This is a genomic window from Lentzea sp. NPDC042327, assembly GCF_040647275.1.
Taxonomy (GTDB): domain Bacteria; phylum Actinomycetota; class Actinomycetes; order Mycobacteriales; family Pseudonocardiaceae; genus Lentzea.
Genome location: NZ_JBEZBX010000007.1, coordinates 1 through 57,199, shown reverse-complemented (window position 1 = coordinate 57,199; position 57,199 = coordinate 1). Strand labels below are relative to the sequence as shown.

Below are 57,199 nucleotides of genomic sequence, written 5' to 3'. Positions count from 1 at the left end.
CGTGCTGGACCCGGACGGCAAGCGCCGCAAGGAGCTTCCCAAGCCCGGCGCGAAGGACGACCAGGACCTCGCCCCGCTGGAGCACAAGCGCTACGCGGGGTTGAAGAAGGACGTCCGCACGATCGCGGCCGACCAGATCCACCGCCTCGAACGCGCCATGGTCGACCAGCGCACCTGGACCGCCGCGGAGTTCCACGCGGTCCTCGCCGCGCACCCGCTGCTGTGGCACATCGTCCGCCGACTGGTGTGGATCACCGACGAGGGCCTGTCGTTCCGCCTCGCAGAGGACCGCACCCTGGCCGACTCCGGCGACGACGAGGTCACCCTCCCCGAGACCGCGACCGTCCGCGTGGCGCACCCGGTGCAGCTGCGCGACTCGGCGGACGCGTGGGGCGAGGTGTTCGCCGACTACGAGATCCTCCAGCCGTTCCCCCAGCTCGGCCGCCCGCTGCACGTCCTGCCCGAGGGCGAGGACCTCCTGCCGCACCTGAAGAAGTACAGCGACGTGCCGTACCCGGTGGGCAAGATCCTCGGCCTGACGAAGAGGGGCTGGGTCCGCGGCGAACCCCAGGACGCCGGCGTCGAGTGCTGGATCACCCGCCCCCTCCCCGCAGGCGGCGCCCTGGTGGCGTCGCTCGACCCCGGCATCGCGGTCGGCGCGGTCGACGTCTTCCCCGAGGTCAAGTTCGACGACCTCTGGTACTCCCCCGACGGCCGGGGCTACTGGTCCGCCCAGCAGAATGCCTCGACCGCGGTCGAGGTCGACGCGATCACGACCTCCGAGCTGCTGTCCGAACTGGAGTCCCTGCAGTCGTGAACACGAACCAGAGGAGCACCGCGGTGCGCAGGTGGGAGCTGGTCTCCGGCAGCTCGGCGAAGTTCTGGGAGGTCGACCAGAACGGCACGGAGGTGACTGTCCGCTTCGGACGGATCGGCACGGCCGGCCAGACCCAGGTCAAGGACCTCGCCGACGAGGCGAAGGCCACGGCCCACGTCGCGAAGCTGATGGCGGAGAAGGAGAAGAAGGGCTACGCCGCCGTCGGCACGATGGCAGCCACGGCGCCCACGGGCGGCACGGCACCTGCACTCGGCACGGCACCGACAGTCGGCACGGCACCGGCTTCCAGCGGCTCGGCCCAGTCCAGCGCTGCGCAGCCCGCAGGCGCACAGCCTGGCGCTGCCCAGCCCAACAATGCTCAGCCCGCTGCAGCCCAGCCCACCGCGACCCAACCCGGCGCCGCCCAACCCAGCGCTGCCCAGCCGACCGCTGCCCAGCCAGGCGCTGCCCAGCCCGCAACCACCCCGTCCTCCACCACTTCCACCCTGTCGGCCTCGCCCACCCCACAACCGGCCGTCTCCACCTCCTCCCTCTCCGATGCTCCGACCGGCGCCCCAACCAACGCCCCGACCGACACCTCGACCGACACCCCACCTCCCGCCGTCGACGAGGACGCCTGGGAGATGCCCAAGGCCTGGGCCCGCACCGTGATCCGCCAGCGCGGCCTGGACCCGGCCCCGGAGTTCACCCTCGACCCCGCCCTCGCAGCCAAGGTCCGCCGGCAGTTCGCCGACAACGCCGAGCTGATCGACCGCGCACTGGCCGGTGCGGCCCCCGACCTCGTCGAGGCGACCCGCCGGCACCTCGCCGGTCAGCCCAGTCCCCTGGGCGCGGCGGCGGTCGCGACCATCACGTCGTCCGGTCAGCCGGTGGTGCACGCGTGGATCGCCGACCACGGCACGGCGTTCGCCGCCGAGGCGGTCGTCGAGTTCATGGGGCTGACGTTCGCCGACGAGTGGAACGTCAGGAAGGCGACCTGGGGCAAGGCCTGCCTGCACCGGGTGACCGACGGTTTCCACGCGGCGGCCGACACCGCCGAGGCCAAGATGCTCATCGCCGTCCGGTACGCGCTCGCGGTCGCGGACGACGCGGAACGGGCCGCCGCCGAGACCGCCCTGGAGGAGATGGGCGCGACGGGCCGGGTGAAGGAGCTGCGATCGTTCCTGGTGCCGGAGCGGTCCGACTGGTTCGCCGAGGTCTGCGCGCTGCCGCACACGTCGAGCAAGTGGTGGATGCTGCCGTGCACGGCGCGCAGCTACGAGGACTTCGTGCGTGCCGAGGCGTCGCTGACCAACTCGGCGTTCGTGCTGTACACGGCGGCCTACGTGCTGGGGCCGGCCATCGCACCGTTGCTGGCGCAGGAGCTCGACGAGGAGTACGGCTGGGCGGACGGCCGCAAGCAGGCGGTGAAGGTGCTCGCGGTGCTGCCGACCGATGAGGCGTTCACGGTCCTGCTCGACCGGTTGACCGCGAAGTACGTGCGTCCCGCTGTGCTGTCGGCGATGGCGGCGTTCCCGCGGCGGGCGGCCCGGCTGCTGGGGGAACGGGCCGGGCGCGACGACGAGATGCGCCGGCTGCTGACCGCTCACCTGATGTCGCACCCCGAGCTGGAGGTGCCGGCCGAGGTCCGGGCGGTGATCGCGGAGCACGAGGTGGACGTGTGGCCGGAGGCCGAACCCGGTCAGCTGCCGCCGCTGCTGGCGGCGCCGCCGTGGCTGGACCGCAGGCCAGCGCCGAAGCCCGTGGTGCTGACCGGCCTGCCGCTGCCGGCGCCGTCGGTGCGGTGGGAGGACGGTGAACGCGACCAGTGGCTGGAGTCCGGCCGCGAGTGGATCACCGCCCACCACAGCTGGCGCAAGCTGCTCAAGGACTTCAAGAGCGGCAACATCGGCTACTACGACAACGACCTGTTCCTGGCGGCACCCGAGAACGAGGTGCGGCCGCTGCTGGCGCAGTGGACGCCGAAATACACCTACAGCGTCGAGGAGTGGGGCAAGCGGATCGCCGCGCGGTTCGAGCTGGACGCGGTGCCGCCGTTGACGCTGCTCGCGCAGTCCACTCCGGGTGCCGGTGGCGTGGTGCTGGTGCCGTTCGCCACGGCCGAGGTGGCCGTGGTGATGGCCGGGTGGTTCGCGCGGACCAAGCAGCCCCGGCGCTGGGGGCTCGCGTGGCTCGCCCGGCACCGTGAGCAGGCCGCCCGGCTGCTCATCCCGGTAGCCGCGGGCAAGGCCGGTACCGCCCGCCGTGACGCCGAGGCGGCCCTGCGGCACCTGCACGGACTCGGGGTCGACGTGGCGGGACTCGCCGCGGAGTGCGGTGCGCAGGCGGCGGTCGACGCCGTGCTGTCGGTCGACCCGGTGGACGTGCTGCCCGCGAAGCTGCCGGTGATCGGCGAGTGGGCGGACACCCGGCTGCTGCCGCAGGTGCTGCTGCGCGACCGCAAGCACGCGCTGTCCCCGCAGGCGGCGAGCCACCTGCTGATGACGGCCGCGCTGTCCAAGCCCGGTGAGGTCTACGCCGGGCTGCCGGTCGCGCGTGAGGCGCTCGATCCCGCGTCGCTGGCCACGTTCGCGTGGGCGGTGTTCGAGCAGTGGCACCGGTCGGGTTCGTCCAAGGAGAGCTGGGCGCTGCACGCGCTGGGCTGGTTCGGCGACGACACGACGGTGCGCGCGCTGTCGCCGTTGATCCGCGCCTGGCCGGGTGCCAGCCAGCACGCCAGGGCGGTCGCCGGTCTCGACGTGCTCGCCGACATCGGCACCGAGGTGGCGCTGTCGCACCTGAACAGCATCGCCGAGAAGGTGCCGTTCAAGGGCCTCAAGACGCGGGCGCAGGAGAAGGTCTCGCAGATCGCCGCAGAGCTGGGGCTCTCGCGGGAACAGCTCGCGGACCGGCTGGTGCCGCGCCTGGGCCTGGACGACGCGGCGTCGCTGGTGATCGACTACGGCCCGCGCCAGTTCCGCGTCGGCTTCGACGAACAGCTCAAGCCCTACGTGCTGGACCCGGACGGCAAGCGCCGCAAGGACCTGCCCAAACCGGGTGCCAAGGACGACCAGGACCTCGCCCCGGTGGAGCACAAGCGGTTCTCGGCGTTGAAGAAGGACGTCCGCACCGTCGCCTCCGACCAGATCCAGCGGCTGGAGCGGGCGATGGTCGACCAGCGCGCGTGGACGGCCGAGGAGTTCCAGACGGTGCTCGCCGCGCACCCGCTGCTGTGGCACATCGTCCGGCGGCTGGTGTGGCTCACCGACTCGGGGCTGTCGTTCCGCCTCGCCGAGGACCGCACGCTCGCGGACTCGAACGACGACGAGGTGGCGCTGCCCGCGGACGCGACCGTGCGGGTCGCGCACCCGGTCGCGCTCGGCGACTCGCTGGCGGCGTGGGGCGAGGTGTTCGCCGACTACGAGATCCTGCAGCCGTTCCCGCAGCTCGGCCGGCCGCGGCACGTCCTGCCGGCCGGTGAGGACCTGTTGCCCCGCTTGAAGAAGTACTGCAACACGCCACACCCGATCGGCAAGGTCCTCGGGCTGACGAAGAAGGGCTGGGTCCGCGGCGAGCCGCAGGACGCCGGCGTCGAGTGCTGGATCACCCGGCCGTTCCCCGGCGGCGGAGCGCTCGTCGCGTCGCTCGACCCCGGCATCGCGGTCGGTGCCGTCGACGTCTTCCCCGAGGTCGGTTTCAGCGACATGTGGTTCTCCCCCAGCGGCCGCGGCACGTGGTCCGCGCCCAAGGACGCACCTCGCTCGTACGAGGTCGACCCGATCACGACCTCCGAGCTCCTCTCCGAACTGGAGTCCCTTCAGCCATGACCAGCACCCAGACGATGCAGCGCCCACCGGCCGAGGTCCGCTACGCCGACGAGCTCGCCCGCCTGCGCGACTCCGACACCGCGCCGAAGCCGCCGGGCTGGGCGCTGAGCCTCGAAGCCGCGCGGCGGTTCGTCGTCGGCGACGAGAAGCGCGGTGTCAGCAAGAAGTTCGTCGGCGACCCGTCGCTCGTGGACCGGGCGCTGGTCACGCTCGCGACCAGCCGCGGGCTGATGCTCGTCGGTGAGCCGGGCACGGCGAAGTCGCTGCTGTCCGAGCTGATCGCGGCGGCGGTGTGCGGCGAGTCGACGCTCACGATCCAGGGCGGCGCGGCGACCACCGAGGACCAGATCAAGTACTCGTGGAACTACGCGCTGCTGGTGGCGGAGGGACCGTCGCCGCGGTCGCTGGTGCCGGCGCCGATGCTGCGGGGCATGGCCGAGGGCAAGGTCGTGCGGTTCGAGGAGATCACCCGCTGCCCGCTCGAGGTGCAGGACTGCATGCTGTCGATGCTGTCGGACCGGGTGATGGCGATCGGGGAGCTGAACGGGCCGGACGGCATGGTGTTCGCGCAGGACGGGTTCAACGTGATCGCCACGGCGAACACGCGCGACCGCGGTGTCAACGAGATGAGCGCGGCGCTCAAGCGGCGGTTCAACTTCGAGACGGTGTTCCCCATCGCGGACTTCGACACCGAGCTGGCGCTGGTCGAGCAGGAGGCCGCGAAGCTGCTCGACCGGTCCGGTGTGCAGCTCGCGCCGAAGCGGGACGTGCTGGAGGTCCTGGTCAGGACGTTCCGGGACCTGCGGGAGGGCAGCGACCGGCTCACCACCGTCATGAGCACCGCGGAGGCGGTGTCGGTGGCGCACGCGGTCGGGCTGCGCGGGTGGTTCCTGCGCGGTGAGCAGGGGTCGGCGGCGGACGTGGTCGAGTGCCTGGCGGGCACGGCGGCCAAGGACAACGCCGAGGACCTGGCCCGGCTGCGGCGGTACCTGGAGCAGCACGCGCCGCGCCGCAAGGGCAAGCAGTGGCAGGAGCTGCACCGCGCCCGGCACCTGCTGCCCGGCTGATGGGGGCCGTGTTCGTCGGCGTCCGGCACCACAGTCCCGCCTGTGCCCGGCTGGTCGCCGCCACCATCTCCGCGCAGCAGCCGGCGTACGTGCTGATCGAGGGCCCCGCGGACTTCAACGAGCGCATCGACGAGCTGCTGCTGGGCCACAAGCTGCCGATCGCGTTGTTCAGCTACTCCGACGAGCACGCGTCGTGGGCACCGTTCTGCGACTACTCGCCGGAGTGGGTGGCGATCGCGGAGGCACGCCGCTGCGGGGCGGAGGTCAGGTTCATCGACCTGCCCGCGTGGCACAGGGCGTTCCGCGGCGTCAGCAACCGGTACGCCGACGCGGAGCTGCGCTACACCGAGGTGGTCGAGCGGCTGTGCCGGGAGTTCGCGGTCGACAACGTCGACGTGCTGTGGGACCACCTCTTCGAGTCCGTGCAGGACCCGCGGGGGCTCGTCGAGTACTTCGACCTGCTGCGCGGCACGGCCACGGCGGACGAGGGCGACTCGGCGCGCGAGGAGTACATGGCGCGCTGGGTTCGGGCCGCGGTGGGTGAGGCCGGGGACCGGCCGGTCGTCGTGGTCACCGGTGGTTTCCACACGCCCGCGCTCAGGGCGATGCTCGCCGCCTCCCCCGGGGACGACACCGCCGAGTGGCCGGAGGTGCCCGAACGCGAACGGGGCGCCAGCTACCTCGTGCCGTACTCGCACGCGCGGCTGGACGCGTTCACCGGCTACCAGTCGGGCATGCCGTCGCCCGGCTACTACCAGCAGGTCTGGGAGCAGGGTGCGCAGCGGGCGGCGGACTGGCTCGTCGAGTCGGTGGCGACGCGGCTGCGGCGCAGGCAGCAGCCGGTGTCGACGGCCGACCTGATCGCCGCGCGCACGCAGGCCGGGGCGCTGGCGCGGTTGCGCGGGCACGAGCAGCTCGCGCGCACGGACGTGCTGGACGGCCTGACCAGTGCGTTGATCTCCGAGGACCTGACGCAGCCACCGCCGTGGTCGCGCCGGGGCACGCTGCAGCCGGGTGCGCACCCGGCGCTGGTCGAGATGCTCGGCGCGCTGCGCGGTGAGCAGGTCGGCCGGCTGCACCCGAGCACACCGGCGCCGCCGTTGGTCGGCGCCGTGCAGGAGCTGTTGCGCACGCACGGCCTCGACCACGAGGGCACGCTGTCGCTCGACCTCACCGAGCCGCGGTCGCTGGAGCGCAGCCGGGTCCTGCACCGCCTGCGGGTGCTGCGGATTCCCGGTTTCCACCGCACCAGCGGGCCGGACCGGGGCGCGGCACCGGTGCTGGAGGAGCAGTGGGTGCTGCGGCCGGCGGAGGAGCGGCTGGCGGCGTTGATCGAGGCCGCCGAGCACGGTGCCACGCTGCCGGAGGCGGCCGGGGCGGTGCTGGAGCGGCGGGCGAGGCACGCCCAGTTGCAGGAGCTGGCCGTGGTCCTGTTCGACGCGGTGCTGTGCGGCATCTCCACGTTGTCGGGCAAGGTCAAGGAGGCGCTGAACGAGGGCGTGCGGGAGACCGGTGACCTCGCGGCGCTGGGCCACGTGCTGAGCGGTGTGCTGGGGCTGTGGCGGCACGACCGGTTGTTCGGCACGGCGAAGGACCCGTTGCTGGGCGCGGTGGTCGACGCCGGCACGACCAGGGTGCTGTGGCTGGTCGAGGGCCTGCACGGCGGGCCGGCCCCGGCCGACCCGGACCGGTTGCGGGCGATGGCGGCGACCAGGGACGCGGTGCTGCACGCGAAGTCCGCGCTGTCGCTCGACATCGCGGACGTGACGGGCGTGGCGACCAGGGTGAGCGAGGACGTGCAGGCGCCACCGGACCTGCGCGGTGCCGCGCTCGGGCTGGCCTGGTCGCTGGGTGCGCAGCCGGACGTGCGCAAGGTCAGGACCGTCACGGCGCTGGGCGACTGGCTCGCCGGGCTGTTCGCGGTGGCGCGCGAGGAGGTGCTCGCGAGCCCTGAGCTGGTCGGTGTGCTGGACGAGCTGGTCAGCGCGATGACCGAGGAGGAGTTCCTGGTGGCGCTGCCCGCGTTGCGGCTTGCCTTCGGCTACTTCCCGCCCAGGGAACGGGAGACGATCGCGGCGACCGTGCTGGAGCACCGCGGGGCCGACGGCGACGCGCGCGCCGTGACCCGGCTCGACACCGACCCGGTGCTCGTGGCGGAGGCGCTGGCGGTGGAACGGCGGGTCGACGGGCTGCTGGTGAAGGGCGGGCTGGCATGACGGACATGGAACGCTGGCGGCTGATCCTCGGTGAGCCCTCCGCGCGCTGCGCCGGGGGTCTGCGGGGCGAGGCGGCACGAAGGGACGCGGCGCTGGAGTGGCTCTACGGGCGTGATCCCGAGCTGGCCCAGCGCGGTGTGCGCAAGGGCGGCAACCAGGACTCGGTCGTGCAGACCGTCGACTGGCTGGACGAGGTGCACGCGCTGTTCCCGAAGGAGACGGTGGAACGGCTGGAACGCGACGCGGTCGAGCGGTACGAGATCACCGACATCGTCACGGACCCCGAGGTGCTGCAACGGATCGAACCCAACGCGGCGTTGCTGCGCGCGGTGCTGCGGACCAAGCACCTGATGAACCCGGCCGTGCTCGCGATGGCCCGCAAGATCGTCGAGGCGGTCGTCCGGCAGCTGGTGGAGAAGCTGAAGACCGAGGTGCGGCAGGCGTTCAGCGGCACGCGGTCGCGGCGGCCGAGCATCCACCGCAACTCGCGCAACTTCGACTTCCGCGCCACGATCAGGGCGAACCTGCAGCGCTACCGGCCCGACGAGCGCAAGCTGTCGATCGAGCACGCGAAGTTCTTCTCCCGCAACCGCAAGCACATCGAGCAGTGGCAGGTGGTGCTGCTGGTGGACCAGTCCGGGTCGATGACCGGCTCGGTGATCCACTCGGCGGTCACCGCGGCCTGCCTGTGGGGTCTGCCGGGGCTGCGCACGCACCTGATCGCGTTCGACACGAACGTGGTGGACCTGACCTCGGACGTGACCGACCCGGTCGAGCTGCTGATGAAGGTGCAGCTCGGCGGTGGCACGGACATCGCCAAGGCCGCCGCGTACGGCGCCGGGCTCGTGGACAGCCCGCGCAGGGCGGTCGTCGCGATCATCAGCGACTTCTACGAGGGCGGCAACCCGGAACGCCTGGTCCGCGTCGTGAAGGACCTGTGCGAGCAGGGCACCCACGTGCTGTGCCTGGCGGCGCTCGACGAGCAGGCGAACCCGGACTACGACCGCGTGCTGGGCCAGCGCCTGGCGAACGCGGGCGCCCACGTCGGCGCGATGACCCCTGGCGAGCTCGCCGAATTCGTTGCGGAGAAACTCAGGTGACCAGACCCGACCTGCTCGCGCTGACCCCGGACGCGCTGGCCGCGCTCGCCAACCGCGGGCTGGTGAAACGCGCGGTCAAGGAGCTCGACGCGGGAGTCGTGCCCGCGCTCGACACCGACCCGGCGGGCACCGTCCAGGGGAAGTTCCCGGACGGCACGACCACGACGCTGCCGCCGAACACCGCGCTCGACGCGGCGCGGTGCAGCTGTGGCGCGGCCGGTGTGTGCCGCCACCGCATCGCGGTGGTGCTCGCCTACCAGCGGACCGGGCCGGCGAGCGCACCGGTCGAGCTGTGGTCGCCGGGCGCGGTGACCGACGAGGACCTGACGGCGTTGATGGGCGAGCGCACCCTGCGCCGCGCCCGCCGGGCGTTCCAGGCCGGGTACCGCGCGAAGCTGCGCCGCCCGACCGCGGACGACCAGACGGCGCAGGCGGAGCTGCCGACCTGCACGGTGACGTTCCTGGTGCCCGGCGACCTGTCCTACGTCCACACCGACGCCGTCCACCGCGAGGAGGCCACGGCACTGGCGGTGTGGGCGTTCCGCGCGGCGGACGCCACCGGCGCGGACACCGTGGACGTCGGCGGATCTCCCACCACGGCAACGGATCTGACCGCGGTCACCGACCTGCTCGACCAGCTCCTGCTCGACGGTGCCACGAACGCGAGCGAGGTCCTCGACGCCGCCTGGCACCGCCTGCACCGGGACCTGACCGCCCAGCGCCTGCACTGGCCGGCCGCGGTGATCGCGGACCTGCTCGCCCAGCTCACCGCCTACCGCACCCGCAGCGCCGACTACGCGGCCGAGCAGTTCGCCGCCCTGCTCACCGAGCTGCACGCCCGCACCACCGCGACCGGTCCGCGCGCCGAGGTCCTCGGCTTCGACGAGCCAGCTGAAACCCCGCTGCGCCGCGTCCGCCTGACCGCGCTCGGCGCCCGCCGCCGCACCGAGACCACCGCCGACGTGTACCTCGCCTCGGGTGACGTGGTCCTGGTCCAGCGCGACACCCCGCTGCGCACCGCTGTGCGCCTGGCCGCCTCGAACGTCGTGTCCGAGTCGGCGACCCGCAGCGCCAGCCGCGTGGTGACCCTGAAGACCAGCCGTGTCGCCAAGACGTCCCTCACCCCGGTCGGCACCGCCTGGGACGACCTGCCGCTCCCCTTGGTCGTCACCGACTACGCCGCGACCGCCGCGGCCCTGGCCGACCTGCCACCCCGCCAGGTCCGCGCCCGCGTGGAGGCGGAGCTGGTCCGCGCCCTGCACGTCACCGAGGTGTCGGACGTGGCGTACGACCCGGCCGCACAACGCCTGACCGCGACCCTCCACAACCCGACCGGCACCTGCCGGCTGGAGGCCGCTCACCGCGCCGTGGCACCGCACGCGCTGGACGCCCTGGCCACCGCCCTGCGCTCTTCACCGACCACGATCACCGGTTCCGTGCGCCGCCACCGCGGCACCCTGGTGATCGACCCGCTGGCCGTGCACGCCGACTCCGGTGTCGTGGTCCTGGACCTGGCCACCGGCACCGCACCCCAGCAGTTACCGCCGGGTGACACGACCGCGGACGCGCTGACCGCGGCCATCGACAGCGCGCTGACGGTCTCCTCCGAGGCCGCGCACCGCGGCCTCGACCACCTGTCCCCGAGCCTGCTCGCCCGCACCCGCGAGGTCGCCGCCCACCTGCACCGCCTCGGCCTGCGGACGGCGGCGGCACGCCTGACGGCCTTCGCCGACGGGCCGAGCTCGCAGACCTGGGTCGCCGCGCACCTCAGGCTGCTGGTGACGGCCGACGCCCGCTGACCGGCGCCAGGGGGCGGCTCGGGAGGGCAGGCGGGAGATTGAGCAGGGCGAGGCAGAGCTGACGGCAAGGCGCGGTGCGGGTCGAGCGGCCTGTCTACCCGCCAGACCCGCTGGACGCAGCGGACGTGGACGCTGTCGGCACGGCCTGAACCGCTGGCACGGCCTGAACCGTTGGCACGGCTTGGTCCGCCGGAACCGCCCACACGACCGGCACCGTCGCCGCGACGACAGCGGAAGGAGCACCAGCGCCGACACGTCCGCCCGTCGCCCTTCGCCCCGCCGCGACCCCCACTCCGCCCACCGACGCGGTCGGGTCGATCCGGTGTGCCAGCAGGAAGTCCGCCTCCGCCTCCACCGCCCGCCCGAGCCGTTGCAGTGCGAACCCCCGCAGGTGGGCCGCCCGAGCCGCACCCCAGCCGCCCAGCGCCACGCCTTGCGTGTACGCCTCCACGGCTTCCTCCAGCCGCCCGCAGGAGACCAGTGCGTCGCCGCGCAACGCCCACGTGCGGTCGTCGCCGGGGCTCAGGGCGACCAGTTCGTCGGCGTGGCCGACCGCGCGTTGGCCCAGGCCGATCGCCAGGTGCGTCTGCACGAGGAGGGCGTGGAGGGCGTAGGCCTCGTCGGCCCACGCCAGGCGGTCGAACTCCGCCTCGCCCGGTGCAACGGAGGTCAGGCCCTCCACGGCCCGGCCGAGCAGGCGGTGGGTTTCCACGATGTCGCGCCGCACGAACGGGATCGTGGCGACGGCCCGGTGCAGGCGGACCCGTGCCAACGCGTCGGAGAAGCCCGCGTGCGGCAGTTCCGAGGCGGCCCTCATCGCCAGTGCGGCGGCCGCGTGCAGGGACGTCGAGTCCACTCCGGTGGCCGCGGCGCGGAACACCACGAACAGGGCCAGGTCCCGCCGGGTGGCGGCGGGCAGACCGGAGCGGGCGCCGCGCAGTGCGAGCGCCTCCACGGCCGGGGCGGGCAGGTGGCAGCGCAGGACCGCGAGCTGTTCCGCGGCGAACTCGGCGGCGAACGTGTGGTTGCGCGCGTCGGCCACGGTCAGGCCGATCACGGACGCGGCGCGGTGCGGGTAGCCGAGGCGCAGGAACAGGTCGCAGGCCACCCGGCGTTCGGCGGGGCGCAGCGACGGCTCGCCCGCGTGGGCGTGCACCCGCCACCACAGTTCCGAGGCCAGGTCCACCGGGAACGTCGTCATGTCGGCGCCGGCGCCGTCCAGGCGGCCCCGGCTGGCCGCGGTCAGCAGCCGCAGCTGGGCCGAGGGTGGCAGGGAGAAGCGGGGTACGGCGGCGGACTCGCCGGCCACGAACGCGCGCGCCATCGCGTGTGTGATGCGGGCGTGCAGGGCGGACGTCGGCACGGGGTCGGTCAGGCCGGCGTAGACGCCGCACGCGACGGGGACGTCGGCGGTGAGCAGGGCGCGCAGGCGGGTGGCCAGCGCGCGTGGGCTCGGGTCGGTGCGGTACCGCGGCAGCACGGTCATGCGGGCCTCCCGGTGGCGGTCAGGTGAGCAGTTCCCAGCCGCGCCTGGTCAGGCGGTGGCGGACGGAACGGCCGTTGCGGTGGGTCGACACGAAACCGGCGGTGCGCAGTGCGGTCGCGTGCTGTGAGGCGGTGGGCAGGCTGATGCCCACGTGCCGGGCGAGCTCGGTGGTGGTGCGTTCGGACGTGAGGGCGCGCAGCACGAGGGTGCGGGTGCGGCCCAGGGCCAGCTCCAGGGAGGCGCCGCCGGGCTGGGGTGTGGCGACCGGGTAGAAGAGCAGCGGTTGTGGTTCCGCGAACATCGACACGGCTGGGCGGGTGAGGCCGTGCAGCACCGGGACGATGAGCATTCCGGTGCCGCGCAACGAGATCTCGGTGTCCCAGGCGAGCTCCACGTGCAGGGCGGGTGCGGTCCAGGAGATCGACGGGTGCAGGTTGCCGAGCAGGTCGCCCAGGCCGCCGGTCATGGCCTGGCTGGACCGCAGCCGCACCTCCGCGTCGAACGCCTGGCGGGTCTCCGGCCAGTCGTGCTCGATCAGGTCGCGGTAGCCGGCGTTCAGCGCCGCGCGCAGGTCCTGGCGCGAAGTGGGCGTGCCCGCCGCGAACGAGCGCAGCCACGGCGAGGTGGTGCCGAGCATGGTCGCGATCTGGTCGCGCACGCGGGTCGCGGGCACGTCGAGCACCTGGCGCACGGCCTCGTCGAAGTCGGCGCGCGCGGAGTTGAAGAAGTCCGGGATGAACCGCCCCGGTCGCACGAGCTCGGCGAGCGGGCGGATCTGCGGCAGCAGCAGGCGGTCCCAGTTGCCGCTGTGCACCGTGAACACCAGTTCGTACATCGGCAGCGGGGCCGGTGCGAAACGGGTGCGCGCGAGGTCTTCCAGCTCGAAGAGAATGGTCAGTCCACGTCCCTTGGGCGCGGATTCGGACAACACGATCGGCATTTGCGTTCCCCCCGGAGTGCAAGCACTTCCGACGGTACGCAGATTTCGTTGTCCGGTCTCAGAGTTGTTCCGGTGTACAACGATCGGTGGACAATGTCAGACCGGCGGACCGCCCTGCTCGACAAGCTCGAACAGCAGGTCACGGGTGTCGTCGCGGTTCAACGACCGCCCTGCGGAAGATCGGCGGGCGTCACCCTGTCGAGTGCATCGGAATGAGTCGGCACAGCCCGTCTGAATCGATTTGCCGGTGCGCTGCCGCACTTCGGGAACGGTCAGGATCGCGACGTGGTCGTTCCCCCCGGGCAAGTGACCCGTCAGTGGCGCGGCCACCGCTCGTGGTGGTCGTCGATGCGGAACGGGTGAGCATGCCGCCACGCTCCCCCGGCCGGGACCGCGTCGCACAGGTGGTCGTGGCCGGGGTCGAGGTCGTCGTGGACGTGCTCGACGACCTCGGGGTCGGCCGTGGGCCACAGGTGCAGCGCGGCCAGGGCGGCGGTAGCGGCGAGCACGCCGAGCACGGCGAACGCCGCGGTGGTGCCGGCCGTGCTCGCGACCCAGCCGGCCAGCGGGTAGCAGACGAGCCAGCAGGCGTGCGAGAGCGCGAAGTCGGCGGCGAACAGCGCGGCCCGGTCAGGGTCGGCCGCGGACCGGCGCAGCAGCCGGGCTCCTGGTGTGAGCGCGAAGCAGCACCCCGCGCCGATCAACGCCCACAGCACGAGCACGCCCGTCCAGTGCGCCGAGACCGCGGTGACGCCGGCGAACAGCAGAGCGGTCAGTCCCGCGCAGGCGCGCAGCACGACCACGCGGTCGGGCAGCCGGTCGAGCAGGCGGGGCAGCACGAGCGCGGCGGCCAGCGAGCCGATCCCGTTGGCCGCCAGCGCGACCGCGACGTCCGGGGCGGCGCGGCCCAGCCCGTCGCGGACGTGGCCGACGGTGTTGACGAGCACCATGGACCCGGCGGCCGCGGCGGCGAGGTGGACGGCGAGCAGGCCGCGCAGCCGTGGTGTCGCCAGGTAGATGCGGAGGCCGCGGGTGGTGGCGCGGCAGCGGCCCGTGCGGGCCACCGGACGGGGCAGCAGCACCGACACCACGAGCACCGCCGACGCGGCGAAGCCGATGGACGTGCCGGTGAACAGGTGGCCGAAGCTGACGACGGTGAGCAGTGCGGCGGCGAGCGCGGGGCTGAGGAGGCCTTCGAGGTCGTAGGCCAGTCGCGACAACGTGAGCGCGCGGGTGTAGTCGCGTTCGTCGGGCAGCACGTCGGGGATGGTCGCCTGGAACAACGGCGTGAAGGCGGCGGATGCGGCCTGCAGCACGAAGATCAGCGTGTAGACCTGCCAGATCTCGTCCACCCACGGCAGCGCCACCGCGACCGCCGCGCGCACGAGGTCCAGCGCCACGAGCACCGCCCGCCGCGGCAACGCGCCGAGCACGGCGGCCGCGACCGGTGCCACGCCGACGTAGGCCAGCATCTTGACCGCCAGCGCGGTGCCGAGCACCGCGCCCGCCTGTGCCCCGGCGAGGTCGTGGGCGAGCAGCCCGAGTGCGACGGTCGCGAGGCCGGTGCCGGTGAGCGCGACGACCTGCGCGCCGAACAGGTGGCGGTAGGTGCGGTTGCGCAGCACGACCAGCATGCGCGGCACTATATGTGCACATGTACGCACACGTCGACCATGACATCATGCGGGCATGGGCTCACGCGACCACGTTGCAACAACGGAGTCTTGGCAACAGCTGCCGTCGGGCAAGCACGTCGAGACCGCCGTCGACGGGTTCCGGATGCTCGCCGACCCGACGCGGCTGCGCATGCTGTGGTTGTTGTGCGGCGACGAGTATGACGTGACGACGCTCGCCGGGAAGGTGCAGATCGCGCGGCCCGCGGTGTCACAGCACCTGGCGAAGCTCCGCCTCACCGGTCTGGTCACGGTGCGGCGCGACGGCCGCCGTTCGCTCTACCGCGCCCGCGGCGGGCACGTGCGCAGGCTGCTGTCCGAGGCCGTCAACGCCGCCGACCACCACCTGACCGGTGCGCCCGACCACGACTGACGGGCTCAGTCCTGAGCGCGGCCGGCTTCGGCGAGGCGCTCGTGCAAGCGCTCCCTGATCTGGTCGGGCGTGTAGGCGGCCCGGCGGCGCTGGTTGCGGGCCACGAGCGCGCCACTGGCCGCGACACCGGCGAACGCGGCGATGCCGAGCACCTTCCAGAGCTTCATGTTGCCTAGGCTACGTGCCCATGGCGACAACCCTGGACGAAGCCGTCGAACTGACCCGGACCGGCGACGTGTGGGTCTTCCGCGGCCGCAGCGCGGCGGACCGGGCGATCCAGGCGATGACCAACAGCCCGGTCAACCACGTGGGCATGGCGGTGGTCCTGGACGACCTGCCGCCGCTGATGTGGCACGCGGAGCTCGGCAAGTCGCTCAAGGACATGTGGTCGGGCACCCACCAGCGCGGTGCCCAGCTGCACGACCTGCGCGACGCCGTGGTGACGTGGCACGACAAGTACGGCCAGCGCGCGTGGGTGCGGCAGCTGCACCACCCCGTCACCAAGGAGGTGGAGGACGCGGTCCTGCAGACCATCGCCCGCCTGGACGGCACGCCGTTCCCGACCACCGCCCGGCTCGCGTCGCGCTGGCTGCGGGGACGGGTCCCGTTGCGGCCCAAGGCGGACGCGACGCTGGAGAGCGCGTTCTGCGCGGAGGTCGTGGCGGTCACCTACGAGGCCATGGGGCTGCTGCCCCAGCGCCGGCCGAACTGGTACGACCCCGGGCGGTTCTGGAGCGGGGACGACCTGGAGCTGCTGGACGGGGCGAAGCTGGGCGCGGAGATCGCGGTCACCGTCTGAGCACGGACCACGCCCGGCTGTCCACAAAACGACTTATATCGATCAGCACCTTGACCGCCGACCGGCCCGTCTCACACGATCGGGCCGGTCTCACCTCGAGGAGCTGACAACGATGTCATGGCAGATCGACCGCAGACGCTTCCTCCACGCCACGGGCCTGCTCGCCGCCGCGCCCGGGATCCTCGCCGCGGCGCCGGGCACCGCGCTCGCCCACCAGGCGGCCCCGCAGCGGGCTGTGCGGGACATCTACCACGAGGTGCTGCTGCGGCACACGAGGTGGTCCGAGACCCAGTTCGACGCGACGGCCGGGCGGTACCGGCGCACGGACTTCGGGTTCGCCGTCGTGCTCGGCAACGCGGTGCTGCTGACCAGGGGCACCTACGACGCGGCGCTCGCGGGTGTGGAGAAGGAGGTGCTCCGGCAGCGCACGCTGGCCACGATCAGGCACTTCGCCGCGAGCAACGTGCTGACCGGCGGCACGGAGTGGGGCAAGACCCTGTTCTGGGACACCACGTTCCAGTCGTACTTCGTGCTGGCGGCGCGGTTGCTGTGGCACGAGCTGGACGCGGCGACGCGGGCGAACGTCGAGACGATCGCACGGGGGCAGGCCGACTACACGACGTCGCTCGGCACGGGCAACGACCCGCGGTCGGGCAGCTGGACGCCGAACGGGCTGACCGGCGGTCACCGCGGCGACACCAAGCTGGAGGAGATGGGCGTCTACGCGCAGGCGCTCGCGCCGGGGCTCGCGTGGCACGGTGACGGCAGCGGGTGGCGGGAGGCGTTCGGGCGGTGGAGCCGCAACGAGGCCGGGTTGCCGGCCGCGGACCTCGCCAACCCGGCGCTGGTGGACGGTGTGCCGATCACGGCGAACACCGCGCGGAACCTGCACGACACGTTCATCGTGGAGAACCACGGCTCGTTCGGCCCGCACTACCAGGAGGAGCTGTGGCGCACCTCGGGGCGCAACGCCGTGCACTTCCTGCTGGCGGGGCGGCCGCTGCCGGAGGTGCTGACCCGGCAGCCGAACGGGGAGCTGTTGTGGCGCACCATCCTCGCGACCATGAGCGACGCCGGTGAGCCGTTGATGCCGATGGTCGCCGACCGGGAGCACCTCTACGGGCGTGACGTCATCCCGCTCGCGTTCCGCGCGACCGTGCTGGGCGACCGGATGGCGGCGTGGGCGGAGAGCGCGCTCGCGGCCCGGTTGCTCGCCTACCAGAACCACCCGCCGACCTACCGGCTCGCGAAGTTCTCCGGTGAGGCCAAGTACGAGCCGGAGGCGCGGGCCGAGATCGCGATCAGCTACCTGCTGCACGAGCTGCGCCCGGCGCCGGCTCCGGTGTCGCAGCAGGAGTTCTTCGAGCGGGCCGCGTTCACGGTCGACCACGGCGCGGACCCCGGTCTGCTCACGCACCAGTCCGCGGCGGCCTGGGCGGGCACGGTCACGAAGCCGGGCTTCACGAAGCTCGCCTGGCAGCCCGCGCACGACGACTGGCTGTTCAAGATCAGCGGGGCGACCCCGATGCTGCTGCCGCCCGCTGCCGTGACCAAGCGCGCCACCGTCGTCTACCGGGAGGTCCGCGACGGGTTCGCCGCCACGGCGAGCCTGCTGGCGTTCGCGGACGGCTTCGCGGGCACGGCCACGCTGCCCACCGGCACGATCGTGTGCGCGCTCCCCCGGCCCGGCCGGGTGGACGTGCACAACCTGGACATGCCCGGCATCCTCAGCGGCTCCCGCACGTACCGGGGTTCCGCGGGCACGGCCGTGGTGCGGGCGCGGGAGGCGTCCCGGGTCGACGAGCTGACGTTCCCGGAGACCACGGCCCGCCATGTCCGCGTGGTCGGGGTGCGGCCGCATCCCACCTACGGCTACTCGGTGTTCGACTTCGACGTGAACGGCGACCTCGCCCGCGGCAAGGCGACCACGGCGTCGTCGTACGACACCGGCCGTGAGCCGCGCATGGCCACGGACGGCAACCCGGACACGCGGTGGGCGGTCTCCCGTGCCGAGCGCGGGCGGGTGGACAGCTGGCTCGCGGTGGACCTGGGTGCCGCGCACGCGGTGCGGCAGGTGCGGCTGCGCTGGGAGTCCGCGGCGGCGGGCGCCTACCGGGTCGAGACGTCGGTGGACGGCGCCGCGTGGAAGACGGTCGTCGAGTACCCGCGGCCGGACCTGAGCACGCCGGGCTGGCTCGACGTCGACGGCCGCGCCGGGTTCGTCGCGCGCGGGGCAGAGCCGATCAGGGTGGAGGGCGACACGATCACGCTGCCCGCGGGCGTGGTCGAGGGCTACGTGCGGGCCGATCTGCGGGCCATCGCCGCGCAGGCACCGCCGCAGTGCCCGCCGGGGGTGCGGGCGAGCGTCGCCGACGGGTACCTCAGCCTCTTCAACCTCTCCGGCGCCGCCGTCACCGGCACGGTCGCGCTGCGCGGGTCGCGGTTGTACCGGGGCACGCAGGTCACCACCGCCGGTGGGACGAACTACGCGCTCACGCTGCCCGCCGCCACCGCGCGGGTCGAGGCGCCGTGGTTCACCGCGCGCGACATCCCGGCCGGCATCACGGCCGTGGTGCACGACGGGCGGCGCGTGACGTTCCGCGGCGGTCCGGCCCGGTTCACGCTGGAGCACCGGGACGGCCGCACGCTGCCGGTGGTGCTGGGCCAAGCCGAGCACACGGTCACGATGCCGGGCGCGCAAGCGTTTCCGTTCGACGACCTGGCGCTCGGGCGGGTCACGTTCCCGAACTCGGTGCTGCCGCAGGGGATGACCGATCCGGCCGCCGCGGTCGACGGTGACCAGCGGACCGCGTGGACACCGGGGCAGGACGGGCGCATGGTCGTGGACCTCGGTGCGGTGCACCGGATCGAGGAGGTCCGGCTCATGTGGACGGACGGGCCGGTGCCGCCGCACACGACCGGGTACAGCGTCGACGGCCGGACGTACGGGACGGCGACGGAGGCGCGGTACGTGGCGGTCTCGACCGGGTGGCGTCCGGGGCACGCCTCGCTCAAGAGCATCACCGTGCGGTGACGCTGGTTTCAACGGCCGGGCCCGCGGCAAACCAGACGCATGTTCGACGGTCTGCGATCCGCGGCTCGGGAGAGCGCCTTCCGGGCTCTGGTCGACGTGCCGAGGCTGGTGCGCCACCCGGTGTGGCGCGCGGGCGACCCGTCAGCGGGCCGCGGTCTCGGCGTGGTGCTGGCGCCTGGTTTCGGTGCGGGTGACGTGAGCCTCGCACCGGCGGCGTCGTGGTTGCGCGCTCGCGGCTACCGGCCGGTCAGCGCGCGGATCGGGTTCACGCTCGGCTGCACGACCACGTTGTTCGGCCGGTTGCTGCGCAGCGTCGAGGCGCACGCCGAGCGCACCGGTGCGCCGGTGGTGCTGCTCGGCCAGAGCCGCGGCGGCGGTCTAGCGCGCCTGGCCGCCGCCAGAAGACCCGATCTGGTGCGCGGCCTGGTGATGATGGGCAGCCCGGTGCTCGACCCGCTGGGCGCGCATCCCGGTGTCATGCGCGTCGCGCGGTTCCTGACGCGGCTGTCGGCCGCCGGTCTGCCGGGCCTGCTCGACGCCGACTGCTTCGACGGGCCCTGCTACGCCGAGCACATCGAGTCGATGACCGAGCCGCTGCGGGTGCCGGCGATCTCGATCTTCTCGCGCGCGGACGGCGTCGTGCCGTGGGAGCTGTGCCAGGACCCGTACGCCGAGTGCGTCGAGGTGCAAAGCACGCACACCGGGATGGGGTTCGACCCGCACGTCTACGCACTGCTCGAACCCCGCCTCGCGCAGTGGGCGCGGTCTCAGGACAGGGTGGCGGCCACGTAGGCGGCGGCCTCCGCGAGCAGCGCCTGGTCGTAGGGCGCGTCCGCGGCGGGTTTGCTGGACATGAGCGCGATCAGCAGCGGCTCACCGGTGGGCGGCCAGGCGATGCCGATGTCGTTCATCGTCGCGTAGCTGCCGGTGCCGGTCTTGTCGGCGACCTTCCAGTCCTTCGGCACGCCGGCGCGGATGCGCTGGTCACCGGTGGTGTTGCGCTCCATCAGGTCGCGCAGGAACGCCCGGTGCCGCTCCGGCAGCGCGGTGCCCGTCACGAGCGCGCGGTAGGTGGTGCCGAGGGCACGCGGGGTGCTGGTGTCGCGCGGGTCGCCCGGGACCGCGGAGGTGATGTCGGGCTCGACGCGGTCCATCCTGGTCACCTCGTCGCCGAGACCGCGCAGGTACGCGGTGAGCTCCGCGGGGCCGCCGGCGGTGCGCAGCAGGAGATTTCCGGCCGTGCCGTCGCTGTAGCGGACCGCCGCGTCGCACAGGTCGCGCAGGGACATGCCGGTGGTGACGTGCCGGCGGGTGATCTGCGAGCTCTTCATCAGCTCGGCCTCGGTGTAGGTGACGACGGTGTCCAGTGCGACGTCACGGCTGAGCACGGCCGCGGCAGCCAGTGCCTTGAACGTCGAGCAGAACGCGAACCGCTCGTCCGCGCGGTGCTCGACGGTGCGGTCACCACAACTGGCGAACACACCCAGGCGTGCGCCGAACTTCTGCTCCAGCGCGAACAGCGGTTCGTGCCGTGCCGCAGTCGTGGTGGTGGTCGTGGTCGTCAACGGCGCGGCAGTGGAGGTGGTCTGTTGTTGCGGGGGCGGTGAAGCCGTGCATCCGGCGAGCGGAACCGCGGCGGCGGTGAGGAAGACACGGCGAGACAGACCCATGGCCTACAACCTAGTCACGGCGTGACGGGCACGATCCGCGCGTCGAGCAGTTCGCCGTCCTCGACGTGCAGCAGGGCGAGCGTGCCGTGCGGCTGGCGGCGCTTGTCGGTGGGCGAGCCGGGGTTGAGGATCCGGAAGCCGTCGTCCTGCTCGTCCAGCGGGATGTGCGAGTGTCCGAACACGACCAGGCGCGCGGCCGGGAACCGGCGGCGCAGGCGGGCGAGCCTGCCGGTCTTCTGGCCGCTGTCGTGGACCATCGCGACGGGCAGGCCCGCGATGTCGAGCTCGACGGTCTCGGGTGCGCCCCACGCCACGACGTCCGCGCCGTCGTTGTTGCCGCACACCGCGACGACCGGCGCGTACTGCGCCAGCTCGTCCAGGACGGGCGCCACGCACACGTCACCGGCGTGCAGGATCAGCTCGGCCGTGCGCAGGTGTTCGGCGACGGCCGGTGGGCACCGCTTCCAGAACCGCGGCGCGTGGGTGTCGGACAGGACTACGACTCGCACCCCACCGACCGTAGTGGTGCCGGGACGCGCCTGCCCGCGCGCCCCGGCGCCGAGGTCAGCCCACGCAGTCGTCCTCGTAGGGGATGTTCGCGCGGATGTCGCCCTTGAGGTAGATCGCCGGGGTCAGGTAGCGACCGCCGTCCATCATGCTGACCATGATCCAGACGTTGTTGCTGTAGCCCAGGTCCCGCACGTACTGGCCGTACTCCCAGCAGTAGGCCACGTGCGTCTCACCTGCCCTGATCACGCCGACGGGGGTGCAGGCGAGGTGCTCGCAGTCCCTGATCACGGCGTCGTGCCAGGCCTCCACCGTCCAGGTGTCGGGGGTGGAGGCCTGCGCGGCCCCGGTGGTGCCCAGCAGGGCGGCCACGGCGAAGCCGAGCCCCAGTAGTGCCTTCTTCAATTTTCCTCCCCAGGAAAGTGTCGATCACAGGGGAAAACGCCGCCGGGGGCCGAGGAGGTTGCATGATCACTTTTGACGCAGGTTCCACTCGCGCGCGAGCGGGTACCCGGCCCCCATGGCACGGGCGATCTGGAGCGGGTCCGTCTCCTTCGGACTGGTGAACATCCCGGTGGAGCTGTACAGCGCCACGCAGGACCACACGGTGCACTTCAACCAGTTCCAGCGCGGCACGTCGGACCGCATCCGCTACAAGCGCGTCAACGAGCGCACCGGCCGCGAGGTGCCCTACGACAAGATCGTGAAGGGCCACGAGGTCGACGACGGCGAGTACGTGGTGGTCGAGCAGGAGGAGCTCGACGACATCGCACCCGGCCGGTCGCGCACCCTGGACATCGAGGCGTTCGTGGACCTCGACGAGATCGACCCGGTGCACTTCCAGAAGACGTACTGGCTCGGGCCGGCCAAGGAGGAGTTCTCCCGGCCGTACCTGCTGCTCGCGCCGGCGATGAAGAAGACGAACAGGGCGGGCATCGCGGTGTTCGTCATGCGCGGCAAGCAGTACCTGACCGCGTTGAAGGAGGAGAACGGCTTCCTCGCGGTGCACACGCTGTACTTCGCCGACGAGATCCGCACGCCGCAGGACGTGCTGGACGTGGCACCGCAGGGCCGGGCACCGCGCGGCAAGGAGCTCGACATGGCGGTGTCGCTGGTCGAGTCGATGTCCGATGACTGGCGGCCGAAGGACTACCGCGACACGTACACCGAACGGGTGAACAAGCTCATCAAGGACAAGCAGAAGGGCCGCGAGGTCGTCGTCGAGGCGGAGCCCGAGGCCGCCACCGACGTCATGGACCTCATGGAGGCGTTGCAGCGCAGCGTCGAGGCCAGCAAGAAGAAGCGCAAGAAGGCCGGCTGACCCCTCGCCCTCAGCCGACGACGAGTGCCGTCGCGTTGTCCGTGCCGTCCGCGTGCAGCGCCGCGCGAACGAGCCGTTCCGCAGGTCCCACGGCCGGCCATGATGGCCGCGATGCCGTTGTGTCCCAGCGGCCCGTAGACGCCGTCGGAGACGAGCGCGAGCCGGGGCGCACGGGTGGTGGCACGGCCGATGGTGACCGGTGTCGCGTGCCGCACGGTGTTGGTGACGACGTGTTCCATCCGCCGTCCGGGCACGACCCCACGCCGGCGGAAGTACTCGGCGACGGTGTGGTCGGTCGTCAGCTGCACGAGGTCCGCGCCGTCCGAGGCGTACGCACGGGCGTCACCGGCCCACGCGAGGTCGAACCCGCCCTCGACGCGGGCGACGGCGACCACGATCACGGCGTCACCGGTGTGCAGCTGCAGCGCGGCCTGAGCGGCGAGGATCGCGGCGACCGGGTCGGTGAGCAGCGCGGCGGCCTGGGCGGCGGCGTGCGCGGCCTCGGCGGCGGCCGGCGAGTCGCCGACGCCGTCCACGAGCACGAAGGTGCGGTGGTGCGAGGCGTACGCGTCCGCGTTGTGGGTGCGCGGGCCGCGTTCGGACGAGCCCGTGACTCTCAGCGCGGTCCCGAGGGGGACGGTGTGTTCGACCAGCATGGCGACCTCCCTGCCCTCCAGTTAGCCCCGGCCGGCTGGGAGTCTGCTGTCAGCAGCCTGAGAAAGCTCTGAGCACCTGGCCGGAAGCCTTCCCCGCCCCCTCGTTGCTTGCCCAAGGCGTCAGCAACGCCTGCACGGCCGTCTCGCCGAGGCCTGGGGCGTTCCTGGGCTGACACCACCGGCCTCGCCCCGCGGTGTGCGGGGCGAGGCCGGCCGCTGCTACAGCCCGAACGCCAGGAGCACGTGGCCGTGCGGGTTCTCGAACTCGGGCCAGTAGCCGGAGTGCACGTAGACCATGCCGTCCGAGACCACCGCCCCGCTGCCGGGACCGGCCATGAACCCGCCCCGCCCGGTCACGCCGTTGACGCCGCGCACGTCCTGCACGGTGTCGTGCGTCCACAGGACCGCGCCCGTCTTCGCGTTGTAGGCGCGGAACTTCCCGTCCCCCGCACCCAGGTAGACCACCCCGGGCGTGCTGGTCACCGGAACGCCGTGCGCCCGCGCGCAGGCCGCCTGCCCGACCGCACCGCCGGTGGAACAGCCGTCCGCCGGCGCCGGGGTCTCCCACAGCACCTTGCCCGTGGCCGGGTCGACCGCGAACAGCGTGCCCGGATCGGCGAAGAACGTGGAGATGTAGAGCCGCTTGCCGTCGTAGCTCGACCCCCACTGGATGCCCGAGATGCCACCGCTGGGCAGCGGCACGCCGAGCTGGCGGCGCCACACGACCTGACCGGTCCGCGCGTCGAACACGTGGTACACACCGGACTTCTGACCGACACCGACGAGCAGGCGGCCGTCGACCTCGAACAGGTTCGGCGTCGCGCCGATGTCGTAGTCGAGGTTCGTGTTGTCCTTCAGGCCGGGGCAGTAGCCCTCGGCGTCGGGCTCGTTGCAGGCGCTGCGCCACGTGTCGGCGTCGGTGACCTGGTTGGTCCACCGCACTCGGCCGGTGCGCGCGTCCAGCGCGAGCAGCGAGTCGAACTCCCCGCCCTTGCCCGTGTAGTTCTGCCCCGTGCCCACGTACAGCGTGCCGGACCTGCGGTCGATCACCGGCGAGCTCCACACCCCGGCACCGGACGGCTCGAACCGCTTGGCGCCGTTGGGCCACGTACCGGCCTCGACCGGCTCCGGCACGGTGTAGTGGCGCCACACCAGCGCCCCGTTGGTGATGTCGTAGGCGTCGACGTGACCGCGGAACGTGCAGCACGGGTAGTCGCGCGGCAACGTGTTCTCCCCGCTGGACGTGCCGACGTAGACGAGTCCGTTGTGGACGGTCGGTGAACTGGTGATCAGCGCGGCGGCGTTGTCGTCGGTCTGCGCCCGCCACACCTCGCGGCCGGTGCGCTGGTCGAGCGCGAACAGCCGGCCCGCGCTGTCGCCGAAGAACACCTTGCCGTTCGCCACCGTCGGGCCGTCGGAGTTGAACGCGTACCGGGGTGCCGGCGGCAGCGCGAACTCCCACCGGGCGCGACCGGTGCGGGCGTCACGGGCGTAGAACTTCCCGTCGGGGCCACCGAAGTAGATGGTGTCGCCGACGACGGCGGGCTGGCTGCGCGGCGTGTTGTAGTCACCCCGCTCGTAGGCGAACGCCCACTTCACCTTGAGCCTGCCGACGGTGCCGGCGTTGATCCGCCACTCCGCGGCGTTGTGCCGGGAGCCGGCCAGGTCCTTCGTCCACCCCGCCCAGTCACCGGACCGGTGCGCGTCGGCGGGCACGGCGGTCAGCACGACGAGCGCTGTCGTCAGCAGCGCTGTTCTCCTCAACATGGAACCTCCCCCTTCCACCACCACCCTGGCAGCGGCGGAAAGGCGGCGCGATCGTCCGAAGGCATCGACCCGGCCGACGGAAGTCGGGCCCAGGACCAGCCGAACGGTTGATGCGGTCCGGCTTGCGAACGCGTTACCGGCGAGCCACGGCCGCCGCCACCCCGTCGAGCAGCACCTCCAGGCCGCCGCGGAAGTTCTCCACCGCGTCGTTCTCCAGGTACGGCAGCTCCGGGTCGACGGGCTCGCGGTCGCCTTCCAGCAGGTGCAGCACCGGGAACCGCCGCGCGAGGTCCGGTTCGACCTCCAGCAGCACCGCCGACCGCGCGTACCACCACTCCTCGTCGCCCTCACCGGTCGCGGTGCGGGCCGCCCGCGCCTCGGCCAGCGCCTGGGCTGCGCCGCGCACGAAGTAGTTGATCGCGCCGACGATGCCGCGCAGCCGCCGGGCGGGCAGCCCGGTCGTGACCACGACGGCGGCCAGCGACTCGATGACGGCGAACTCGTGCGGGCCGAGCACCGGCCGGGCCTGCGACACCTGCAGCACCCACGGGTGGCGGCCGTAGAACTCCCACATGGCGTTCGCCCACGCCGTGGCGGCCGCGCGCCACCCGTCACCGAGGTCGTAGGAGGTGGGCAGCTCGGCCATCGCGCGGTCGTACATGAGGTCGACCAGCTCGTTCTTGCCCGGCACGTAGGTGTAGAGCGCCATGGCCGTGCGCCCGAGCCGCTCCCCCACCGCGCGCATCGACAACGCCGCCATGCCGGCCTCGTCGGCGACCGCGATGCCCGCGTCCACGATCGCGTCGACGCTCAGCGCGGGCCGCGGGCCGGGGCGCCGTTCCGGCACGGCCCCGGCACGCCAGAGCAGCTCGATCGAACGGCGGGGATCGCCCTGCCCTGCGTAGACGACCACCTTGCAACTCCTTACAGCGTAAAGTAACCTCGTCAGTCCACACTTTACGGCATAAGCAATACACCGGGGGAAAGCACTCGCAATGACCGCTGCCGACAGCCACGACGTCATCGAGGTCCGCGGGGCCAGGGAGAACAACCTCGCGGACCTCTCGCTCGACATCCCCAAACGCCGCCTGACCGTCTTCACCGGCGTGTCCGGGTCCGGCAAGTCCTCGCTGGTCTTCGGCACCATCGCCGCCGAGTCCCAGCGCATGATCAACGAGACCTACACCGCGTTCCTGCAGTCGTTCATGCCCTCGATCGGCCGCCCGGACGTGGACGCGCTGCGCAACCTCAGCGCGGCGATCATCGTCGACCAGGAGCGGATGGGGGCGAACGCCCGCTCCACCGTCGGCACCGCCACCGACGCCCACACGATGCTGCGGATCGTGTTCAGCCGCCTCGGGCAGCCGCACGCCGGCACGTCCGGCGCGTTCAGCTTCAACCTGCCCGAGGGCATGTGCCCCACCTGCGAGGGCCTGGGCAAGGTCACCGCGATCGACGTCGACGCGTTCGTGGACCGCACGAAGTCGCTCAACGAGGGCGCGATCGACGCACCCAACTACGGCGTCGACACCTGGTACTGGCGGGTCCTCGCGCACTCGGGCCTCTACTCCCCCGACAAGCCGATCGCCGAGTTCACCGAGCAGGAGCTCCACGACCTCCTGCACAAACCGACGACGAAGATCGCCATCGGCGGCACCAACGTCACCTACGAGGGTCTCGTCGTGAAGCTGCAGCGCACGATCCTCGCCAAGGACCGCGAGTCCATGCAGCCGCACGTGCGGGCGTTCGTCGACCGCGCGGTCACGTTCACCACCTGCCCCGCCTGCCGCGGCGCCCGGCTCAACGAGGCCGCACTCGGCTCGCGGATCAACGGCGTGAACATCGCCGACTGCTGCGCCATGCAGATCAGCGACCTCGCGCAGTTCGTGCGCTCGCTCGACGACCCGTCCGTCGCACCACTGCTCGCGACACTGCGCGGCACGCTGGACTCGCTGGTCGAGATCGGCCTCGGCTACCTCTCGCTCGACCGCGAGTCCGCCACGCTGTCCGGCGGCGAGTCGCAACGCGTGAAGATGGTGCGGCACCTGGGTTCCTCGCTCACCGACATCACCTACGTCTTCGACGAACCGACCGTCGGCCTGCACCCGCACGACATCCGGCGCATGAACGACCTCCTGCTGCGCCTGCGGGACAAGGGCAACACCGTCCTCGTCGTCGAGCACAAGCCGGAGACCATCGCGATCGCCGACCACGTCGTCGACCTCGGCCCCGGCGCCGGCGTCAACGGCGGCCACCTCTGCTACTCCGGCGACGTCAGCGGCCTGCGCTCCTCCGGCACCCTCACCGGCCGGCACCTCGACCACCGTGCCAAGCTGCGCTCCGAGTTCCGCTCCCCCAAGGGCTTTCTGAGCATCACCGGCGCGTCGCACAACAACCTGCGCGACGTCTCCGTCGACCTCCCGCTCGGCGTGCTCACCGTCGTCACCGGCGTGGCCGGCTCCGGCAAGTCCTCGCTCGTCCACGGCTCGCTGCGGGGCCGCCCCGGCGTCGTCACCGTCGACCAGTCCCCGATCCGCGGGTCGCGCCGCTCCAACCCGGCCACCTACACCGGGCTGCTCGACTCCGTCCGCACCGCGTTCGCCAAGGCCAACGGCGTGAAGGCCGCGTTGTTCAGCGCCAACTCCGAAGGCGCCTGCACCCACTGCAAGGGCATCGGCCTCGTCTACACCGACCTCGCGATGATGGCCGGCGTCGCCACCGTGTGCGAGAAGTGCGAAGGCAAGCGGTTCACCCCCGAGGTGCTGCGCTACACGTTGCGGGGCAAGAACATCAGCGACGTCCTGGCCATGCCGGTCGCCGAGGCCCGCGAGTTCTTCCCCACCGGCCAGGCCCACGCCGTGCTCTCCCGGCTGCACGACGTCGGCCTGTCCTACCTGTCCCTCGGCCAGCCGCTCACCACCCTGTCCGGCGGCGAACGGCAACGCCTCAAGCTCGCCATCCACATGGCCGAGAAAGCCGCCACCTACGTGCTCGACGAACCCACCTCCGGCCTGCACCTCGCCGACGTCGACCAGCTCCTCGGCCTGCTCGACCAGCTCATCGACGCCGGCAACACGGTCGTCGTCATCGAGCACCACCTCGCCGTCATGGCGCACGCCGACTGGATCGTCGACATGGGACCGGGAGCAGGCCACGACGGCGGCCGCGTCGTCTTCACCGGCACCCCCGGCGACCTCGTCGCACACTCCGACACGCTCACCGCGCACCACCTGAAGGAGTACCTGGCATGAGCCTGCTGACGGTCACCGGGGTGCGGGCGCTGACCCCGCGGATGACCCGCGTGACGTTCACCGGCGACGGCCTCGCCGACCTCGGCACGTGGCCCGACCAGCAGCTGAAGCTGTTGTTCCCCAAGCAGGGCGGCTCCGCCCACGTCTCGGACGCCACCGACACCGGCACCTGGTACCAGGCCTACCTCGCCCTCCCAGAGGAGACGCGGCCGTGGATGCGCAGCTTCACCGTGCGCGCGCTGGCCGACGGCGTGCTGACGGTCGACTTCGTGCTGCACGGCGACCACGGTCCAGCCGCCCGATGGGCCGCCACCGCGAAACCCGGTGACGTGCTCGGGCGGTTCGGGCCGTCCCGCGACTACGCCCGGCCGCTCGGAACCGCCGAGCTGCTGGTGTTCGCGGGCGACGAGACCGCGTTGCCCGCGATCGGCTCGCTGCTGGAGGTCCTGCCCGCGCACCAGCGGTTCCTGGCCTTCGTCGAGGTCGCCGACCCCGCGGAGGAACAGGACCTGCCCGGCGTGCGGTGGGTGCACCGCAGCGCCGGGGAGGACCTGGTGTCCGCGGTCAGCGCCGTGGAGGTGCCCGCCTCGGTCTGGGTGTGGCTCGGTGGCGAGGCCTCCACCGTTCGCCTGCTGCGCAGGCACTTCGTGAGCCTCGGTGTGTCCAGGGAGGACATCGAGTTCGCCGGCTACTGGCGGCGCGCGCTCACCCAGGACGACGCTCCGACCGAGGACGACCTCGCCGAGGCCCGGGAACGGATCGCCGCGCTCACCGAGTGACCCCGCGGAACTCCAGCAGGTAGCGCTGCGGCGTCAGCTCCACGACCTGGTCGAGCACCAGACCGCTGTCCGCCGCCACCCGCTCCAGCTCGTCGACCCGGCGTTCCCGGCCACCGAAGTGCACCAGCATCACCAGGTCCATCTCGGTGCTCGCCCGCAGCCCGCCGACCGCCTCCACCACCAGCACCCGGCCGTCCCGCGGCGCCGCCTCCGCGCAGCGCCGCAGGATCCGCCGGGCGTGCTCGTCGTCCCAGTCGTGCAGGACGTCGAACAACAGGTAGGCGTCGGCCCCCGGCGGCAACGGGTCGAAGAAGCTGCCCGCCGTGGCCTTCGCGCGGTCGCCGAACGGCTCGAACGCCTTCTGCGCCTCGGTCACGTCCAGGTCGACCAGGTGCCCGGTGATCCCGGGGTGCGCGGCCAGGACCGCGGCGAGCTGCCGGCCGGGACCACCACCGACGTCGACGACCGTGCCGAACCTGGCCCAGTCGAAGCCGGCCACGACCTGCGGGAGCTGCTCGCGGATGCGGAACGCCATCTGCGCGTCGAACGCCCTGCGCAGGTGCGGGTGGTCGGCCAGGTCGGACCAGAAGTCCTGGCCGTAGCGCAGCGGGTAGGCCGCCTCGCCGGTCGTGACGCTGTGCCGCAGGTCGACGAACGCCAGGTCGGCGCGGCCAGCGGCGGTGCTCGCGTCCAGCAGGTTCGCCAGGCCGTTGTCCGCGTCCCACCGCAGATGGGCGCCGAACGGCGTGGTGCGGTAGCCCTCACCCGCGCGTTCCAGCACGCCGAGCGTGACCAGGTGCCCCAGCAGCAGGTCCAGACCCAGCGGCGAGACGTCGAGGTCGGCGGCGAGCTGGTGCGCGGTGCCCGGTTCGGCCAGCAGCTCCGGCAGGCCGAGGGTCACCGCGACCCGCAGTGCCATCGGCGTGACGAGGCCGGCCATCTTTCGCAGCGTCTGCACTTCGTTCTTGTGGTCCACGACGGTCCACCGTCCCACCGGCGTCAACTTGTTTTCACTCAACACTGAAGAGATAGTGTGGAACAAGTCGACGTTCGGCGCCTACCGTGTGCATATGAGGACCAACTGGGCCGGCAACGTCACCTTCTCCGCGGCCTCGGTCGTCACGCCCGAGTCGGCCGACGACCTGCGAGCCGTGGTGCGCGGCGCCTCGGCCGTGCACGTCGTCGGGAGCGGGCACTCGTTCAGCACGGTCGCCGACACGACCGGGACGCTGGTGTCGCTGGCGGCGATGCCGGAGGAGTTCGAGGTCTCCGGGACCACGGCACGGGTGAGCGCGGGCATGACGCTCGCACAGCTGGCACCGCGGCTGGAGGCCGAGGGGCTGGCTCTGCACACCCTGCCGTCGTTGCCGCACATCACGGTCGCGGGCGCGGTCACTACGGCCACCCACGGCTCGGGTTCCCGGTCGCTGGCCGGTGCCGTGCGCGCGGTGGAGGTGATGCGCGGCGACGGGTCCGTGGTGTCGCTGACCTCACCGGGCGCGGTCGTGTCGCTGGGCGGGCTGGGCGTGGTCACGGCGGTCGAGCTGGACGTGGTGCCGTCGTTCCAGGTGGAGCAGACGGTGTACGACGACGTGGCGTGGACGGCGCTGCTCGGGTCGCTGGAGCAGGTCTTCGACGGCGCGTACAGCGTGAGCGCGTTCATCGACTGGCAGGGCAGCGCGACGCTGTGGGTGAAGCACCGGGTGGGCGACCACCCGCACGCCTTCCCCGGCCGGCCGGCGGACGGCCCGCGGCACCCGGTGCCCGGCCAGCCACCGTCGCGGTGCACCGTGCAGGGCGGGGTGGCGGGACCGTGGCACGAGCGGCTGCCGCACTTCCGCGCCGAGTTCACCCCGTCGGTCGGAGCCGAGCTGCAGACCGAGTACTTCGTGCCGCGCACCCGCGCGGTGACGGCGTTGCGCGCGCTGGCGGAGATGTCGACGGTGATCTCACCGCTGGTGCAGACCTGCGAGATCCGCACGATCTCCGCCGAGCCGCAGTGGCTGAGCCCCGCGCACGACCGGGACAGCGTCGCGATCCACTTCACCTGGGTGCCCGACACCCGCCGGGTGCTGGAGGTGCTGCCGCGCATGGAGGAGGCCATCGCGCCGCGGCCGCACTGGGGCAAGCTCTTCACGGTGCCGGCGCCGTTGCTGGCCGCCCGCTACCCGCAGTGGGACGCCTTCCGGGCGTTGCTGCGCGAGCACGACCCGAAGGGCGTGTTCCGCAACGACTTCCTGACCCGCTACCTCGGGTCGACGGCGTCCGGCTGACGCCGCGGCAGATCCGCCTCCGACCCCCGCACCCGCGTCAGCGGCCACCGCGGGGTCGACGTCACCGCTGTCGAGCCGCAGGATGCCCTGCGGGCCGGTCATCCACCCTCGACCACCGCGTCCCCTTCCCGGCGCAGCTCCTCCAGCTGCTCGTCCGAGAACCCGTACGTCGTCACCACCGTCATCTTCGCGCTCGTCACCAGCAGCCCCGGCCCCCACGCGTCCACCACCACCCCGCGCTGGTGCTCGGCGGTGAAGAACGGCCTCCCGTCGACCGCGAACGCCACCTCGGCCGGCCAGAACAGGGTTCGCCGCGCCTGGCCGGGGTGGAACTCGTGCGCGAACTTCAGCTGGTGCAGGAACGTGACCCAGCCCTCGGTGACGTCGTCGTAGTAGTCGTCCCACTCCGGCGACGTGCCCTTGGGTGCGCGGGTGCACACGACCCGCGTGCCCTCGGGGACCGGGGACAGCGCGAACGTGTCGTGGCCGTGGACGACCAGGGTGGTGCCGTCCTCCCGCGCGTTCTCGAAGTAGATCTGGTCGATCTCCGCGTCGAGCCCGGGGAGGTCCCAGCCGTGCCAGTGGCGGATCTTCTCCCTGTCGCGGAACGACCGCCACACCTGCTCGACGGGTGCGGCCACGGTGATCTCGATCCGGACGCCGTCATCGCTCATCGGGAACTCCAGGGTGCCCCAGTGCGACCACCCGGTACGGGCGGCCGGATTCGGTGTCGTAGCGCAACGCGAGCTGCCGCACCGCTTCGGCCAGGTCGCTGGTGAACTCGTGGACGGCGCCGGGCTCGCCGAAGCGGACCGTGGTCTCCACCGTGAACGTGAGCAAGCGCTTTCCGGCGTCGGCGGCCGAGCCGGCCATCCGCCCGACCTCGCGTGCGGTCTCCGCGGCGACCGACACGAGGTGGGTGGCGGCGAACTGGTCCTGCACACCGGCGGCCACCGACCGGCCGGGGCGGGCGCGTAGCACGCGTTCCACGCAGCCGCGGCGCCGGCGTTCCTCGACGAGTTCGACGAGGCCGGCCTGCTCCAGGGCGCGCACGTGGTAGTTGACCCGCTGCCGGGGCAGGTCGAGCGCCGCCGCCAGCTGGGTCGCCGACGCGGGCGAGGCCAGCAGCTCCAGCAGCGAGCGGCGCAACGGGGAGAGCTCCACGGCCGTCACGGTGCCATTTGACAAAATCATTTGTCAATACCGGAACGCGACCGGAAACAGGTAAGTTCGTTGACGGTTGCAACAAACCGCCTCCACCCTGGGACCGTGAGAACCCCCCTGCTGGTGGCAGCGTTGGCAGCAGCAGCGATCGTTCCCGTGTGGACGGTCGCCGCGCAGGCCGACGTCGTGCCAGGAACCGCTTATCAAGTGACGAACGTCGGTAGCGGGAAATGCGTGGAGTCGCTGGGATCGGCGAACGGCGCGCAGCTCCGGCAACAGGCCTGCTCTGGGCAGACGTGGAAGTTCACGCCCACGAGCGACGGCTACCACACGGTCGGCGAAGGTGCCGTCTGGGACGTCTCGAACGTGTCCACCGCGGACAACGCGGCGATCCACATGTGGCAGTCCTTCACCGCGAACAACCAGCAGTGGCGCGCCGAGCAGGTGGGCACGGACACCTACCGGTTCGTGAGCCGCCACAGCGGGAAGTGCCTCGACGTGCCCGGCGCCACCACGGGCGACGTCCAGCTGGTCCAGTACACCTGCAACGGGACCAACGCGCAGCTCTTCCGCCTCACCTCCGGCACCCCGAACCCCGGCCAGCCCGACTTCGGGCCGAACGTGCTGGTCTTCGACCCGTCGATGCCCGCGAGCACCATCCAGGCGCGCCTGAACGACGTGTTCCGTCAGCAGGAGACCGGGCAGTACGACGCCCGCCGGTTCGCGATCATGTTCAAGCCCGGCAACTACAACGTCGACGTCAACATCGGCTTCTTCACCCAGGTCCTCGGCCTGGGCCTGCTGCCCGACGGCGTGACGATCAACGGTCAGGTGCACGTCGAGGCCGACTGGTTCCAGGGCAACGCGACGCACAACTTCTGGCGCAGCGCGGAGAACCTCGCGATCCGGCCGCCGAGCGGCACCAACACGTGGGCCGTCTCGCAGGCCTCCGCGATGCGCCGCACCAAGACCTACGGCAACATGCAGCTCGACGACAACGGTTGGTCCAGCGGCGGCTTCCTCGCCGACTCCGTGGTCACCGGCCAGGTCCGTTCCGGTTCGCAGCAGCAGTGGCTGTCGCGCAACACCGAGTGGGGCTCGTGGACCGGGGAGAACTGGAACATGGTGTTCGTCGGTGCGCGCAACGCGCCGCAGACCTCGTTCCCGGAGCCGCCGTACACCACGGTCGCGCAGACGCCGGTCGTGCGGGAGAAGCCGTTCCTGAACGTCGACGCCGGCGGCGGCTACAACGTGTTCGTCCCGGCGCTGCGCGGCAACTCCAGCGGCACCACGTGGGCGAGCGGGCAGCAGCAGGGCACCAACATCCCGCTGTCGCAGTTCTTCATCGCCAAGCCCGGCACGAGCGCGGCGACGATCAACCAGCAGCTGGCGGCCGGCAAGCACCTGCTGCTGACGCCGGGCGTCCACCAGGTCTCCGAGCCCATCCGCGTCACGCGGCCGGACACGGTGGTCATGGGCCTCGGTCTCGCGACCGTCATGCCCACCAACGGGAACATGGCCCTGGACGTGGCCGATGTGGACGGTGTGAAGATCGCCGGTCTGCTGCTCGACGCGGCTCCGACCAACTCGCCGCTGCTGGCGCAGATCGGCGCGCCGGGCAGCAGCGCGCGGCACCAGGCCAACCCGACCTCGGTGCACGACCTGTACGTGCGCATCGGCGGTTCGGCGGTCGGGCGGGCCACGACCTCGTTGGTGGTCAACAGCCACGACGTGATCGGCGACCACCTGTGGCTGTGGCGCGGCGACCACTCCTACGGCGTCGGCTGGGACCTCAACACCGCGGACACCGGGCTGGTCGTCAACGGCAACAACGTGACGATGTACGGCCTGTTCGTCGAGCACTACCAGAAGTACCAGACCATCTGGAACGGCCAGGGCGGCCGGACGTACTTCTACCAGAACGAGATGCCGTACGAGGTGCCCGACCAGGCGGCGTGGATGAACGGGTCCACCCGCGGCTACGCGGCCTACAAGGTCTCGAACAACGTCACGACGCACGAGGCGTGGGGCCTGGGCAGCTACGCCTTCATGAACGCGAACCCGTCCGTGGTCGCCGACCGGGCGTTCGAGGCGCCGAACACCCCTGGCGTGAAGTTCCACAGCATGGTGACGGTGTCGTTGGGCGGCAAGGGAACCATTCAGCGGATCATCAACAGCTCGGGCGGCACGGCGACCGCGGGGTCGACCGAGGCCTACCTGGCGAACTACCCGTGATGACGCGCTGAACCCGGAGGAACCGGCCCCGTGCTCCGCCCTGGAGCACGGGACCGGTCCGTCCCGGTCAGCCCAGCCGCTTCGGGCGGTTGATCTTCATCTCGTCCATGTCGGTGACCTTGGCCTTGAGGCCGCGGAAGTCGACGCCCAGCTCGTCGAGGGCGGCGCTCGCACGCCGCAGGCCCGCGTCGTCCGGCTTCTCCGCCGCCGTGAGGATCACGCGGTAGCTGAAGAAGTCGAGCTTCTCGTCGAACGTCAGCGCGCCCTCCTCGCTGAACCCGGCGTCGCGCAGGAAGTCGAAGCCCTCCAGGCGTTCCCGCAGCGCGGTGCGCTGGTCGTCGGTGAGGTCGGCGAAGCGACCGCGGACGAGTACTCGGTAGGTGTGTTCAGCCACGAGAAAACATCGTGCAGGAACGCCCCGCACTCTGGCGAACGATTTCCGCGGTGCGCAAGAATCATGATCCATGAACGCAAAGGACCTGGTCACGCGCATCCGGACGGAGCTGCACCCCGGTGAACACGACAACCTCGTGGTCAAACTGATCGAAACCGGACAAGCCCCGCGCGCCGTGATCGCCACGTTCGCCGCCGAGGAGCACCACATCGTCTCCTCCGACTGGCGAACATTCCTCACCCTCGCCGCGAAGGCAGAGGAGCCGAACGCACGGGCGTTCTTCACCCTGCTCGCCGGTGGCGAGGAGCTGGTGCTGCCGATGCTGGAGCCGCTGGCCCGCGCGGCCGGCATGACCGCGAAGGACTTCCACGCGCACGAGCCGTTCCCCGGCTGCCAGGCCTACCCGGCCTACCAGTCGTGGATGGCGCTGAACGGCGAGCCCACGGACGTCGTCCTGGCGATCCTGGCGAACTTCACGGCGTGGGGCGGCTACTGCGCCCGGATGGCCAAGGGCCTGCGCGAGCACTACGACTTCGGCGACGAGGCGTGCGGGTTCGTCGACTTCTTCGCCCAGCCGGCCCCGCAGGTGGAGGAGCGGGCGCTGGCGGCGATCCAGGCGGCGCTCGACGCCGGGTGGCAGCCGAAGCACGCGTGGCGCTACGGACGCCTGCTGCAGGCCTACGAGCTCCAGTTCTGGTCGACGCTGGCCTGAGGCCAGAGCGTGGTTCCCGTCGTCCGGCCGGGAGGGCGGGAGCCGCGCTTCACACCTCGTCGGGGACGTGCACCCACCCCTTGCACTCCTCGCCCGCCACCTCGACCCTGGGCAGCGGCACGAACACCCAGTCGTCGACGCCGTCGTAGCCGTGCCGGATCACCGAGCGGTGGATCGGCTCGGACACCACCAGCACGAGCGGGGCGGTGGCCTGCTCGTGCGTCGACGCGGTGAGCAGCCTGGTCGCGATGTCGATGTCCTCGCCGAACCAGCCGAAGTCGTCGCACGCCACGTCACCGGGGTGGATGACGAGCCGCAGCCGCAACGGGTGGTCCTGCCCGGCGTTGCGCTCGTCGAGCAGCGCCTTCAACCGCGGTACGAGCCTGGTGAGCAGCCAGGTCTTCGGAATCCGGTCCGTCGGGTGGACCAGCACGATCAGCCAGTCGCCGCGGTCGACGAACCGGTCCCGCAGGTCGGGGGTCACGCCGCTGTCCACGAGCGCGTGCTCGACGAGGTCGATCACGGCCCTGCGCAGCAAGGCCATCACGAGGTTGCTGCAGGCCGTCGGTGGTGTCATGGCCACAGCGAGGATCGTGCGCTGACACGGTTGTATCGAGGGGGTACTCATGGCTCCCCGCCTCCTGACCTTCGAACGTGCGGAGGTACGGGCACTGGCGGTGGTTCACCCGTTTGGGCAGTGAACTTCAGTTAACTTCAGTTGATCTACTTTTAGGACTATAGTTGAGAGTAAGGCTCGACTGAAGTTCAGGCAATAGGGAAGATTGTCTGCAAAGTCTTCGGTTGACTGAAGCGAAACTGAAGGACGTGACGGCATGTCTTCTGCCGAGGAGTCGGCACAACACCTGGCGCGGCGACTGCGCTCGCTGCGCAAGCAGGGCTGGCCGGGCAAGCGCATCACACAGGAGCAACTCGGCGAAGCGTTCGACGTCAGTGTCCCGCTGATCTCGTCCTGGGAACGGACGTCCAACCCGGTTCCTCCTCCGGAGCACCGCCTCGAGGCCTACGCCACCTTCTTCGCCACCTCGCGTTCCACAGAGCGTCGGCCGTACCAGGTCCTCACCCACTTGACCGAGGAAGAGCAAGCGATCAGGGACTCTCTGCTCGCCGAGCTCATCGACCTGCGCAACAGGGCGCAAGGCGAATACCATGCTGGAGGTGCGGCGGCGTTCACGGACAACCTGTGGCGGTTCCCGCCAGGCGAGGACATCACGATCGTCTGCTCCGCGTTGCCGCCGAAGCTGCTGCGGCAACTTCCCGCATCACACTCGGACGACCCGGACTACATCGAGCTGTACCAGTACTCCGACCTGGATTCCCTCTTCGAGATCCACGGTCACATCCGCGCGATGAACCCCGACAGCACCGTGTACGTGCGCCCGGGGTCGGACAACCTCGCAACCGACGAGTACATCGGTCACCTCGTGCTGCTGGGCGGAGTTGACTGGAACCAGGTGACCGGCGAAGTGTTGCAGCGCATGAGCCTGCCCGTGCAGCAGCAGGGTCGGCCCGACGACACGGACACAGGTGGGTTCGACGTCGTCGAAAACGGCGTGGTGGTCAGGACGTTCCAGGCCGAACTGCGCACGATCGACGGACGAAGACTGCTCGAACAGGACGTCGCACACTTCTACCGGTCGCGCAACCCCTTTAACAAAGATCGCACTGTCACCATTTGCAACGGCATGTACTCGCGCGGAGTGCTCGGCGCTGCCCGGGCTTTGTCAGACACCCGGTTCCGCGATCGCAACACGGCATATGTACGAAGCCGGTTCGCCGGTTACGACTCGTTCAGCATCATCAGTCGCGTGCAAGTCCTTCCCGGAGGAGCGGTTGTGACTCCGGACTGGACCGATCCCGAACAACTGTTGCACGAATGGCCCGCGTGAACAGCGTGACCGATGACGCCCAGTAAACAGTCCCGGCATCACCACGGCTCACACCGGGCACTGCTCTACGCCGCGCCGAAGAACTCGCCTCAGGCGCCAGTGGACGCGATAATCGTACCCACCATTCGCGAGCCTCAGGCCATGCACCACGCCATCGCCCTCGCCACGTCGCTGAACTGCCCTCTGATCGCGATGTGCAGTGGCGACAAGACGTCGACAGATGCGGTGAGCATGCTCGCAGTCGAAAGAAAGGTGGAGGTGCTCGCTGTCGACGTGGACAGCCTCCCCGCCGGACTGCTGCCCCGGTTCAAGACCAGCGCCTTGCTGGCGAGGACGAAGTTCGATTGGCACAGCGACATCAGCCGCAAACGCAATCTCGGGCTCGTGATCGCACAGGTGGCGGGCTGGGAACGCATCGTCTTCCTCGACGACGACATCGAGGTACCCGACCCGGCGGACCTGCGCAGGGCGGCCGCACTCACCGACAACTACGCCGCGGCCGGCCTGAGCATAGGCGGATACCCCGACAACTCCGTCGTGTGTCGCGCATATCGCGAGGCCGAGGGGGCACAAGAGGCATTCGTCGGTGGAGGCGCGCTCGCGGTGCACACCAAGTCGAGGTCGTCGTTCTTTCCTGACATCTACAACGAGGACTGGTTCTTCCTGCTCGGCGACAAGAAGCTGCGGCCGACAGCCGTCATCGGCGCCGCGTTCCAAACGGCATCAGACCCGTTCGAGTTCGACGAGCGGGCGAGGTTGGAGGAGTTCGGCGACGTGCTGGCGGAGGGACTGTTCTGGCTCCTGGACGACAAGAGGTCACTGACGGATGCCGACACCGCCTATTGGTCCCGATACCTGCTCAAAAGGTCGAATTTCATCCTCGAGACCATGGAGATGGTGCGTCGGTTCGAGGACGACGCTGAACGGAAGGCGAAAAAACTCAGCTCGCTGACAGCGGCGTTGGAGCGTTCGAAACTCATCAGTCCCGAACGGTGCGAGAACTACCTGCAGGCCTGGCGCACCGATCGGAGCACATGGCGCCGACACCTCGGAACACTACAGCCGAACCGGAAGCGGCACCGTTGCAAGGACGACCTCCGCGCGGTCGTGACTGACCTCGGGCTGGGCCTCTGCAGCAGGTACCTCCGGCGCTAGCGGCTTCTCCATCACGTCGCACAGTTCTACGAACCGGTGGCCGTGCTCGTCTGGATACGAGTAGCACTTCACCTGTTCGTGGGGCCAAGACGCATACCCGAGCCGGATGTACAACCTGGCGGCTGCCGTGTTGCTCTCCTCCACCGCCAACGCGACCTTGTGGTGGCCCATGGCCGCCAACTGCCGCTCTGCGGCTTCGAGCAGCCTGGTTCCCACCTTCTGCCCCCGGTGACCCGGGTGCACCTCCAGGTGCGTGATCAGCGGAACGTCCCGCAGATGCGTCCGGATCTCTGGTTCCTCCGCAGGCGCCAGCCACAAGAAGACGTGGCCGATCGGCGCGTCGCCCTGCCAAGCGACCAGAAGTACGCCGAGGCCGCCCGACTGGCGTTCAAGCCGGTCAGCGAAGTACTGCCGCTGACCCAGCTGCCGGTCCAGCGAAGCCAGATCCCCAGGTCGCATCCGTCTTATGATCAAGTTGTGCATGACGAACCTCTGCACCACCGAACTGGTCGTTTGTCCTATCGTACCGCCGCCACTGGTCCGAAATGGACGGAGGTCCGGCAGTTCCGCGGCTGACCGCATTCCGCGTCAGCTCCGCAGGCGAGATGCCGGTTCAAGGACAGAAACCTGACACGGCGGGAAACAGCCTCGGCTTGCGGGTAGCTTGCCCGCAGGAGTGCGCTGCCAGGACAGGATCACCGTGACGAGCGAAGCGTCCGACATCGTTGTCGTGCTGACGGCCTTGGAGAGCGAGTACACCGCGGTCAGGGACCTCGTCGAGGAGCCGGCGGTACTCCGCCACGCCGCCGGCACGCGGTTCGAGGTCGGCCGGATCCGGGGCGGCACCGGGCGGGTGGCGCTGGCGTCGGCGGGTGCGGGCAACCAGCCGGCCGCGGTGCTGGCCGAACGGGCGATCGCGGAGTTCCGGCCGCGGGCCGTGTTCTTCGCCGGGATCGCGGGGGCGCTGCACGACGACCTCGACCTGGGCGCCGTCGTCGTCGCGACCAAGGTCTACGGCCACCACGGCGGTGTCGAGGGCGAGAACGGGTTCGGCGCGCGGCCGCAGGCGTGGGACGCCGACCACGAGCTGGAGCAGATCGCGCGTGCGGTCAGCCGGGACGGGCGGTGGCGGCTGCCCACCGCGCCCAGGGTGGTGTTCCGGCCGATCGCCGCCGGTGAGGTCGTGCTCGACTCCCGGCTCACGCCGTCGGCGGAGCACCTGCGGCGGCACTACTCGGACGCGGCCGCCGTCGAGCTGGAGAGCGCGGGCACGGCGAAGGCGGCGCACCTGAACCGGGCGCCGTTCCTGACGGTGCGCGGCATCAGCGACAAGGCCGACGGGCGCAAGCTGGACACCGACCGCGCCGGGTGGCAGTCGATCGCGGCGGGCAACGCCGCCGCCTTCACCCTCGCGGTCGCCGCCGAGCTGTTCGCCTCGGCGCCCCGCCTGCCCGCGCAGGTCACGGGCCACGGCGCCGCGATCACGTGGCAGCGGCCGGTGGAGCTGAGCTGGCGCACCGACCTCATCGGCACCGGTTCGGTGGTCGAGCGGTGTGCCGTCGAGGTCCACCTCGTGCCGATGGACGAGTACGGACGGCTGGAGGTGCCCGCGCTGGAGCGCCTACGGGAGCTCCTGGCCGCGCACGGGCGCGGGCACGGCCTGTTCACCGGCTCCGAGCGGCTGACCTCCGACGTCACGGCGGACGCGGTGTGGGTGCGGTCGGCGCCGAGCCCGGACGGTCACCGCGGGCTCGCCGTCCGCCGCTCCGGCCAGCGGTGCGCGTGGTCTCCCCTGCGGTACGACGCGCACGGGTCGGTGGTCGACCGCACCGCGCTGGGGCAGCAGGTCGAACGGTCGCTGCGGCTGCTCACCGAACTGTCCGGGCTCTCCGGTGTGCCCGCGCCGGCCGCGGTCGCCGTCACCGCGGGGCTGGAACCGGCCGCGGGGCTGACCGAGCACGGTGCGGGCCACCTGCCGGGTGCCGGCGGGTTCTGCACGGCCGCGCGGATCAGGGTGCAGTCCGGTGCCGCGGTGCCGTTCCACGCCCTGCTGGCGCGCCCGCAGGAGGCGGCGCAGGAGATCACGGCCCGGCTGCACCTGGCGTTCCGGCAGGCGTGCTGAGCGGTTCCGCCGCCGGGGGACGACAGCGGAACCGCCCGCGGCGGCGCTACCTCGGCAGGTAGGCCCGGTGCTGCTTGGAGAACTCGGAGCCGTTGAACTTGTCCCAGTTGATCGACCACGTCATGAGGCCGCGCAGGTTCGGGTACACGCCCTTCGGCTTGTAGCTGCCGCAGTTCGTGCCCTTGGTGAGGCAGTTCAGCGCGGTGTGGACGTCCGCGACCGACGTGAAGCCGTTGCCGGCGTTGACGGACGCGGGCAGGCCGATCGCCACCTGCTCCTGGCGCAGCGGCGCGAAGAACTTCGTCGCGTCGCCCCGCACCGGGAACCCGGCGAGCACCATGTCGGCCATGGACACGTGGAAGTCCGCGCCGCCCATCGAGTGGTACTGGTTGTCCAGGCCCATGATCGGGCCGGAGTTGTAGTGCTGGACGTGCAGCAGCGTCAGGTCGTTGCGCATCGCCTCGATCACCGGCAGGTACGCGCCGGTGCGGGTGTCCGCGCCGCCCGTGCCGCCGTAGAACTGGTAGCCGACCTGCACGAAGAACGTCTCCGGCGCCATCGTGAGCACGAAGTCGGCGCCGTAGCGGGACTTCAGCGACTTCAACGCGGAGATCAGGTTCACGATGACCGGCGTGGTCGGGTTCTTGAAGTCGACGTCACCGGCGTTGAGCGACAGCGAGTGGCCCTCGAAGTCGACGTCGAGGCCGTTCAGGCCGTACCTGTCGATGATCGCCGACGCCGAGCGCACGAACGCGTCGCGCGCGGCGGTGGTCTCCAGGCGCACCTGGCCGTTCTGGCCGCCGATGGAGATCAGGACCTTCTTGCCCTTCTGCTGCTGGGCGCGGATGCCGGCGATGAAGTCGGCCTCGGACTCGACGTTCGGGCACTCCGCGACCGGGCACTGCGCGAACCGCAGCTCACCGCTGGTGGCGCTGGTGGGTTCCGCGAACGACAGGTTGATCACGTCCCACTCGTCCGGCACGTCGCGCATCCGGAGGTAGCCGGAGCCGTTGGCGAAGCTCGCGTGCAGGTAGCCGACGAGGACCTTGCGCGGCAACGAACCCGTGGGCGGCGGTCCGCTCGTGGTCGTCGTCGTAGTGGTGGTCGTTGTGGTCGTTGTGGTGGCGCTGGTCGTGGTCGTGGAGGTCGGCGGGGTGCCGCCGCCCGCGCACGCCGCGCCGTTGACGGTGCAGTTCTGCGGGTCGGCGGTGCCGGTGGCGTTGAACCCGAAGGAGACGCTGGCGCCGGGCGCGACCGAGCCGTTGTACTCGCGGTTGGTGAAGACGTGGTGGTTACCGCTTTTGGTGAGCAGCGCGTCCCAGTAGGCACCGGCGCTCGTGCCCGCGGGGAGGTCGAACTCGACCTTCCAGGAGCCGATGGCCGCGCTGGTCTCGTTCTTGACCGTGACCGTGGCGGTGTACCCGGTGGCCCAGGACTGCTTGGTGACCGTCGCCGTGACTCCGGCGGCGCTGGCGGGGGCGAGGCTCACGAGCACGGTGCCGAGCACCAGTGCGGCCACCGCGGCTATTCGAGCGAACAACGTCATGGCTGATCCATCCCTCACGCGTGGCGGCCGGCAGGGGGTCCACCGTGAATTGGACTAGACCATCTACCACCGCGTCAAGGTCGTAGACTGCGCACCCGTGCCCCACGCTCGTGCGACGGACGGAACCGCGCTCTTCTACTCGGTCGAGGGCTCTGGCCCTCCGCTGCTGCTCATCGCGGGCCAGGCGAACTCGTCGCGGTGGTGGCGGCAGGTCCTGCCGGACTTCACTCCGCACTTCACGACGATCGTGATGGACAACCGCGGCACCGGTTCCAGCGACAAGCCGGAGTCCCCGTACAGCACACGGCTGTTCGCCTCGGACTGCGTCGCGGTGCTCGACGACCTCGGCCTGGACCAGGCCCTGGTGTACGGCACGTCGATGGGCGGGCGGATCGCGCAGTGGATCGCGGCGGCCCACCCGGAGCGGGTCTCCCAACTAGTGCTGGGCTGCACCTCCCCCGGCGGCCCGCACGCCGTGGAGCGCAGTGCCGAGGTCAGGAGGTCGCTGGCCCAGGTCGACCAGATGAAGGCGCGCAAGGCGCTCGTCGACCTGATGTACACACCGGCGTACCGCGGCCCGTTCAACACGCTCGGCGATCCCGCGATGCCGCCCTACGCGCGCAAGCTGCACCTCATGGCCAGCGCGGAACACGACGCGTGGGACGCCCTGCCGTCGATCTCCTGCCCGACCCTGGTCGTGCACGGCACCGACGACATCTTCAACCCCACCGCGAACGCACCGCTGATCGCCGAACGGATTCCGGGCGCGCGCATGGAGCTGATCGAGGGCGCACGGCACGGCTACTTCGAGGAGTTCCGCGCGGTCGCGTCACCGCTGGTGGTGGACTTCCTCAGCTCGTGACCCACCGCAGCCCGCGCATCAACGCGTGGCCGGCGAGCTTGACCCCGGTGGCCTCGGAGACCGGCAGGTAGGGCAGCCGCAGCGGCATCCGCGCCCACACCGGCAACGTGGCCACGGCCGTGGCGCCCAGCACCGCGTACGGCCCCTTCGCGACCAGCGGAAGCGGTGCCTTGAGGAGCAGGAACCGCGCCGCCTCCCGGGCCTCCGGCGTGCCCTTGAGCTCGGGCCGGTAGGCGTCGAGCCGGTCCGCGAGCTCCCGCGTGGTCTCCGGCGGGTCCGCGATGCCCATGGCCCGCGCGATCACCGCCATGTCCCGCACGTACCCGTCGTAGTCGTCGAGCGGCTGCTCGCCGTAGCGCTGGTGGCAGCGCAGGAAGCTGTCCACCTCGGCCACGTGCACCCACTCCAGCAGGTGCGGGTCATCGGCGCGGTAGTGGCGCCCGTCGGACGCCGTGCCGTGGATGTACGTGTGGATGCGCGCCAGCTTGTCGATCGCCTTGTGCGCGTCCTCCTTCGTGCCGTACGTGGTCACGCCCACGAAGAGGCTCGTGCGCTGAAGACGCCCCCACGGGTCCGTGCGGTAGTCGGAGTGCTCGGCCACCGCCGCCATCGCCAGCGGGTGCAACGACTGCAGCAGCAGTGCCCGCAACCCGCCGATGAACATGGCGTGGTCGGCGTGCACCTGCCGGATCGGGCGGTCGTCGGCGAACATGCGGGGGCCGGGTGCCTCGTGGATGGTGCGGACCTGGTCTTCGCGGTCCGGGCCCACGACCCTCTCGAACAGGCCGTTGCTCAGCTGCCGCCGCAGTGCTTCCAGCATGACCCCATGATGCGCGGCGGTAGCTGAGAACGGGACCTCCTCCGCTCAGGAAGGCGGGTAGGACGTCTTGCGCCGCGAAAGCAGCAGCCGCCTCTCGGCTGTCCGGGTGAACACCCCGGTTCGTCCGCGGTACCTCCTCCGCGCTGGAGCGGGACGTGATACGACAACGTTCGGAGGCAGACGATCAGCGTTGGCGGAGAGGGAGCACATGACCGACGCGGACTTGCCCGGCTTTTTCCACGACGCGGACGAGGCGTCCCGCCAAGGGCAGCGGAAGACGTTGCTGCTCAGCCGCGTGCGGCTGGTGAGCGCCGTGGTCGCCGCGATCGGCGGCGCGTTCAAGTGGAAGATCGGCGGCACCTACGACCTGTGGGCGTTCGTCGCCCTGGCCGGTTTCTTCGTCGCGCTGTTCACGGAAATCCTGCTGTGGGCGCAGCACCCCGAGCAGAAGTGGAACGCCGGCCGCGCCGTCGCCGAGCAGATCAAGTCGCTGGTGTGGCGCTACGCCGTGGGCGCCGACCCGTTCACCGGAGCCGGCGCCAAGCAGCTGCTGCAGCTCAGGATCGCCGAGGTCGTGGCCGAACACGGCAAGAAGCTCCGCCTGGCCAGCACGAACCCCTCCGGCGCCGAGCGCCGCGAGGAACTGCGCCGCAAGCCCTTCGCCGACCGCCGCACCGCCTACCGCGAGGGCCGGGTGAAGGACCAGCTGGAGTGGTACCAAGCCCGCGCCGCGACCAACGAGTTCCGCGCGAACCTGTGGCGCATGCTGCTGATCGCCGGCGAGTTCGTCGCGATCCTGTTCGCCGGCGCCCGCGTCATGGGCGCCTGGGACGTCGACATGTCCGGCGTCATGGCGGCGGCGGTCGCCGGCGGCGCGGCGTGGCTGGGGCTCAAGCAGCACGAGAACCTGTCCCTCGGCTACTCCGCGGCCGCGAGCGACCTGGCGCTGATCTACGAACGGCTCGCCGACGTGGAGGAGGCCGACTGGCCCGCCGCGGTGGCGGAGGCCGAGGGGGCGATCAGCAAGGAGCACAGCGCGTGGCTGGCGTCCCGGCCGAGCACGACGTGACGGAACGGCTGAGGACCTTCGTCGCGCCACCGGGCCGGGTCGTCGGCCGTCCTGGACGGGCAGGCCGAGGAACAGCGCCACCACACGACGCTCACTGAGGTGGGCAGGCTGCCACACGAGCCCGCCATCACGCGGGCTCGTGCGGGAGAGCGAGCAGGCCGGTTAGGAGCCCAGCGCCGCCACCACCCGCTCCACCACCGCCTTCTCGGCCACCGCCACCGCCCCGTCGGCCCCGGCCACCGACCGGCACATCTCCGCCACCGCCGCGCGGAAGATCGGCACGTCACGCGGCTCGTGCGCGGCGATGATGTCCACGGCGGAGCGCAGCGCGGTCAGGACGCCCTCCTCCACGTCGGCCGACGAGCCGCGGGGCAGGGACGGCGGGGCCGCGGCGATCACTTCGCGCAGGTCGTCGGAGAGCAGGGTCATGGCGCGGATGCCGGCGTGGCTCTCCTCGTCCACGGCGCCGGGGTCCGCGGTGGAGACCAGGACCATGGCACCGAAGACGGCGGTGCGGAGCGTCTGGCCCTCCGCCTCCGTGTAGGCAGTCATGCGGTCAGCCTATGCAACGATCTCGCGGTATGAGTGCGGGTCGGGTGCTCGGCGCCAACATCAGGGCGTTTCGCGAGCAGCGCGGGTTGTCGTTGTCGGAGCTCGCGCGGCGGTCGTCGATCGCGAAGGGCACGCTGTCGCAGCTGGAGAGCGGGTCGGGGAACCCGACCATCGAGACAGTGTTCAGTTTGTCGAACGCTTTGAACGTGCCGGTGTCGGAGCTGCTGTCGGAGCGGACGGCGCCGGAGGTCATCCTGGTGCGGGCCAGGGACGTGGAGCAGCTCAGCAGCAACGCGGTCGACCTGCGGCTGATGCGCCGGATGGACGTCGCGGACACCGTCATCGAGATCTACGACCAGCGTGTGCGGCCGGGTGCGACGCAGACCAGCGAAGGTCATCCCGGCAAGGAGCACGTGCTGGTCACCGGCGGGACGCTGCGGGTGGGGCCGACGGACTCGCCGTTCGAGCTCGGGCCCGGCGACTACGTGTGCTTCCCCGGCTCGGTGCCGCACCTGTACGAGACCGTCGGCGGTGAGGTCAGCTCGGTACTGGTGCTGGAGTACCCGAAGCACTAACGTTCATTCTATTGAACGGAGGTGGAGTGATGCACCCGGACGTCGTGGTGGTGGGAGCGGGGATCGTCGGGGCCGCGTGCGCGCAGGCGCTGACGGCGCGCGGGCTCGACGTCCTGGTCGTCGACCGCCACGGGCCGGCGGCGGGCACCAGCGCGGCCGGCGAGGGGAACGTGCTGGTCAGCGACAAGGGGCCGGGGCCGGAGCTGGAGCTCGCCCGAGCCAGCCGGGAGCTGTGGCCGGAGCTGGCGCAGGACGCGGAGTGGGAGGAGAAGGGCGGGCTCGTCGTCGCCACGACCGAGCAGGCCGTCGAACCGCTCAGGGCCTTCGCCGCCGGGCAGCGCGCCGCGGGCATCGACGCGTGCGAGCTCACCGCGCAGGAAGCCCTCTCGTGCGAACCGCACCTCAACCCCGGTGTCACCGCCGCGGTCCACTACCTCCAGGACGCCCAGCTCAACCCGGTCAAGGCGACGCGGACCCTGCTGCGCGGCATCCGGGTCCTCCAGGCGGAGACGTCCGCGGTGGACGGCAGGTCCGTCACCACCGACCGGGGCGTCCTGCACTGCGGTGCCGTCGTCAACGCGACCGGGCCGTGGGCGCGCCGGTTCGGCGTGAACGTCCTGCCCCGGCGCGGCGTCGTCCTCGTCACCACGCCGATCCCCGGCACGATCCGGCACAAGGTCTACGACGCGGACTACGTCGGCGCGGTCGCGAGCGGCGAGGCCGACCTGCAGACCTCCGGCGTGGTCGAGTCGACGCAGGCCGGCACGGTCCTGATCGGGTCGAGCCGGCAGCGCAAGGGGTTCGACGACACGATCGAGTCGAAGGTCCTGAAGGCGTTGGCGCGGAGAGCGATCGCGATGTTCCCCATGCTCGCCGGAGTGCCGGTCATGCGCGCGTACGGCGGCTTCCGCCCGTACGCGCCGGACCACCTGCCGATCATCGGCGAGGACCCGCGCACACCGGGCCTGTGGCACGCCACGGGGCACGAGGGCGCCGGTGTCGGGCTCGCACCGGCAACCGGGCGGCTGCTCGCCGAGCTTCTCACCGGTGCCGCGCCGCACGTCGATCCCCACCCGTTCCGCGTCGACCGGCCGGAGGTGCTGGTGTGAAGGTCACGTTCAACGGCCTCCCCCGCGAGGCCGACCACGTCGCGGAGCTGCTGCCCGGCCGGTTCTTCTGCGGCATCGGCGTCTGCTTCGGCTGCGTCGTCGAGATCAACGGGACCCCGGAGGTCCGCGCCTGCCGGCACCGGCTCGCGGACGGCGACACCATCAGGACCACGTCGTGAGGGTCGTGGTGGTGGGTGCCGGACCGGCCGGCATGGCCGCCGCCAGGACCGCCGCCGACGCGGGCGCGGACATCGTCATGGTCGACTCCGAACCCGAGGCGGGCGGCCAGTTCCTGCGCGGCAGGACCACGTTCGCGCACCCCGGCGTCACCCACCTCCGCGACACCGAGGCGTGGCTCGTCGAGGACGGCGTCCTGCACCTGCGCGGCCCGCGGCAGCTCCCCTTCGACGCGCTGGTCGTCGCCACCGGCGCCTACGACCGCCCGCTGCCCTTCCCCGGCTGGGACGGGCCCGGCGTGATCACCGCCGGTGCCGCCCAGGCGCTGGCCAAGCAGGGCGTCACCCTCGCCGAACGCGTGGTGGTCGCGGGCACCGGCCCGTTCCTGCTGCCGGTCGCGACCGCGTTGCAGGACCTCGGCGCCACCCTCGTCGGCGTCTACGAGGCGAACTCGCCGCTGGCGTGGGCGAAGGAGGCCAGGGCGGTCGCCGCGAACCGGCACAAGGTCGCCGAGCTCGCGCGGTACCGAAGGGTGTTGCCGCGCCTGGAGACCCGCACCGCCGTCGTCGCCAAGCACGGCGACCGCGTCACCGTCGCGAAGCTCGACAGCGCCTGGCGCCCGGTCGGCCACCGCACCGTGCGGGCAGACCTCGTGTGCGTCGGCTACGGCTTCCTGCCGCGCGCCGACCTCGTCCCGCACGCCGCCAGGACCGGCGGGTTCTACGACGTGGACGACCACCAGCGGACCTCGGTGCCCGGCGTGTACGCGGCCGGTGAGGTCACCGGCATCGGCGGCGCCGACCTGTCCGAGGCCGAGGGCGTCGTCGCCGGGGCCGCGGCCGCCGGGCGGCAACCACCGGCGGCTGCGCTCAGGGCCGTGCGCGACGGCCGCCTGTTCGCCGCGGCACTGGCGCGGGTGCACGCCGTCCGGCCCGGCTGGCGGACCTGGCTCACACCGGAAACCACGGTCTGCCGCTGCGAGAAGGTGACCCGCGCGGCGCTCGACACCGCCGCCGCCACGACCATGCGCGAGCTCAAGCTGACCAGCCGGGTCGCGCTGGGCCGCTGCCAGGGCCGCATCTGCGCCCGCAACGCCGCCGAGCTCACCGGAATCCCGTTCGACGACCAGCGCCGCGTGATCGCGGTCCCGATCCCGCTCGGCGAACTCGCCGCGCTCCCCGAGGAGGACTCATGACCGAACGTCTCGACGGCGTCATCGTCGCCACCGCGTTGCCGTACAAGGAGGACGCGGGTGCGCCCGCCGGGCTGCGGCCCGACCTGGACCGGTTCGCCGAGCACTGCCGCTGGGTGGTCGAGTCCGGCTGCCGCGGCGTCGGCCCGAACGGCTCGCTCGGCGAGTACTCGTCGCTGACCGACGCCGAACGCCGGGAGGTCGCGCAGACCGCCATCGCCGCGGTCAAGGGCAAGGGCATCGCGGTGGTCGGCGTGCACGGCGTCGGCGCGCACCAGGCCCGCCACTGGGCCGAACTGGCCGCCGAGGACGGTGCGGACGGCGTGCTCTGCCTGCCGCCCACGATGTACCGGGCCAACCGCGGCGAGGTCGTGCACCACTTCCGCGAGGTCGCCAAGGCCGGTCTGCCGATCATGGTCTACAACAACCCGATCGACACCAAGGTCGACCTCACCCCGGACCTGATCGCGGAGCTCGGCCAGATCGAGCACGTCGTGGCCGTGAAGGAGTTCTCCGGCGACGTGCGCAGGGTGCTGGAGATCCGGGCCGCCGCACCGCACCTGACCGTCGTGGCCGGTGCCGACGACGTGGTGCTGGAGAGCCTGCTGATGGGCGCCACCGGCTGGTTCGCGGGCTACCCCAACGTGTTCCCGGCCGAGTCGGCCGAGCTGTTCGACCTCGCGCGGGCCGGCAAGCTCGACGAGGCCCGGTCGCTGTACGAACGCCTGGTGCCCGCCTTCCGCTGGGACTCGCGCACCGAGTTCGTGCAGGCCATCAAGTACTGCATGGACCTCGTCGGCCGCTTCGGCGGACCGTGCCGTCCCCCGCGCGGCCCGCTGTCCGACGCGCAGCGCACCCGGATCGAGGCCGACATGGAGCTGGCCACCTCATGAGGTTCGCCCGGTACTTCAGTGCGGTCGACTCGCACACCGAGGGCATGCCCACGCGCGTCATCACCGGCGGCGTCGGCGTCATCCCCGGCGAGACGATGGCCGACAAGCGGCTCAACTTCATCAAAGACCACGACCACGTCCGCAAGCTGCTCGTCAACGAACCGCGCGGCCACGCGGCGATGAGCGGTGCGATCCTCCAGCCGCCCACCCGTCAGGACGCCGACTGGGGCGTGCTCTACATCGAGGTGTCCGGCTGCCTGCCGATGTGCGGCCACGGCACCATCGGCGTGGCCACGGTCCTGGTCGAGACGGGCATGGTCGCGGTGACCGAGCCGGTGACGACGGTCCGGCTGGACACCCCGGCCGGCTTGGTGCTCGCCGACTACGACACCCGCACGAGGCTCGTGACGATCCGCAACGTCCCGGCCTACGCCCACGAGCTCGACGCGACGGTCACCGTGCCCGGTCTCGGCGAGGTCCGCTACGACATGGCCTACGGCGGCAACTTCTACGCCATCCTGCCGCTCGCGGACCTCGGCATCCCGTTCGACCGCATGGAGAAGGACCGCATCCTCGCCGCCGGACTGTCCATCATGGACGAGATCAACCGCACCAACCGGCCGGTGCACCCGACCGACCCGGCGATCGGCGGCTGCAAGCACGTCCAGTTCACCGCGCCCGGTCACGACGGCGCCCACTCGCGCAACGCGATGGCCATCCACCCCGGCTGGTTCGACCGCTCCCCCTGCGGCACCGGCACCTGCGCCCGGATGGCGCAGCTGCACGCCCGCGGCGAGCTCGCGCTGGGCGCGGAGTTCGTGAACGAGTCGTTCATCGGCACCCGCTTCATCGGGACGCTGCTGGAGGAGGTCGCGCTCGGCGACCGCACCGCCGTGCTGCCGACGGTGGCCGGCCGGGCGTGGATCACCGGGATGGGCCAGTACCTGCTCGACCCGGCAGACCCGTTCCCGGAGGGCTTCTCGCTGTAACCGGTGGGCTCCGCGGAGTCGTTAGGCTCACGGGGGTGAGCACCACGCCCAGTCTCGAGGCACTGCTGCGCATCGGGCCGTTCCACGCGGCGCTGAGAGCCGCGATCCGCCGGCGTGGGCTCACCCTGGAGCGGCTGCGCTCGCGGCTGGCCCAGCAGGACGTCCCGGTCGCGCTGTCGACGCTGAGCGACTGGCAGCAGGGCCGGGTCCGGCCGGTCTCGCCGAAGTCGCTGCGCGCGGTCGCGGTGCTGGAGGAGCTGCTCGACGTCCCGCACCGCTCGCTGCTGGACCTGCTGGAGCAGACCGGTCCGAGCGGCTGGCCGGACGTCGTGCCCGGCATGATGCCCGGCTTCGACGCCAACGACCTGGAGGTCGTCGCCCGGCACGACCGGGTGTTCGTCGACGCCGACCGGCACGCTTCCCGCGCCCTGGTGAAGATGGTCGTCCGCGCGCACACCGACGGCGTGGACCGCTACAACGCGCACTACTACGGCGACGACTTGGTCCGCGTGGCGCACGAACCGCTGCGCAACTGCCGGCTCGGCCAGACCGTGCTGGAGGACCGGACGACCGTGGAGGAGCTGCTGTTCGACCGGCCGCTGCGGCTGGGCGAGACGTGGGTGTTCGAGTACTCGATCCACGACCCGACGCGCGTGGACAGCGTCGAGTACGCGCACGGCGTGCGGTGCTTCCTCGCGCAGAGCCTGATCGAGGTCCACTTCGACCCGGCCGCGCTGCCCGTCGACCCGCACGTCTACCTGCAGGACTGGGAGGAGACCGAGCCGCACCGCACGATCGACCTGTCGCTCGACCACACGCACTCGGTGCACCACTTCGAGTCGAACGTGTCGGTGAACTGGGTCGGCATCCGGTGGAGCTGGGTGTAGGTCCGGCGACGAGAACGGCCAAGGGCTCCCGAAAACGCAGCTCGCCGGTTAGCGTGCGCTGGTGCAGTTGCCGTGGAGAGCCGCCCCCCGGGCAGCGCTGTCGAGCCCGCTCACGCTCGTCGTGAGCATCGTGACGACGTTGCTGCTCGGCTTCGTGGTGGCCGCGGCGGTCCTGCACTCCTCGGCGGCCGGCAGCGCGGCGCTCGCCTACCAGCAGGGCCGCGTCTGTCCACAGTCGATGCACCCCTCCCTCGACGGCGACGGTATTCCGCTGGCGCAGGCCGTCCGCACGGCCACGACCAACGGCGGCCTGGGTGCCGTCTACACCAACATCGCGCGGCCGGACTTCACCGGGCTCGCGACCTACGCGCGGTTCGGGTACCGGCCGGGTGCCACCGAGCACCTGCGGGTGCTGCAGGGCGGCGGCACCGGGTTGTGGGTGCCGCAGACGGTCGCGTCCGCCGCGAAGGTGAAGATCGGCGACCGGCTCGTCGGGTCGACGCTCGTGGTCAGCGCGATCTACGCGGACCTCGCGCACCCGGTGGCGGACTGGTGGTGTTCCGAGGCGAAGACCGTCGTGCCGAACCCGCTGGCCGGTGAGGGCGCCAGCACGTCGGTGATCTGGGTGCACCAGGCCGCCGACCTCGCACTGCTGCCGGCGGACTTCTCCAGCGCCACGGTGTCGATCCGGTTCCCGGCCGAGCCGGTGACCACCATCGCCGAGGCGGAAGCGCTGCGCGACAACGGGAACGCGCTGCTGGCGAAGCTCGGCCTCCCGCTGACCAGGACCGACCTCGTCAGCGCCGCGATCACCGCGTCGGCCACCGCGCGGGACAACGTCGGGTCGGCGTTGCTGCCGCTGGTGGTCGTGAGCGTGCTCGTCGGGCTCGCCGGTGTCGGCACGGTGACCGTGCAGTGGGCCCAGCGCAGGCACTCCGAGCTGCGGCTGCTGTGGGTGCGCGGTGCGGGCCCGCTCGCGCTGGGCCTGCGCGGGGTGCTGGAGCTGGGGCTGCCGCTGGTGCTCGGCGGTGTGCTGGGACTGGTGGCCGCGCGGGTGCTGCTGCCCCTCTACGGGCCGGGCACGGCGCCGGCGCCGGGAACGCTGTGGACCGCGCTCGGTGCGGTGCTGGCCGTGGTGGTGCTGAGCCTCGCGGTGACCGTGCTGACCGCCTGCTGGAGGACGCACCGGACGTTCCAGGGACGGCCCCGGCGGTGGCGGCTCGCCGTGCTGCCGTGGGAGCTCGCGGTCGGCGGGCTCGCGGTGCTCGCGTGGCTGCGGCTCGCGGAGAACGGGCTGGGCACCCGGCCCGGGGCCGGTGAGCTGCCGCGCATCGACGCGGCGGCGCTGACGTTCCCGCTGCTGGTGGTGCTCGCGGCGGCGTTGCTCGCCACGCGGGTGCTGCGCTGGACGCTGACCTGGTCGCACCGCGTGCAGTTCTGGCGGGTGCCGGCCGCGCAGCTGGCGGTGCGCCGGCTCGCCGCGGCCGCCGGACCGGTCACCGGCGTGGTGCTCGTGGGGGTGCTGGCGGTCGGCACGATCGCGGTCGGCAGCTCGGTCGCCGGTGCCCAGCGGTCGGCGCTGGACTCGAAGTCCGCCGTGCACGTGGGCGCCAACAGCACGGCGCAGGTGTCGCAGGACCTCGCCACCGGCAAGGTGGCGCTGCCGGAGTCGTTGCGCGGCACCACAACGCTCGTCGGCGTGAGCTCCGGCGCGCTCGTCGTGGACCCGGCGACGTTCACCGACGCGGCCATCGTCGGCGACCCGGACCGGGTGCGGGCGGTGCTGGCGGGCCTGGGCAAGACCGGCGCGGTCGCCTCCGCGGTGCGGATCGGGCGCGCGGCGAACCAGGAGATGCAGGTCCCCGGCCTGCCGCTGCTGAAGCCGTCCGAGTCGCTGCCGTCGTTCCCGAAGCTCGGCACCCGCGGGTACGTCATCACGCGGTCCGCGGTGCCCGCGCCCGAACAGGTCGGGTCGTGGCACCTGTGGTCGTCGCTGCCGGTGAGCGCGCTGACCGCGGAGCTGCAGAAGGCGGGCATCCACTACACGAACGTCGCCGACCGCGCGAAGGTGCTCGACGGGCTGCCGTTCCTGACCGTGCAGTGGACGTTCGGGTTCGTGGCGGCGATCGGCGTGGTGCTCGCGGTGGTGGCGGCGGTGGCGCTGCTGCTGGCGATCGAGGTGCGGCGGCGGCAGAACGCCGTGTCGGGCGCGCTGTCCACGCGGATGGGGATGAAGCCCGCACTGCTGTGGTCGAGCCACCTGCTGGAGGTGGGCGCGATCGCGGTGGCGGCGGTGGCGGTCGGTGCGGTGGCGTCGTTCGTGAGCGCGGGGGCCGCGGTGCCGCGGCTGGACCCGGCGCCGTGGCTGAACCCGGCACCGGTGCTGCCGGACCTGGTGCCGTTGCTGGGGCTGATGGTGGTGTGCGGTGCGGCGGTGGTCGCGGCGGCGGCGTGGCTCGCGTTGCGCGGCGTGCGCACCGCGCGGATGGGAGAGCTGCTCAGGTGATTCGCGCTTGTGGCGTCGGGGTGTCCTACGGCGGGGTGCGGGCGGTGGCGGACATGTCGCTGCGCACCGCGCCCGGCCTGACCGTGCTGTCGGGGCCGTCCGGGTCGGGCAAGTCGACGTTGCTGCGGGTGCTGTCGCTGGTCGAACGGCCGTCCGCCGGCGAGGTCTTCGTGCACGACCGGCCGACCTCGCAGCTGTCGTGGCGCGAGCTGCGGTCCTTGCGGCGCAAGGAGATCGCGGTCGTGTTCCAGAACCCGGCCGACAACCTCATCGGGCACCTCACGGTCGGCGATAACCTGCGGGCGGCGGGCGCGACGGACCTGTCGCTGCTGGAACGGCTCGGGCTGGGCGGCTCGGGGACGTGGCGGATCGGGGCGTTGTCGGGCGGGCAGCAGCAACGGCTCGCGTTCGGCTGCGCGCTGGCGCGCGGTGCCTCGGTCGTGGTGGCGGACGAGCCGACCTCGCAGCTCGACGCGCGGTCGGCGGACCTGGTGCTGGAGACGCTGACGTCGTTGCCGGTGCCCGTACTCGTGGCCTCGCACGACCCGCGGCTGGTCGAGCTGGCCGACCTCTGCGTGCCGCTGGTGGCGTCGTGATCAGCGCGACGGGGGTGCGGCGGTCGTTCGGCGGCGTCGAGGTGCTGCGCGGGATCGACCTGTCCGTGGCACCGGGCGAGCTGGTGACGCTGAGCGGGCCGTCGGGGTCGGGCAAGACGGCGCTGCTGTCCGTCCTGTGCGGCTTCGACTTCCCCGACTCCGGCACCGTCACGCCGGGGCCGGCGGCGTGGTCGGCGTGCGCGGTGCTGCCGCAGTCGCTGGGACTCGCGACCGAGCTGACGCTGGAGGAGAACGTCGCGCTGCCGCTGCGGTTGCGCGGGCTGCCGGTCGGCCCGGTGGCGGACGTGCTCGCCGAGCTGGGGATCGCGGACCTGGCCCGGCGGTACCCGGCGCAGGTGTCGTTCGGGCAGCAGCAACGGGCGGCGCTGGCGCGTGCGGTGGTCGCGAAGCCGTCGGCGTTGCTGGCGGACGAACCGACCGCGCACCTGGACGCCGTGAGCGCCGACGCCACGATCGGGCTGCTGCGCCGGGTCGCCGACGACGGCGCCGCGGTGCTGATCGCCACGCACCACGACGCCGTGCACGCCGCCGCCGACCGGGTGTTGGAGCTGGCCGGCGGCCGGATCAGCTCGGGCTCGCGGCGAACAGCGCCCTGAGGTTCTGCTCGATCTCCGCTGGGATCTGCGCGTAGGCGTGCGGCGGCTGCGGGTCGTACTCGATGCCGACCTGCACGGTCTGCGCGACCGCCGTGCCGAACTCGCGTTCCACCAGCTGCAACGCCATGTCGATGCCGGCCGACACGCCCGCACCGGTCACGACCTTGCCGTCGAACACGACCCGGTCGGTGCACGCCTGCACCCCGCGCGCGGTCAGGTCGTCGCGGGCGGCCCAGTGCGTGGTGGCCCTCGTGACCACCCCGGCCTCGGCGAGCAGCGTCGAGCCCGTGCACACCGACGTCGTCCACTTCGTCGTCGAGTGCACCTCCCGCAGCCACGCCACCAGCTCGGCGGACTCGCGCAGCACCTCCCTCCAGCGGCCCGACCCCGGCACCACGACCACGTCCGCCGACTTGAGCGTGTCGAACGTGTCGGTGGGCACCATGGTCAGGCCGTTGTCGGAGCGCACCGGGTCGAGCGTCCGCGCGACGAAGCGCGGTGTCACGACCGGCACGCAGCCGAGCACCTCGAACGGCCCGACCAGGTCGAGCGCGGTCAGGTTCGGGTAGAGCACGTACGCGACGTCCATCAGGCGACCCCCGTCGTCCGGAAGCGGGCGCGGTAGCTGCCCGGCGACACGCCGAGCACGCGCAGGAAGGCCCGGCGCAACGTCTCGGCCGAGCCGAAACCGCTCTGCCGCGCCACCAGGTCCAGCCCGTCACCGGTGCTGGCCAGGCGGTCGGCCGCGGCCTCGACACGGGCCCGTTCGACGTACTGCGCGGGTGAGATGCCGACGCTGCGCGAGAAGACGCGGGCGAAGTGGCGGACGCTCATCATCGCCCTGCGCGCCATGACGGGCACGGTCCACTCACGCGTCGGGTCGGCGTGGATCGCGTCCAGCAACGCCCTCAGCGCGTCGTCGGACACCGGTGGCGTGCGGGTGTGCACGCTGAACTGCGACTGGCCACCGCTGCGCTGCAGGAAGACCACCAGGTACTGCGCGATCCGGCGGGCCAGCGCCGGGCCGTGGTCCTGCTCGACCATCGCGAGCGACAGGTCGATGCCCGCCGTCACACCGGCCGAAGTGGACACCTGACCGTCGCACACGAAGATCGCGTCCGGTTCCACGTCGACCCCGCGCGCCGCGAGCTCGCCCGTGAACGCCCAGTGCGTCGTCGCCTTCTTCCCGTGCAGCAGCCCGGCCCCCGCCAGGACCACCGCACCGGTGCAGACGCCCGCGATCCGCCGCGACTTCAGCGCGAGCCGCCGCAGGTGCGTCGTGAGCACCGGGTCGGTCGCGGCCTCGTCGTACCCCCAGCCGCCCACGACGAGCAGCGTGTCGATGGGCCGGTCGAGCGTGCGCAGGTCCGCACCTGCCCCGATCCGCACCCCCGCGGTGGCGGTGAACGGTTCTCCCCCGAGCGTGGCCACGGTGACGCGGTAGCGCTGACCCCCGTGGTTCGCCGCCTGGAACACCTCTACCGGCCCCGCCAGGTCCAGCAGCGCCGTGCGGTCGTAACCGACCACGACTACTTCCCTCAAGTTCCCCACAACTCCACTTTCCTCATCACCCGCGGTGGCGGCAACGCCATTCCGCCCTCTCATTCGGCCACCGCTCAGGTGCACGCGGGGAGCTTCCGTACTCTCCTGGCGCACGAAAGGCCCCCACGCTTGGGTTCTAGGGATCGTTGCAACACCTGAAGTTGTTCAGGGGTTGCAGTGTTCGAGATCCGTGAGGACCGGTCGCCGCAGGGAGCGAAGAAGC

50 protein-coding genes and 1 pseudogene (1 of these 51 cut by a window edge) are annotated in these 57,199 nt (G+C 71.8%); 31 read left to right on the top strand and 20 right to left on the bottom strand.

The window, feature by feature from the left end; genetic code table 11:
- The 6 genes in view from AB0A63_RS19335 to AB0A63_RS19310 are tightly spaced (each overlapping or abutting the next) and all read left to right on the top strand, a layout consistent with a single transcriptional unit that may run on beyond the window.
- Positions 1–817 carry the final stretch of a DUF4132 domain-containing protein gene (locus AB0A63_RS19335; RefSeq protein WP_360392855.1) on the top strand. It extends 2,771 nt beyond the left edge of the window, so only the last 817 of its 3,588 coding nucleotides appear in the window; its start codon lies beyond the left edge, outside the window; the stop codon is at positions 815–817.
- A complete protein-coding gene (locus tag AB0A63_RS19330; RefSeq protein WP_360392852.1) occupies positions 814–4,644 on the top strand; it encodes a DUF4132 domain-containing protein in 3,831 nt (1,276 codons plus the stop codon). Before AB0A63_RS19335 ends, AB0A63_RS19330 begins: the two co-directional genes overlap by 4 nt.
- Positions 4,641–5,711, top strand: a complete 1,071-nt coding sequence (locus AB0A63_RS19325; RefSeq protein ID WP_360392849.1) for an AAA family ATPase — start codon at positions 4,641–4,643, stop codon at positions 5,709–5,711. The genes AB0A63_RS19330 and AB0A63_RS19325 overlap by 4 nt, the downstream gene beginning before the upstream one ends.
- The gene (locus tag AB0A63_RS19320) at positions 5,711–7,927 is read left to right on the top strand and encodes a DUF5682 family protein (protein ID WP_360392846.1); all 2,217 of its coding nucleotides are present in this window, start codon (positions 5,711–5,713) and stop codon (positions 7,925–7,927) included. The genes AB0A63_RS19325 and AB0A63_RS19320 overlap by 1 nt, the downstream gene beginning before the upstream one ends.
- A complete protein-coding gene (locus AB0A63_RS19315) occupies positions 7,924–9,027 on the top strand; it encodes a VWA domain-containing protein (RefSeq protein WP_360392843.1) in 1,104 nt (367 codons plus the stop codon). The genes AB0A63_RS19320 and AB0A63_RS19315 overlap by 4 nt, the downstream gene beginning before the upstream one ends.
- On the top strand, positions 9,024–10,826 hold the full coding sequence (locus tag AB0A63_RS19310; protein WP_360392840.1) for a hypothetical protein: 1,803 nt from the start codon (positions 9,024–9,026) through the stop codon (positions 10,824–10,826). Before AB0A63_RS19315 ends, AB0A63_RS19310 begins: the two co-directional genes overlap by 4 nt.
- A 94-nt stretch (positions 10,827–10,920) precedes the next feature.
- Here the strand turns inward: AB0A63_RS19310 and AB0A63_RS19305 are convergent, their stop codons facing one another.
- The 3 genes from AB0A63_RS19305 to AB0A63_RS19295 form a co-directional block, all read right to left on the bottom strand.
- Positions 10,921–12,312, bottom strand: a complete 1,392-nt coding sequence (locus AB0A63_RS19305) for a BTAD domain-containing putative transcriptional regulator (RefSeq protein WP_360392837.1) — start codon at positions 12,310–12,312, stop codon at positions 10,921–10,923.
- 19 nt (positions 12,313–12,331) lie between these two features.
- On the bottom strand, positions 12,332–13,252 hold the full coding sequence (locus tag AB0A63_RS19300) for an ArsR family transcriptional regulator (RefSeq protein WP_360392834.1): 921 nt from the start codon (positions 13,250–13,252) through the stop codon (positions 12,332–12,334).
- Positions 13,253–13,566: 314 nt separating this feature from the next.
- Positions 13,567–14,886: an MFS transporter gene (locus tag AB0A63_RS19295; protein ID WP_360392832.1), complete on the bottom strand. Its 1,320-nt coding sequence runs from the start codon at positions 14,884–14,886 to the stop codon at positions 13,567–13,569.
- A 55-nt stretch (positions 14,887–14,941) separates the two neighbouring features.
- Between AB0A63_RS19295 and AB0A63_RS19290 the strand changes: the two genes are divergently transcribed.
- Complete coding sequence (locus AB0A63_RS19290) at positions 14,942–15,298, top strand: metalloregulator ArsR/SmtB family transcription factor (protein ID WP_360392829.1); 357 nt, start codon at positions 14,942–14,944, stop codon at positions 15,296–15,298.
- A gap of 5 nt (positions 15,299–15,303) precedes the next feature.
- Here AB0A63_RS19290 and AB0A63_RS19285 read toward each other — a convergent pair whose 3' ends face one another.
- Complete coding sequence (locus tag AB0A63_RS19285; protein WP_360392826.1) at positions 15,304–15,465, bottom strand: hypothetical protein; 162 nt, start codon at positions 15,463–15,465, stop codon at positions 15,304–15,306.
- Positions 15,466–15,485: 20 nt separating this feature from the next.
- On the opposite strand from AB0A63_RS19285, the gene AB0A63_RS19280 reads away from it, so the two are divergent.
- The 3 genes from AB0A63_RS19280 (at position 15,486) to AB0A63_RS19270 (ending at position 19,923) form a co-directional block, all read left to right on the top strand.
- A complete protein-coding gene (locus AB0A63_RS19280; protein ID WP_360392823.1) occupies positions 15,486–16,097 on the top strand; it encodes a hypothetical protein in 612 nt (203 codons plus the stop codon).
- Between the two features lie 112 nt (positions 16,098–16,209).
- A complete protein-coding gene (locus tag AB0A63_RS19275) occupies positions 16,210–19,131 on the top strand; it encodes a discoidin domain-containing protein (protein WP_360392820.1) in 2,922 nt (973 codons plus the stop codon).
- 39 nt (positions 19,132–19,170) lie between these two features.
- Complete coding sequence (locus AB0A63_RS19270; protein WP_360392817.1) at positions 19,171–19,923, top strand: alpha/beta fold hydrolase; 753 nt, start codon at positions 19,171–19,173, stop codon at positions 19,921–19,923.
- Here AB0A63_RS19270 and bla read toward each other — a convergent pair.
- From bla to AB0A63_RS19255, 3 genes are read right to left on the bottom strand one after another with little or no spacing between them, the layout of a single operon-like run.
- Positions 19,899–20,801, bottom strand: a complete 903-nt coding sequence (bla, locus tag AB0A63_RS19265) for a class A beta-lactamase (RefSeq protein ID WP_360392814.1) — start codon at positions 20,799–20,801, stop codon at positions 19,899–19,901. The genes AB0A63_RS19270 and bla overlap by 25 nt on opposite strands.
- A gap of 14 nt (positions 20,802–20,815) precedes the next feature.
- Entirely contained in the window at positions 20,816–21,310 is a 495-nt protein-coding gene (locus AB0A63_RS19260; protein ID WP_360392811.1) for a metallophosphoesterase family protein, read from the bottom strand.
- 55 nt (positions 21,311–21,365) lie between these two features.
- Positions 21,366–21,713, bottom strand: a complete 348-nt coding sequence (locus AB0A63_RS19255; RefSeq protein ID WP_360392808.1) for a hypothetical protein — start codon at positions 21,711–21,713, stop codon at positions 21,366–21,368.
- 115 nt (positions 21,714–21,828) lie between these two features.
- Between AB0A63_RS19255 and AB0A63_RS19250 the strand changes: the two are divergent.
- Positions 21,829–22,605 (top strand): annotated as a pseudogene (locus tag AB0A63_RS19250) (Ku protein); the annotation flags it as partial.
- Between the two features lie 899 nt (positions 22,606–23,504).
- Here the strand turns inward: AB0A63_RS19250 and AB0A63_RS19245 are convergent.
- Positions 23,505–25,052 (bottom strand): PQQ-binding-like beta-propeller repeat protein, encoded by a 1,548-nt coding sequence (locus AB0A63_RS19245; protein ID WP_360392805.1) that lies wholly within the window; start codon positions 25,050–25,052, stop codon positions 23,505–23,507.
- Positions 25,053–25,185: 133 nt separating this feature from the next.
- Positions 25,186–25,965, bottom strand: coding sequence for a TetR/AcrR family transcriptional regulator (locus tag AB0A63_RS19240; RefSeq protein ID WP_360392802.1), 780 nt, complete (start codon positions 25,963–25,965; stop codon positions 25,186–25,188).
- 82 nt (positions 25,966–26,047) lie between these two features.
- On the opposite strand from AB0A63_RS19240, the gene AB0A63_RS19235 reads away from it, so the two are divergent.
- Complete coding sequence (locus AB0A63_RS19235) at positions 26,048–28,303, top strand: excinuclease ABC subunit UvrA (protein ID WP_360392799.1); 2,256 nt, start codon at positions 26,048–26,050, stop codon at positions 28,301–28,303.
- A complete protein-coding gene (locus AB0A63_RS19230) occupies positions 28,300–29,082 on the top strand; it encodes a siderophore-interacting protein (RefSeq protein ID WP_360392796.1) in 783 nt (260 codons plus the stop codon). The genes AB0A63_RS19235 and AB0A63_RS19230 overlap by 4 nt, the downstream gene beginning before the upstream one ends.
- Here AB0A63_RS19230 and AB0A63_RS19225 read toward each other — a convergent pair.
- Complete coding sequence (locus AB0A63_RS19225) at positions 29,072–30,058, bottom strand: methyltransferase (RefSeq protein ID WP_360392793.1); 987 nt, start codon at positions 30,056–30,058, stop codon at positions 29,072–29,074. The two genes, AB0A63_RS19230 and AB0A63_RS19225, sit on opposite strands and share 11 nt — an antisense overlap.
- 94 nt (positions 30,059–30,152) lie before the next feature.
- Here AB0A63_RS19225 and AB0A63_RS19220 point away from each other — a divergent pair, with 94 nt between their 5' ends.
- Positions 30,153–31,355 (top strand): FAD-binding protein, encoded by a 1,203-nt coding sequence (locus AB0A63_RS19220; protein ID WP_360392790.1) that lies wholly within the window; start codon positions 30,153–30,155, stop codon positions 31,353–31,355.
- 98 nt (positions 31,356–31,453) lie between these two features.
- Here AB0A63_RS19220 and AB0A63_RS19215 read toward each other — a convergent pair whose 3' ends face one another.
- Entirely contained in the window at positions 31,454–32,029 is a 576-nt protein-coding gene (locus tag AB0A63_RS19215) for a hypothetical protein (protein WP_360392787.1), read from the bottom strand.
- Positions 32,019–32,528 carry a helix-turn-helix domain-containing protein gene (locus AB0A63_RS19210; protein WP_360392784.1) on the bottom strand — a complete coding sequence of 170 codons (510 nt, stop codon included), beginning with the start codon at positions 32,526–32,528 and terminating at the stop codon, positions 32,019–32,021. The genes AB0A63_RS19215 and AB0A63_RS19210 overlap by 11 nt, the downstream gene beginning before the upstream one ends.
- 96 nt (positions 32,529–32,624) lie before the next feature.
- Between AB0A63_RS19210 and AB0A63_RS19205 the strand changes: the two genes are divergently transcribed.
- Positions 32,625–34,754 carry an RICIN domain-containing protein gene (locus AB0A63_RS19205; RefSeq protein ID WP_360392782.1) on the top strand — a complete coding sequence of 710 codons (2,130 nt, stop codon included), beginning with the start codon at positions 32,625–32,627 and terminating at the stop codon, positions 34,752–34,754.
- A gap of 67 nt (positions 34,755–34,821) precedes the next feature.
- On the opposite strand, the gene AB0A63_RS19200 is transcribed toward AB0A63_RS19205, so the two are convergent.
- Positions 34,822–35,148 carry a DUF6204 family protein gene (locus tag AB0A63_RS19200; protein WP_360392780.1) on the bottom strand — a complete coding sequence of 109 codons (327 nt, stop codon included), beginning with the start codon at positions 35,146–35,148 and terminating at the stop codon, positions 34,822–34,824.
- Between the two features lie 70 nt (positions 35,149–35,218).
- Between AB0A63_RS19200 and AB0A63_RS19195 the strand changes: the two genes are divergently transcribed.
- Positions 35,219–35,860 (top strand): transcriptional regulator, encoded by a 642-nt coding sequence (locus AB0A63_RS19195; protein WP_360392777.1) that lies wholly within the window; start codon positions 35,219–35,221, stop codon positions 35,858–35,860.
- A gap of 49 nt (positions 35,861–35,909) precedes the next feature.
- Here AB0A63_RS19195 and AB0A63_RS19190 read toward each other — a convergent pair whose 3' ends face one another.
- Complete coding sequence (locus AB0A63_RS19190) at positions 35,910–36,437, bottom strand: hypothetical protein (RefSeq protein ID WP_360392774.1); 528 nt, start codon at positions 36,435–36,437, stop codon at positions 35,910–35,912.
- A gap of 256 nt (positions 36,438–36,693) precedes the next feature.
- On the opposite strand from AB0A63_RS19190, the gene AB0A63_RS19185 reads away from it, so the two are divergent.
- Together AB0A63_RS19185 and AB0A63_RS19180 are read left to right on the top strand one after the other, a co-directional pair.
- Positions 36,694–37,767 (top strand): helix-turn-helix transcriptional regulator, encoded by a 1,074-nt coding sequence (locus tag AB0A63_RS19185; protein WP_360392771.1) that lies wholly within the window; start codon positions 36,694–36,696, stop codon positions 37,765–37,767.
- A gap of 141 nt (positions 37,768–37,908) precedes the next feature.
- Positions 37,909–38,922: a hypothetical protein gene (locus AB0A63_RS19180; protein ID WP_360392768.1), complete on the top strand. Its 1,014-nt coding sequence runs from the start codon at positions 37,909–37,911 to the stop codon at positions 38,920–38,922.
- Here the strand turns inward: AB0A63_RS19180 and AB0A63_RS19175 are convergent.
- On the bottom strand, positions 38,824–39,405 hold the full coding sequence (locus AB0A63_RS19175) for a GNAT family N-acetyltransferase (RefSeq protein ID WP_360392765.1): 582 nt from the start codon (positions 39,403–39,405) through the stop codon (positions 38,824–38,826). The genes AB0A63_RS19180 and AB0A63_RS19175 overlap by 99 nt on opposite strands.
- 217 nt (positions 39,406–39,622) lie before the next feature.
- On the opposite strand from AB0A63_RS19175, the gene AB0A63_RS19170 reads away from it, so the two are divergent.
- A complete protein-coding gene (locus tag AB0A63_RS19170; protein WP_360392762.1) occupies positions 39,623–41,044 on the top strand; it encodes a 5'-methylthioadenosine/S-adenosylhomocysteine nucleosidase in 1,422 nt (473 codons plus the stop codon).
- A gap of 46 nt (positions 41,045–41,090) precedes the next feature.
- Here the strand turns inward: AB0A63_RS19170 and AB0A63_RS19165 are convergent, their stop codons facing one another.
- On the bottom strand, positions 41,091–42,590 hold the full coding sequence (locus AB0A63_RS19165; RefSeq protein WP_360392759.1) for a cellulose binding domain-containing protein: 1,500 nt from the start codon (positions 42,588–42,590) through the stop codon (positions 41,091–41,093).
- Between the two features lie 97 nt (positions 42,591–42,687).
- Between AB0A63_RS19165 and AB0A63_RS19160 the strand changes: the two genes are divergently transcribed.
- Positions 42,688–43,452, top strand: coding sequence for an alpha/beta fold hydrolase (locus tag AB0A63_RS19160; protein ID WP_360392756.1), 765 nt, complete (start codon positions 42,688–42,690; stop codon positions 43,450–43,452).
- Here AB0A63_RS19160 and AB0A63_RS19155 read toward each other — a convergent pair.
- On the bottom strand, positions 43,442–44,272 hold the full coding sequence (locus tag AB0A63_RS19155; RefSeq protein ID WP_360392753.1) for an oxygenase MpaB family protein: 831 nt from the start codon (positions 44,270–44,272) through the stop codon (positions 43,442–43,444). The two genes, AB0A63_RS19160 and AB0A63_RS19155, sit on opposite strands and share 11 nt — an antisense overlap.
- A gap of 208 nt (positions 44,273–44,480) precedes the next feature.
- Here AB0A63_RS19155 and AB0A63_RS19150 point away from each other — a divergent pair, with 208 nt between their 5' ends.
- On the top strand, positions 44,481–45,341 hold the full coding sequence (locus tag AB0A63_RS19150) for a DUF4231 domain-containing protein (protein WP_360392750.1): 861 nt from the start codon (positions 44,481–44,483) through the stop codon (positions 45,339–45,341).
- Positions 45,342–45,503: 162 nt separating this feature from the next.
- On the opposite strand, the gene AB0A63_RS19145 is transcribed toward AB0A63_RS19150, so the two are convergent.
- On the bottom strand, positions 45,504–45,893 hold the full coding sequence (locus AB0A63_RS19145; protein WP_360392747.1) for a hypothetical protein: 390 nt from the start codon (positions 45,891–45,893) through the stop codon (positions 45,504–45,506).
- A 29-nt stretch (positions 45,894–45,922) separates the two neighbouring features.
- Here AB0A63_RS19145 and AB0A63_RS19140 point away from each other — a divergent pair, with 29 nt between their 5' ends.
- The 10 genes from AB0A63_RS19140 to AB0A63_RS19095 all read left to right on the top strand — a co-directional run bounded on the left by AB0A63_RS19140 (position 45,923) and on the right by AB0A63_RS19095 (position 55,434).
- On the top strand, positions 45,923–46,468 hold the full coding sequence (locus AB0A63_RS19140; protein WP_360392744.1) for an XRE family transcriptional regulator: 546 nt from the start codon (positions 45,923–45,925) through the stop codon (positions 46,466–46,468).
- A 29-nt stretch (positions 46,469–46,497) separates the two neighbouring features.
- Positions 46,498–47,577 (top strand): FAD-binding oxidoreductase, encoded by a 1,080-nt coding sequence (locus AB0A63_RS19135; RefSeq protein ID WP_360392741.1) that lies wholly within the window; start codon positions 46,498–46,500, stop codon positions 47,575–47,577.
- On the top strand, positions 47,574–47,756 hold the full coding sequence (locus AB0A63_RS19130; protein WP_360392738.1) for a 2Fe-2S iron-sulfur cluster-binding protein: 183 nt from the start codon (positions 47,574–47,576) through the stop codon (positions 47,754–47,756). Before AB0A63_RS19135 ends, AB0A63_RS19130 begins: the two co-directional genes overlap by 4 nt.
- Positions 47,753–48,949: an FAD/NAD(P)-binding oxidoreductase gene (locus tag AB0A63_RS19125; protein WP_360392735.1), complete on the top strand. Its 1,197-nt coding sequence runs from the start codon at positions 47,753–47,755 to the stop codon at positions 48,947–48,949. Before AB0A63_RS19130 ends, AB0A63_RS19125 begins: the two co-directional genes overlap by 4 nt.
- A complete protein-coding gene (locus AB0A63_RS19120) occupies positions 48,946–49,839 on the top strand; it encodes a dihydrodipicolinate synthase family protein (RefSeq protein WP_360392732.1) in 894 nt (297 codons plus the stop codon). Before AB0A63_RS19125 ends, AB0A63_RS19120 begins: the two co-directional genes overlap by 4 nt.
- Positions 49,836–50,828, top strand: coding sequence for a proline racemase family protein (locus AB0A63_RS19115; protein WP_360392729.1), 993 nt, complete (start codon positions 49,836–49,838; stop codon positions 50,826–50,828). The genes AB0A63_RS19120 and AB0A63_RS19115 overlap by 4 nt, the downstream gene beginning before the upstream one ends.
- A gap of 35 nt (positions 50,829–50,863) precedes the next feature.
- Positions 50,864–51,715, top strand: coding sequence for a hypothetical protein (locus AB0A63_RS19110; RefSeq protein WP_360392726.1), 852 nt, complete (start codon positions 50,864–50,866; stop codon positions 51,713–51,715).
- Between the two features lie 121 nt (positions 51,716–51,836).
- The gene (locus tag AB0A63_RS19105) at positions 51,837–54,221 is read left to right on the top strand and encodes an ABC transporter permease (protein ID WP_360392723.1); all 2,385 of its coding nucleotides are present in this window, start codon (positions 51,837–51,839) and stop codon (positions 54,219–54,221) included.
- Between the two features lie 53 nt (positions 54,222–54,274).
- Complete coding sequence (locus AB0A63_RS19100) at positions 54,275–54,817, top strand: ATP-binding cassette domain-containing protein (RefSeq protein WP_360393730.1); 543 nt, start codon at positions 54,275–54,277, stop codon at positions 54,815–54,817.
- Complete coding sequence (locus AB0A63_RS19095) at positions 54,814–55,434, top strand: ATP-binding cassette domain-containing protein (protein ID WP_360392721.1); 621 nt, start codon at positions 54,814–54,816, stop codon at positions 55,432–55,434. Before AB0A63_RS19100 ends, AB0A63_RS19095 begins: the two co-directional genes overlap by 4 nt.
- Here AB0A63_RS19095 and AB0A63_RS19090 read toward each other — a convergent pair.
- On the bottom strand, positions 55,403–56,023 hold the full coding sequence (locus tag AB0A63_RS19090; protein WP_360392718.1) for a DJ-1/PfpI family protein: 621 nt from the start codon (positions 56,021–56,023) through the stop codon (positions 55,403–55,405). The two genes, AB0A63_RS19095 and AB0A63_RS19090, sit on opposite strands and share 32 nt — an antisense overlap.
- On the bottom strand, positions 56,023–56,961 hold the full coding sequence (locus AB0A63_RS19085; protein WP_360392715.1) for a DJ-1/PfpI family protein: 939 nt from the start codon (positions 56,959–56,961) through the stop codon (positions 56,023–56,025). The genes AB0A63_RS19090 and AB0A63_RS19085 overlap by 1 nt, the downstream gene beginning before the upstream one ends.
- Positions 56,962–57,199 lie beyond the last annotated feature (238 nt).

Bases quoted from the DNA above. Each gene is read 5' to 3' on its own strand.
- AB0A63_RS19300 (WP_360392834.1), bottom strand. From the start codon at position 13,252: ATGCCGATCGTGTTGTCCGAATCCGCGCCCAAGGGACGTGGACTGACC.
- AB0A63_RS19325 (WP_360392849.1), top strand. From the start codon at position 4,641: ATGACCAGCACCCAGACGATGCAGCGCCCACCGGCCGAGGTCCGCTAC.
- AB0A63_RS19140 (WP_360392744.1), top strand. From the start codon at position 45,923: ATGAGTGCGGGTCGGGTGCTCGGCGCCAACATCAGGGCGTTTCGCGAG.
- AB0A63_RS19115 (WP_360392729.1), top strand. From the start codon at position 49,836: ATGAGGTTCGCCCGGTACTTCAGTGCGGTCGACTCGCACACCGAGGGC.
- AB0A63_RS19180 (WP_360392768.1), top strand. From the start codon at position 37,909: ATGCACCACGCCATCGCCCTCGCCACGTCGCTGAACTGCCCTCTGATC.
- AB0A63_RS19185 (WP_360392771.1), top strand. From the start codon at position 36,694: ATGTCTTCTGCCGAGGAGTCGGCACAACACCTGGCGCGGCGACTGCGC.
- AB0A63_RS19315 (WP_360392843.1), top strand. From the start codon at position 7,924: ATGACGGACATGGAACGCTGGCGGCTGATCCTCGGTGAGCCCTCCGCG.
- AB0A63_RS19235 (WP_360392799.1), top strand. From the start codon at position 26,048: ATGACCGCTGCCGACAGCCACGACGTCATCGAGGTCCGCGGGGCCAGG.
- AB0A63_RS19280 (WP_360392823.1), top strand. From the start codon at position 15,486: ATGGCGACAACCCTGGACGAAGCCGTCGAACTGACCCGGACCGGCGAC.
- AB0A63_RS19145 (WP_360392747.1), bottom strand. From the start codon at position 45,893: ATGACTGCCTACACGGAGGCGGAGGGCCAGACGCTCCGCACCGCCGTC.
- AB0A63_RS19120 (WP_360392732.1), top strand. From the start codon at position 48,946: ATGACCGAACGTCTCGACGGCGTCATCGTCGCCACCGCGTTGCCGTAC.
- AB0A63_RS19135 (WP_360392741.1), top strand. From the start codon at position 46,498: ATGCACCCGGACGTCGTGGTGGTGGGAGCGGGGATCGTCGGGGCCGCG.
- AB0A63_RS19245 (WP_360392805.1), bottom strand. From the start codon at position 25,052: ATGTTGAGGAGAACAGCGCTGCTGACGACAGCGCTCGTCGTGCTGACC.
- AB0A63_RS19290 (WP_360392829.1), top strand. From the start codon at position 14,942: ATGGGCTCACGCGACCACGTTGCAACAACGGAGTCTTGGCAACAGCTG.
- bla (WP_360392814.1), bottom strand. From the start codon at position 20,801: ATGGGTCTGTCTCGCCGTGTCTTCCTCACCGCCGCCGCGGTTCCGCTC.
- AB0A63_RS19305 (WP_360392837.1), bottom strand. From the start codon at position 12,312: ATGACCGTGCTGCCGCGGTACCGCACCGACCCGAGCCCACGCGCGCTG.
- AB0A63_RS19295 (WP_360392832.1), bottom strand. From the start codon at position 14,886: ATGCTGGTCGTGCTGCGCAACCGCACCTACCGCCACCTGTTCGGCGCG.
- AB0A63_RS19230 (WP_360392796.1), top strand. From the start codon at position 28,300: ATGAGCCTGCTGACGGTCACCGGGGTGCGGGCGCTGACCCCGCGGATG.
- AB0A63_RS19275 (WP_360392820.1), top strand. From the start codon at position 16,210: ATGTCATGGCAGATCGACCGCAGACGCTTCCTCCACGCCACGGGCCTG.
- AB0A63_RS19165 (WP_360392759.1), bottom strand. From the start codon at position 42,590: ATGACGTTGTTCGCTCGAATAGCCGCGGTGGCCGCACTGGTGCTCGGC.
- AB0A63_RS19155 (WP_360392753.1), bottom strand. From the start codon at position 44,272: ATGCTGGAAGCACTGCGGCGGCAGCTGAGCAACGGCCTGTTCGAGAGG.
- AB0A63_RS19090 (WP_360392718.1), bottom strand. From the start codon at position 56,023: ATGGACGTCGCGTACGTGCTCTACCCGAACCTGACCGCGCTCGACCTG.
- AB0A63_RS19100 (WP_360393730.1), top strand. From the start codon at position 54,275: ATGTCGCTGCGCACCGCGCCCGGCCTGACCGTGCTGTCGGGGCCGTCC.
- AB0A63_RS19190 (WP_360392774.1), bottom strand. From the start codon at position 36,437: ATGACACCACCGACGGCCTGCAGCAACCTCGTGATGGCCTTGCTGCGC.
- AB0A63_RS19270 (WP_360392817.1), top strand. From the start codon at position 19,171: ATGTTCGACGGTCTGCGATCCGCGGCTCGGGAGAGCGCCTTCCGGGCT.
- AB0A63_RS19285 (WP_360392826.1), bottom strand. From the start codon at position 15,465: ATGAAGCTCTGGAAGGTGCTCGGCATCGCCGCGTTCGCCGGTGTCGCG.
- AB0A63_RS19220 (WP_360392790.1), top strand. From the start codon at position 30,153: ATGAGGACCAACTGGGCCGGCAACGTCACCTTCTCCGCGGCCTCGGTC.
- AB0A63_RS19320 (WP_360392846.1), top strand. From the start codon at position 5,711: ATGGGGGCCGTGTTCGTCGGCGTCCGGCACCACAGTCCCGCCTGTGCC.
- AB0A63_RS19150 (WP_360392750.1), top strand. From the start codon at position 44,481: ATGACCGACGCGGACTTGCCCGGCTTTTTCCACGACGCGGACGAGGCG.
- AB0A63_RS19175 (WP_360392765.1), bottom strand. From the start codon at position 39,405: ATGCACAACTTGATCATAAGACGGATGCGACCTGGGGATCTGGCTTCG.
- AB0A63_RS19215 (WP_360392787.1), bottom strand. From the start codon at position 32,029: ATGAGCGATGACGGCGTCCGGATCGAGATCACCGTGGCCGCACCCGTC.
- AB0A63_RS19195 (WP_360392777.1), top strand. From the start codon at position 35,219: ATGAACGCAAAGGACCTGGTCACGCGCATCCGGACGGAGCTGCACCCC.